This window comes from Vibrio sp. 1-Bac 57 (assembly GCF_037546855.1).
Classification (GTDB): Bacteria; Pseudomonadota; Gammaproteobacteria; order Enterobacterales; family Psychromonadaceae; genus Psychromonas.
In genome coordinates, this window is the sequence record NZ_JALAAC010000037.1 from 1 (window position 1) to 41188 (window position 41188).

Genomic DNA, 41188 nt, shown 5'->3' on the forward strand with positions numbered 1-41188 from the left:
TTGTTAGGTGTGAGTGACGTACTTTATATTTGAAGCAGCTTTTTCAATTCACAGGGGTTTATTAAACCATTTTCATCAATATCTAGAAAAAATGGAATTTGCCAGCGTTCGGTTTTCTTGCCTGACTCAGAAAACACCTTAGTACCATCATCCCCTCTATCTTCGCTCCACGGCGGAAATACTCTGAAGCCAGTTTTTCCTTTATTTTTTACTGAAGCTAAAATCCCTTTTTCAATTAAAAGAGAAACAGGAAAGATAAACATTCCATATTTGGATCTATGCTCAATCCCTTCCGAAATATTCGAATGGCTCTCTACATGTATAAATAAATAATCAAGATCATCAGATGTTAATGGTATAGGTTTAGGTTTATTACTTGTTAAATTCTCTAAAGGAGGACGTTGCCAAACAGCCAAAAAAGCACCTGGTCTATCTGAGGTAATTTTGCCTTTGCGATAAATAATACGTCGATCATTAAGATGAAAGTTTAACGCTTCATATTTAGCGCTTTCAGGGATGGTATCTAGCTCGACCTTTTGAGTGATTTGATAACCTACTGGCACAAACTCTTTAATTAATAAAAACGTTAACTCGTCGAGATAATTTTTGTTTCTCAAAAAAACACCTTTAAAAATTTAATCTTATTAAGCTGTTAAAATGAAGTGAGATCAAACATCTCACACAGTATTAAGTGGTGAGTTACAGTTGACTAAAATGTGTAGCAAAGAGAACGACACCTGTTATTTTGCGTTGAAGCAGTTTTTCAGGCATTCATACAACGCATTAATTTAATGCCACCGACATCAGTCGAAAAATCAAAACTCGAATAGAACGATTCCATTTCAGGTAAGCAATATAACTCGAAATGCTTTACCTTTTTTAACTTTTCATGGTTTTTAATAAGACTCATCATTTTATGCCCTACCCCATTGCCACGACAACTATTACTTACAATCACATCAAAGATAATTGCCTTGTAAATAAAGTCGCTAATGATACGAGTAAAGCCAATTAAGTTACTGTCATCGTCGAGTATTCCAATACAAATTTGAGAGCCTTTTACACAATCGATTGTATCTTCTAACGAGCGCTCTTTAGCCCACCAGACTTCTTTATATAATTGATGAACTTGCTTTATATGCTCATCTGAAAATTCGTAGATAATCGTCATATCTTATAGATTCCTAATGCACTATTACGATGCAAAAAATACGATGCAAAAAATTGTTTGCCAAAATTTGTGAATGAAGAAAACAGAAAGCTATATTTTGTCCTGTTCAATGGTTTATAGGCCGGCCAAGCCACTTAAATGTATGGAGATACAACTGACAAACAATGCCTTACAGTTGCATCTTTTTCACCAACTGGTGCGACATAGTGAATTGCATTTTCAGCAGAGCTTTTATTGGCTAATTTACTAATAATCCATGTTGCCAGATATTTAGAAGCTAGACAGCCACCGGCGGTAGCTATATTTTCTTTTGCGAAAAATGATTGATTTAAGACATCAACGCCAGAATCAATTACCCAAGGTTTTGTCGTTAAATCAGTGCACGCGGGAACATCGTTAAGTAACCCTAATACTGATAACAAAAGTGTTCCTGAGCATTGCCCACATATTAATTGTTTATCAGGATTTAAAAATAAGCGATTTAAAATACTAGAATCTTGTGAAATTTTACGAGTTTGTATGCCGCTACCAAATAAAACAGCATCGGCAGTATTAGCGAATTCAAGAGGTTGTTGTGCAAGGACAGTAACACCATTCATCGAGGTTACAGACTCTGATGGGCATGTGATTTGTACATTCCATCCAAACTCCTTCATACGGTTCATGATGCTTGCGGCAATAAACGAATCCAGCTCATTGAAGCCTTCAAAAGTTAAAATTGCAATATTCATTGGTAACTCCATTTGCCTAACGAGGCTGTAGAACTTCTCATTTTCAGCCCGAATTTTAATTATAAAAACACAGTATTTTATATTTACTTGAGATTAGCGAGACTGAGCCATAAAAACTACCTCTTAGCATGTATTAGCTGCATAACTAAAGATAAAAGAGTCATTACGAGTCCTCAAAGTTTATGTGTCGACTACTTTTTAGTACTGAGCCACGTTAATATTTTGGGGCTTTTTGTGGTACAGGCTTTTGGGCAAATAGTTTTTCAATTTTTTGTTCGTTCTTCAAGCAAATATCAACACCGTAATCAGTTAACCTATAGCTGAAGTATTCGTTACCATTAAAATCATTAGTATTCTCTTTTTCAATTAAGCCAACTCTTTGGAGTTTTACTATTGCAAGGTTTAATGTTGCTGGAGAAATTTTCCTTTGTATTTTATTTGGTAAATCCCAACAAGCACATCCTTCTACGTCATTATTGTAGCTTTCTAATAAAGAGCTAAGAATGATTAAGTCTGTTTCAGAAACTTCACTTAACACATTATTTACGTCAAGTTTTTGAACCTTGGCTGTAATTATTTCTTTAAAAACACCTTTGTTATTCATTTCTCTTTTTATCTGTGTAGAAGCATAAGTTAATGAGGATGTTAAGTTGTCATCGGAGCGATTAGGATCATAGTCTGTGGGAGTAATGCCAAGTAAATCACTTGGAAAATGTAACTCAATACCACGAGGCTTTATAATAAAACATCTATCTTTGCCAATAGATCCTATAAATAAACCAAGCTCAAAAAGAACATTGTCGCGGACAACATACCGCTCTTTTGCTCGCATAATTGCTAAGTCGTCAGGCGAAAATATAAATACAGAAAAATCTACTGATTTTGATTTTTGAATTAGATCATCTAAAGTGTTGCTTGATAAGTTAAATGTCCCACTTCGCCATATCGTAACTTCAGCATCAAATTCTAAGTTTTCTGCTATTGCATCAGCAATAGGTAAACTCTCAACTGAAGACCCTATAAATATTCTCGGTTTGCTCATCTGCTACAATTCTCCATGTACAGCTAACGAGGCTGTAGAATTTCTCATTCTCAGTCCGAATTTTAATTATAAAAACACAGTATTTTATATTTACTTTAGATTCAAATAGATTATTGAGTTTTCAATAAATGATTGATTAAATTGAGTTGTAAAGACGTTTATGAGGGTAATTAGACTGTATTATTGAAGCTAAAGGGCTGAGCCCTTGGCTTAATGTAAACTATTCCTTAACTTCTCAACAACATGAACAAGGCAAACCATTTGCCACTGCGCATTCACTTTCTCTTGGTCACGCAGCGTGAATTTATTCATGCATTTATTCACCGTAATGCAGTGATTCGGCTTCAAGTTTTTCATTTAGCATCATTGAGCAATGAGATTTTCTCTCAAGCACTATCACCACTAATTACAGACAAGTAAAAACGTATCAAAAGATTTTATTTATAATAATTTAATAATAATTACTGTGCTGCTGGGTGTTGATAGAGCTGAATGACTTCGTGAATACTATCTATCACTATCTGTGTTTGCTCATTGATTGTCACTGTCGATGGTAAGCAAACACATAACTCTTCTTCTAATCGTTTGTCAGTCAGAGGCGTGAAGACTAATTCTCCATCTTGCACCTGTTTTTCAATGTCGTACCACGTCATAAAACTAACACCAACGCCATTGATCACTAAATTTGCGAGTAAATGAAAAGAGTTACTTGTCGCTGCAATATCGAAACTGCTTTTTTGTCTTAAAATTTCTGAATATAAACGAGTATGAACCGATAAGTTTACATCTGGAAAGCAGAGCGGCCACTTTAAGCAATCATGGAGTTCTATCGACTGCTTGTGTTCACCTAATAATCCTGGGAGGTGAACCAAACCAATTTTACTCATATATTGACCAGCAAAATGAATCTTTTCATTTCTCGCGACATTAAACGCAATAATGAAATCCAATTCGTTATTTAACAGTAAGTCGGTCAGCGTTTGAGTATCGCCAGTTTTAAAATGGATACGAACATGACCTAACTCAGAGGATATTTTCTTATAGAGCCTAGGTAAAAAAGTATGGCTTAAGCACCCGACAGCGCCAATACGTAGCTGCAGTAGATGCTGTTTTTGCCCTTCCTCTAGACTTCTACGAAAACGGTTCTCTTCTGCAACCCATTTCTGAGCTTGTTTGTAGAGTGCCTGCCCTTGCTCCGTGAGTTCAATACCTTTAGGAAGCCGAAGTAGTAGTTTGCAACCGAAGTCTTCCTCGAGGATTTTTATTTGTCGACTGAGCGCTGATGCCGCAATATGCAATTTTTCCGCTGCTTTGCGCACAGACTTTTCATGCGCAATGACCACAAATGATCTAATTTCTTTGGTTAAAGCTGGCATAGATTCGCCTAATAAAAAATACCGTTCTAAATTTTAGCACACAGAGCGCTAAACGTTCTAGTTTCTAAAGCAGAATTACTCTCTTATAGTACAAACAGATTTAATGAATCAATCCACAAAAGAGAATATTTATGAACAATGATATTATTAATTTACAACTGGCTATCAAATTAGCTAAAGAAAGTGTAAATAGCGGTAACCACCCTTTTGGTGCACTTTTGGTTGGTCCAAAAGGAGAAACCCTCCTAACTTCAGGTAATACTTTCCAAGAAGATAAAGGTGTTGGCCATGCAGAAGCAAATGTAGCTCGAGCGGCTTCACGTCAATATACGCCAGAGTTTCTTGAGGAATGTACTTTAATCACTTCTGTAGAACCTTGCTGCATGTGTGCAGGCACTATTTATTGGGCGGGTATCGGCCATGTGGTTTTTGGTTTAACTGAAAAAAGATTAGCAGTAATGACTGGCGATAACCCAGAAAATTTAACCCTTGATCTTGCCTGTCGCGATGTATTTGATGCGGGACAACGAAAAGTGAAAGTACGTGGTCCGTACCCTGAATTAGAAGATGAAATTGCAGCTGATCATATTGGCTTTTGGTAATCAACACCGAGTAACTTAAAGGTATACGCTACCGTCGTCACGGTAGCAATCAATGTTTCTGATTTTGTTAATATTAATAAGGATATGATTTATGAACAAATTATTTAAATACACTGTCATCGCAAGTATGATCACAAGCTCTGTAGCGATGGCATCAGATAAAGTGACTTTTCAACTGGACTGGTTACCAGGTGCAGATAGCGTTCCTGTTTATGTTGGCATTAAAGAAGGCTTTTTTGAAGCAGAAGATCTAGAGGTTTCCATTTCAAGTGGTCGAGGTTCAACGGACGCAATCACTAAACTTGCCACTGGTAGCTCGGATGTTGGTAATGCAGATATTGGTGCTCTAATGGCTGCAAGAGCACAAGAGAATGTGCCAGTTGTAGCTGTACTTCCCTATTTTACTCAAGCTCCTCATACATTTTTCACTTTAAAAAGTTCAGGTATATCTAGTATCAAAGACTTGAAGGGGAAAAAAGTCGCGACTTCACCATTTTCTTCGTCTAATGGATTCTTACCCCTAGTATTAAAAGAATATGATTTAACAGAAGACGATATCAAATTAGTAAAAACTGATCCGGGCACATTAGGCCCAATGATGATTACTGGTAGAACAGATGCAGTGATCGGTTGGGCTACCAATTCAGAACTGTTTAAAAGTCAGGCTGCCAGTGCCGGTAAAGAAATTATGAGTATGCCTTGGTCAAACGAAGGTTTATCACTTTACAGTTATTCTCTACTCGCATCTGAAGACTTCTTAAAAGAGCGTCCTGACGTTGCAGAACGTTTTGTGAAAGCATTCAAAAAATCTATCGAATTCGCTTACGCTAATCCAGGAAAAGCAGGAACCGCAATAAACTCAATTGTTCCTGAGGTTGATGCTGAAGCTATTAGCGCTCAGATAAAAAGTGTCACCAACTTAGTTTACAACGACATTACTGAGCAAGATGGATTTGGTGTGTTTTCACCACAAAGAATTACACAAACGTGGAAATACGTTGCTTTAGCAAATGGTCTCGAGAACGATACATTAGATCCAATAAAAGTAGTTAATTTCGAATATTTACCGGAGTAACATAATGAAATCAAAGAACTCGAAAGCTTATGTGAGCATGAAGTCGGTAGGGCATCGTTATGACCCATCACCAGATGCTCCAATGGCGGTACAAAACATTGATTTAGATATCCATCGTCATGAATTTGTTGCGGTTGTAGGACCATCGGGTTGTGGTAAATCGACTTTACTTCGTATGGTTTCAGGGTTGCTTATTCCCTCTCACGGAGCAGTTTCTGTTTTTAACCTTCCCGTGACAGAGCCCCGTGATGATGTAGGGATCGTATTTCAAAAAGCGAACCTTCTGCCTTGGTTAACAGTAAAGCAAAATATTTTGTTTCCTTTAAAGCATAAATATGGAAACTATTCGAAAAAAGATGAACAGCGAGCAGACGAGTTGCTTAAGATGGTTGGCCTTGAACAATTTGCAAACAAAATGCCCGATCAACTTTCTGGTGGAATGCAGCAACGCTTGGGAATAGCTCGTGCACTATTACTCAACCCAGATATCTTATTAATGGATGAACCTTTTTCAGCATTAGATGCATTAACACGAGAGCAAATGGGCTTTGAGCTTTTGAAAATATGGGAAGCTGCACCAAAAACAGTTCTGTTTATTACGCATTCAATTAGTGAAGCAGTGCTGTTATCAGATCGTATTTTGGTGATGAGTGAACGTCCAGGGACTGTGTTGGATTTAATCGAGGTAGATATTCCTAGGCCAAGAACCAGTGACACAATTAACGAACCTCGCTTTACACAATTAACGAACCTAATTAGAGGCCATATTTATGAACCCCAAGCACAAGCCTAAATCTTGGTTAAATCAGCAATGCTATCGTTTCGCATCTGTTATTTTCTTTATCTGTTTTATCGCAATTTGGGAGGTGATTTGTCGATTAGCTGAAGTACCAAACTATATATTACCTTCTCCTTCTTCGATTGTTTCAGCATTTTTTAACGTAGAGTTTTCTCGTTGGATGACGCACCTTGGTGCAACATTAAGAGTTGCGTTGATAGGGTTTGCTCTGTCTATTTTGATCGCGATCCCTTTAGCTATTTGTATGGTTCGCTCTGAACTCTTGAGTAGAACCTTATACCCTGTCTTGGTTGTTATTCAATCAACGCCAGTGGTAGCCGTTGCGCCGTTGATCATTGTTATCTTGGGAACAGATGATCCTTCTCGAATTCTAATCACGTGTTTAATTACCTTCTTTCCTATTGTGGTCTCTGCAACAACAGGCATGTCGGAAACACCGGAAGAAATGATAGAATTAAGCAAGTCATTACGTGCACCACAATATCGAGAAACTTGGCAAATACGCATTCCCTATGCGATTCCACATATTTTTACTGGTTTACGAGTGTCCATTACGTTAGCAATTATAGGGGCTGTTGTCGCAGAATTTGTTGCAGCTGAAGAAGGACTTGGTTACTTTATTCAATTCTCAACGTCTTTCTTTAAAATACCGCAAGCTTTCGCAGGATTATTTTTCTTAGCAGGTATTAGCTTATTATTATTTAAGTCTATTCACTGGATTCAAGCGTGGTTATTCCCTTGGAGCCTACCTAAGAAAAATAAATATTAAGACCAATATATTCAGCTCAACGCATAAGATAAAAGAGTCATAAGCTATTCAGGCTATAAGCGATGAATTTATTAGATGAGGTTGTAAGTGATGATAATAAATCTGTTGAGCTGTTTTGGTCATTTTCATCAAATTTTATACGCCAATGAAAATCAAAGTTGAATCTGCCAAATATAAAAAAATACGCTCACTGAAGAACAGGAGTAATTGGCAAGAGTTATAGGGGAAGCCTTTCATTTTATGATCTAATATTTGCTATTCGTTATTTGTTATTTGTTATTTGTTATTTGTTATTCAGTAACAGAGTACTGCCCTAAATCGTACATGCTCTTTCCAAGTTTTAACATTAATCTGAACAACCGAGTACGGAACGATTAACGATAACTTTGTGGCTAATTGCTTAGCCACATTACAACTACATCAGTATAACTACACCGGCACAGCTATAACTCCAACTGCACCAAGCTTTAATTTTTCTGTTTTATCGTACAACTTTTATTTATCGTAGAGCTCACTTAGTTATAAACCAGATGTCATATGTAAACTGTAAAATAAACCGCGGCCAACCAACTCTGATGCTAATACCAGAACCAATGCAACGGATAAAGTGATAGAGCTTACAGAAGATTTATTGACAAGAGGGACAATCCAAAACAATAAACCAAGCATTAACAACGCCACTTGTATCAATAGGTAAGAACCAAGTCCATCCACCAGTTCAGATGCTTTAACTACTGAGGACTGTATATCACCAATTAGGTTTGCTTTGCCGATGGTTGCTAACAGACTAAGCGCAATAGCGACAATCGCTAATATAGCAATGTTGCGATCTATACTGAAGCGACTGTCCTTCGCTGAAACAAACACAAACTGAGACAGCAGTAACCCTGCGACAACTATAGTCATGACAAAACTGATAGGTGTATAAATGTTAAACCAAGTGGGTACCGTATCAATCATGTAAACCTTGACCATGGAATACATGAAGATAGTGCCTAACACCATCGCAACCACCATCAATGCTTTTTGCAGGTTGGCCCCCCCTTTTTTAAGTACAGATAACAACCATTGCAAACCACCTACAGCAAAGAATGCCGCACCAAAAAACACTTCGTTAGATAGCCATGCTGTGCCAAGTTGATTGAATGCGTTGAACGCACGTAGAGGTGAGCCTAAGTGGGTAGTAGAGAATATAAAACCAATACCCATAATTGCCCAAAGAACAAACATGGGTACTTTATAACTGTTTATCTTCTCTACCGAATGCCCCATTGCCAATGCTCGGCTACTGACTAGTAAATATCCCCCTACTGCGGTTTGTGCCAACACAGTAAAGAAGATCAAAGACCACTCATGAAAAATCATCTTATACCTCCTTTGGATTTGCTAAGAAACCAGTGGTATCACCCGTTGGTTTTGCATTTTTGTTCAGCTTAATAACAATGTTTGGCAGTGTTAGGCTGGATGATGGCAGTGGTGCCACGTCAGCATTGGTACCGTATTTTTCTCGCAAAATATGGATTTCACCAAACTCTAACGCACGCAGTGGACAAGACTCGACACACATAGGTTGTTTTCCTTCGGCAACACGTTCATAGCAGCCATCACATTTGGTCATATGACCGGCCTCTTTGTTGAACTGAGGTGCACCGTAAGGACACGCATTACTGCAATGTTGACAACCAATACAAATATCTTCGTCAACCACTACAAAACCATCTTCATCGCGTTTATGCATCGCACCAGATGGGCATACTTTGACACATGCAGGATCTGAACAGTGGTTACATGCAATTGAAAGATAATAAGAGAACACATCTTTCTGTAGCCAGGTATCACCATCTTGAACAAAACTACCACCTTCATACTCGTACACGCGTCGGTAGTTTTGTTTAATGTCTAAGTCCCGATAATCTTTACAAGCAAGTTGGCAAGTTTTACAACCTGTGCATTTACTTGAATCAATATAAAATCCGTATTGTTTCATTTAAACCTACCTTACGCTTTTTGTACTGCTTTGATTTGAACAAGGTTCGAGTGCTGAGGGTTACCCTTAGCAAGCGGGCTTGGGCGTTGAGTTGTCAACACGTTAATCGAACCGGCATGGTCAACTTTTTGGCCGTCGGGTGCATACCAAGCCCCCTCACCTAGTGCTACTACTCTAGGTAAAATACGAGGCGTTACCTTAGCTGCAATACGCACTTCACCGCGGTCGTTATAGATACTCACCATATCACCGTGTTCAATACCACGCTCTTTAGCGTCAATAGGATTGATCCATACCTCTTGACGAGCAGCCGCTTTAAGCTCAGCTACGTTTCCGTAGGTTGAATGACAACGTGCTTTAAAGTGGAAGCCGGTTAACTGCAATGGATACATCGAGGTCAATGGATCTTTATGTCCCTCAAAGGAGTCAACATAAATAGGCAAAGGATGAATCACTTCATCTTCTTTAAGCTTCCAGGTTTTGGCAATTTCAGCTAATTGTTCAGAGTAAATCTCAATTTTGCCACTTTGTGTATTTAATGGGTTTGCATCAGGGTCTTTGCGGAACGCTTCATAGGCGATGTAATGATGATCGTATTTACGTTTGTAGATGCCAATCTCTTTCATCTTTTCAAAGGTTGGCAGTGATGGATCTTGCTTACGTGTTTCAGCATACAAATGCTCTATCCATTGCTCTTGAGTACGTCCTTCTGTAAACGCTTGTTCTACGCCCATGCGTTTTGCAAGTTGAGAACACATCTCATAAATACTCTTCGCTTCAAATTGAGGCTCAATCGCTTTTTGTGCATAGATAAAATAAGGCATGTTGGCGGCTTTACCATCCATACACCAGTCGTCTTGCTCTGAAGTGGTTAAGTCAGGAAGAATGATGTCAGCGTACTTAGCCGACGAGGTCATATGATTGTCGATAACCACAATCATTTCACAGGCCTTGTCATCTTGTAAGATCTCACGAGTTCGATTGATATCAGAATGTTGGTTGATCAAACAGTTACCTGCATAATTCCAGATCATTTTAATTGGATTTTGTAGGCGCTCGGCCCCGCGTACACCATCGGTTTTATCTGTCATTTCGTGATGACGGTGAATCGCATCGGTCCATAAGAACATTGAGATCGAAGTCTGGATCGGATTGTCTACTTGTGGAAAGCGAACGAACGGAATATTGATATCACTTTCACGAGCACCAGTTGAGCCACCAGAAACGCCCACGGACCCCGTCAGCATCGACAGCATCGCAATAGCGCGGCAAGCTAACTCTCCATTTGCAGAGCGTTGTAATCCCCACCCTTGGTGAATTGCACATGGTCTATTAGTGCCCATTTCACGGCCAAGTTTTATAATCGTATCAACTGGAATACCAGTGATTTTAGATGCCCAGTTAGGTGTTTTTTCAATACCATCGTCACCTTGACCTAAAATATATGATTTGTAATCAGCATTTTTAGGCGCTGAAGCCGGCAAGGTTTTCTGATCATAACCAACACAATATTTATCTAGAAAGGCTTGGTCGACTAAGTCTTCTGTGATCATCACGTGGGCAAGGCCCGCTACTAATGCTGCATCGGTAGAAGGACGGATTGGGATCCACTGATCTTCACGGCCACCAGCAGTATCAGTGTATCGAGGGTCAATAATGATCGTTTTAGCATTTGAGCGATTTTTGCTTTCAACATAGTGATGGATCAGACCACCACCCGACATGCGAGTTTCGGCTGGATTATTACCAAATTGAATATTAAGTTTAGTGTTTTCAAGATCCGAGAAAGAGTTGTTATATGCCCAACCACCATAGGTGTAGTTCAAGCCTGCTGAGATTTGTGCAGTAGAGTAATCACCATAATGGTTAAGATAACCACCACATAAATTCATTAAACGCGCAATTAAAGTTGCTTTGGGCGGCCAAGATTTAGTAACAGTGCCCCCTAATGTACCCGTACCATAGTTGAGGTATATTGAATCATTTCCATAATCTTTAATCAGGCGTTGCATGGTACCGGCAACTTCATCGTACGCCTCTTCCCATGTAATACGCTTAAACTTACCTTCACCTCGATTGCCAACACGTTTCATTGGGTATTTTAAACGATCAGGATTGTAAACACGGCGACGCATTGAACGACCTCGAAGGCATGCGCGAATTTGATGGTCGCCATACTCATCGTTACCGATATTGTCTGTTTCTACGTATTTTATTTCACCATTTTGCACATGCATTCTAAGTGGGCAGCGAGATCCGCAGTTCACCGTACAGGCACTCCATACCACTTTTTCGTCAACTTGGTCAGAGACAGCAGCTGCAACAGGATTAGATCTAAAAGGTAGACTTATTCCGCTCGCTAATGCGGCAGTACTAACTACCGCAGAAGAGGCTTTAATAAAGCCCCGCCGAGTAATATTCAATACACCAGATTCTTCAATTATATTCGTCATAAAGATATGCCTTTTATATTGCTAGTGATAAGAAATATATAATTATCAAAACAAAAAGACACACTTTTAATATGGTTTAATTGATAAAAATCAATACTCCCTCTTAAATAATTATAACCGTGAATAATTGTGTAGTGACTCATAGAAACAAGCAGTTAAGTAAGTAAACTAGCTTAAAATATCAAAAATAAAGGTAATGGGAATGATTGTCGATACGGCCAAATTATTGGGTACATTATTTTATCAACACTGTTCAAAAACAGAGTTAATAACATTAGTTTCAGCTTTAGTTGATGAGGAAGTATTAGAAAAACAAACATTAGAAGCCGCCATTGCAATTGATAAAACGCAATTGCACAACGACTTTTCGATACTATTCGAGGGACTTGGTGATATGCCAGTACCGCCATGGGGCTCAGTATATTTAGATAAAGAACGGGTGCTATTTGGAGAATCGACGTTAACGTACCGACAATTTTTACAGCTAAATGCGATGTCTCTGAATACGGGAGTGCGTGAGCCGGAAGATCAATTTGGTTTAATGTTATTGGCTTTTGCCTATTTGATTGAACAAGATAAGCAGCAAGCTGCAATCGAGTTAATGGAAGTACATTTACTGCCATGGGGGCTAGCATATCTCCAACAGTTAAATAAAAAATCACCGAATTTATTCTATAAACACATGGCAAATGATACGCAAGCTTGGCTTCAACTATTAATTGCAGAAAAAAATATGAATGTTCTTCCTAAAAAAGTACACATTTATGACTGAATCAATCGATAATAACCGTCGAAATTTTCTGTTACGTTTGTATCAACCGATTCAGGCTTGCAATAGTGCGCCAGAGATAACACCGCATAGTCAACCTCGCCCACCTTACGCGGTTAATGAAGTATTGTTTCTTCGCCTTTGTGATAACTGTGGGGAATGCCAAGAAGCATGCCCCAATAGCGTAATAGAAATGAGCGATGGTGTCGCCAAACTCAATCTCGATTACAATGAATGTAGCTTATGCGATGAATGCCTTAAGGCTTGCCCAACAGGAGCGCTGCATGCATCGATGCCACTCAAGATAAACCTTCATCCTGTTTTTGCCAACACCTGTAATAACTATCTGCAAATGGAGTGTCAACACTGCCAAATGGCTTGCCCACAGGCTGCGATCTCAATTGAAGATGGTGAATTACCAGTACTCAACGAAGATTTGTGTAATGGTTGTGGGCTATGTCGTAGCAGTTGTTATATGGGAGCGATCTCAATGCAGTTAAGCTCATAATGAGCCCTGCTCGACGGCAAATCACCTTGCTCAAACTACCTCATCGAATAACAAATACATCTCAATCCTTATTAGTGGAGATCTAGTTAACACTTTAGCTTGCTTGAAGGTCGTTAAGGGTAGGCACTGAGACTAATTTTGATTACAGTGAAATCATTTAGTTATTTAATTTCAAAGTGTTAGATAGGTTATTAATTCTTCTTTTTATATGTCCCCTTTTTTAGATGACAATCTGAATGGACCAATTCATATAGAGTTACTTACTATAAAAAAACACTATTTACAGCACAGACTATTGATGAGTTAGGAGATTATTTTATGCAATACCACTTGAATGGTTTTAAACCTGGTAACTATCAAATTCCAGATTCGATTAGAAAGCCGGCCCCTACTCCACCTATTGTCGACCTACCAAAAGAGGTCGATGTATTGATTGTAGGTTGTGGACCTGCAGGCCTAACAATGGCAAGACAGCTGTCTGAATTTAATGATATTACAACCTGTATTGCTGATTTAGAAGATGGACCACTACAGTTTGGACGTGCCGATGGAATATCATGCCGTACTATTGAGATTATGGAAGGCTTTAATAGCAGTGAAATGATTGTTAAAGAAGCATATCGATTAAATCAGAATACATTTTGGGAGCCAGACAGTCAGCACCCAGACAAAATTAAACGCACACATAAAGTAGCCGATGCGCGCATTGGTTTGTCTGAATTTGCACATGGTATTGTCAACCAAGCACGTCTGCATGAATTGTTATTAGAGGGCATGAAAAACTCTGTGACTGGTTTGGTTCCTCATTATAGTCGACGACTCATTGAGTTAACGGTTGATCAAGACTTAACTCAAGATTTAGATGCGCATCCTATTACAGCAAAATTTGAATTAAATGATGGTTCTGACTCTCCAAAAATAGAAATCGTGAAAGCTAAATATATTGTCGGAACCGATGGTGCTCGGAGTTCAGTTCGCCGTGGCCTATCAATTAACTTAAAGGGAGATTCTGCGAATAAAGCTTGGGGTGTAATGGATCTATTATTAGTGACTGACTTTCCTGATATTCGTGTTAAAAGCTTTATTCAATCAAAAGAATTTGGCGCGGTAATGACTATCCCCCGTGAAGGTGGGTATTTAGTCAGGTTTTATATTGAGCTTGGGTTATTAGGTAAAGATCAACGCGCCGCAGATCTCAACCTTAAAGCAGAAGATGTGATTGCTAAAGCACAGCAAATTATGCACCCGTATAAACTCGATGTTAAAGAAGTCGCTTGGTGGTCTATTTATGAAGTGGGCCAACGTATTGCTGAAAAGTTTGATGATACTCCTCTAGATAACCCTGATGGTCGTATTCCACGCGCATTTGTTGCGGGCGATGCATGTCATACTCACAGCCCTAAAGGCGGTTGGGGATTAAATACGTCTTTACCGGATACCTTTAATCTCGGTTGGAAAGTCGCGTCCGTTTTACAGGGTAAGTGTAAGCCTGAATTATTACAAACCTATGCCATTGAACGTCGTAAAGTGGCGTTGCAGTTGATAGAAGCAGATAGACAATTATCAAAATTGGTTGCAACACAACCAACGTCGAATAAAAGTGCTCCAGAAGCCAAAACTAATACCGCAGATATTGAAAAATTTATGGCCAGACAAAATGGCTTTGTTTCCGGTACCTCAATTGAATACAACCCTTCATACATTTGCATGGGAGCAGAAAATCAACAATTAGCAACCGCCTTAAAAATTGGTCAACGTTTTCATTCTGCTGAAGCTATTCGTGTTGCAGATGGTAGAAGAGAACATTTAGGTCATTTAAATAAAGCCGATGGCAGATGGAGAATCTTTATTTTTGGTAATAAACAAAATCCAGGTGACAGCTCCTCTGCGGCGTATCAATTGGTAGAATTTTTAGCGACGGCAGACTCATCACCTGTCAAAAGATATACACCAGCGGATGCAGACATTGACTCAATATTAGATGTCTACGCAGTGTTCCAGCAACCAGACTTGTCAATTGAGAATATGCATGACTTCCTATGGCCCGCTAAAGGTATCTATGGGTTAAGAGATTATGAGAAAGTCTTCCATGCAGAGCCAGGTAATGATGTTTTTGAACTACGTGGTATAAACCGTGAGCAAGGTTGTATGGTTGTTGTTCGACCTGATCAACACATTGGCAATATATTAGCGTTAGATGAACATGAGAAACTAGCTGAGTTCTTCGATACGTTTATGATCCCAGCAAATCAATAGATCACTTTTAACTCTCTAATACCATGCTTCTGTGGCACAAGTTGAACAAGGAGGTTCGACTTGTTATCCCGAGCTTGATAAAAGCGCGTTTTTTATAGGTGATCGCGCTACTGGTTGCAATACCTACGTCAGCTCCCACTGCTTCCATTTTTTTACCACACAAAATACCTTGGCAAACTTGGCGTTCTCTTTCTGAAAGAAACGATAAAGGTCCATCATTACTAATTTGTTTAGTTAAACGAAAATGCTGGCTAATAATGGCAGCCAATAAGTTTGCTTCACTAGGATCATTAAAAAGGCGTTGCTCCATAAAAGATTGACGGCCTTTGCGACGATAAAGGTTAATATAATATTTACCCACTTTATCAGCCGTTAAGATACTCACCTTATCAGCGAGGTCACTTTGTTTAAAAAAATGCTCCTGGTAACTATCTACCATACCAATTTTGAAATCTTGAAAATGCGATATGGTTGTTTCACCAATAGGTAAAGCATTTAATAGCGGGTAATTTGGATCGTAATTGTAAGCGCCTTCGACGTAAGCATTCGATAAATTACGAGCAAGTAAATCGTCGTGAAAATCACGCGAAAGCAAACACTCGATAGTAGAACGCTCTCCCAAGAAAAAGACCGAACATTGGTCCGCACCAAAATAATGTTTAATCATTTCAAAAAACGGTAGATAGAATGCTTCTGTACCCGCGTGTTGAATACAACGCGTTGTATAGTCGAGTAAATTCGTCGTTGATTCACTCATTTGATCACTTTGAATTTTTTCCAAAATATGTACCTTCTATAAAGTTTGCCAATGAAATATTAGGGTTACTCGCACTATATTTAAAAATCGATGCCAAGAGGTTACAAGTAGGTATCGTCAACAGCTGCACTACTACAAACTATTATTTAATGACTAAAAATGACAATTTAGCTACTGCAAACGATTGCAAAATAATACGATAAACAATGAGCAGAAAGTGATAGTCATATAGGAATATTAACCATCACTTATTATATGCTTAGGTGGGTTTTAGTCGTTAAACTTAGCGACTAAAATAAATGCGATGATGAAATGAATATCATGTTCAAATGTTTGATTAATCGCTAGTAGCTAATGTTTAACAACTAGCGATTAATTTTTAGCAATTAATATTTAGCGACTAATAGCTAGCTGTAATTTCTTTTCCATCTTCATCACAATATTGACTAGCGAGATTACGCAAAGACGTTGCTAATAAACTTGCATCAACACCCACACCAACAAAACTAGCCCCTATTGCGGCATAGCCTTCAGCCAATGTTTTATCAACGGCTAATACTCCTGCTGCTTTGCCTGCTTTTAAGATTGTTTTAATCCCTTTTTCAACGGCAGCAACAACTTCTGGATGTCCTGGATTACCAACATAACCCATAGAAGCTGATAAATCAGAAGGGCCAATAAACACCCCATGAACGCCCTCGATATTAACGATCTCTTCTAAATTATCGATAGCTTGCTTGGTTTCCGCTTGCACAATAAGACAAATTTCATCATTGGCTTTTTGTAAGTAGCCTTCAATACCATTCCAATGCGCAGCACGTGCCATCGATGTACCCAAACCTCTAATACCTTGTGGTGGATATAAAGAGTCTTTCACTAACTGCTTCGCTTGCTCTGCGGTATTAACCATAGGTATCAATAAAGTCTGTGCACCAATATCAAGTAACTGTTTAATACCTGCCGTTGTGCCTTCCGGTGGCCTTACTATTGCGGGCACGTCGTAGGGTGCAATGGCTTGTAAGTGACTTTGGATACCGCGCAAATCATAGGGTGCATGTTCCGCATCGATTAACAACCAATCAAAACCAGCACCGGCACCTATCTCTGCACAAATGGTGTCCGGTAATCCCATCCACAACCCAAACTGGGTTTTGTTGGACTTTAATGCTTGTTTAAATTTATTTTTTGGTAATTTCATTAACAGCCCTTCTTAAACAAAATGACAAGAGATAGTGCCTAATGGACCGTAATCAGCATTGACTGTATCACCGGCTTTCACTGCCACTGGCGCAGTAAAAGAGCCTGATAAAATAATCTGTCCTGGTTCAAGTGAAATACCGTGTGGCGCAAAACGTTTAGCAACCCAGCAAATACCATTCGCAGGATGATTAAGTACCGCTGCCGCAAGGCCTGTTTCTTCAACTACGCCATTAATATTTAAGATACCACCACACCAACGTAAATCCATGTCTAATGGTTTAATTGGGCGGCCACCTATAATGATCGCAGCATTACCCGCATTGTCAGCAACGGTATCCATTACTTTTCGAGTGTAACCTGTTTCAGGGTCCTTACGATGAGTTCGAGCATCAATCAATTCTAACGTAGGTACCACATAGTCGGTCGCATTTAATACGTCAAAAATGGTGATGTTTTCACCTTCTAAACGATCTTTTAACACAAAGGCAAGCTCAACTTCGATTCTAGGATCACAGAATTTAGACACATCAATTTGATCACCATCGTTATAAACCATGCTATCAAGTAACACACCAAAATCGGGTTCATTAATGTTTAATGCTTTTTGCATAGCACGTGAAGTGTATCCAATTTTGTAACCGACCACTTTTTGGCCTTGTTCTATTTTTTTATTAACCCAACTTTTTTGAATTGCATAACCATCTTCTAAGGTCATATCAGGGTATTTAATTGATAATGGTTTACCTTGTGTAGTACTCGCTTCTGCTTGTAAATGGTCAATTGCAGCTTGTTCAATGATTTGTTGACTGAGCATAAAAAAACTCTCCCCATTAATTTTTATTATTTCGCAAGATAGTCACGAAGGTTATTTTTATTAAATTTATGTTCCGGTAGCTCAGTAAGCTCAAATGAAATAGCCAGCCCCTGATTATCATAAATACTCGCTAGATGATCGGTTAACACCGAAAATAAAAGTTTAGCTGAACTTGCTTTCTGCTCTTCGGTTCGCCCTGAACCAATACGAACATTTAGATGAACAAATCCAAAACTTTTGGTGCCATCGGCAATTCTGAATTGTTCGCATTTATGAGCACGGCAACGGATCCCAGCTAAGGGAAAAATCCCTGTAGAAACAGCTATTTCAATTAAATCTGAGAACAAGGTATCTACATTCAGTTGCTTATCTTCTAAATTGCCAGAGTGTTCTAATATAAAATGTGGCATCGCAAACCTCTCTTATTCAACGGGGAAAATGGCGTTAATTTGGCCGGTGCCAGAACTACCAAAGTAAGGTGTCACAACTTCGACCTTGCCCTTGTACTGATCCCAACCTAACGCACCCAATAGCATCGCGGTATCATGCATAAAACCTTCTCCATGACACTTAAGTGCATACTCAGGTAACATTTCAGTGAAGGTTGCCCACTCACCTTGCTCCCACATCTCAACAACACGATGATCGATATTTTCTAACAGTGGTGACCATGTTTTGTGTAGATAGTGTTCTGATACGCCATTTTGAGCAAAACGATGCGATAATGAACCTGAAGCAAAAATAGCAACGGTTCCATCATATTCTTCTTCAATGGCTTTTCTTAATGCGGCACCCAGCTTTGCACTATCGTTTAAATCATGAACTTGGCACATGGCAGAGATCGACACGACTTTAAAATGTTTGTCTTCGTTCATATAACGCATGGGTACTAACGTGCCATATTCCATACCTAATGTTGTATCGGAATGTGCTCTTACGGCTACGCCCTCTTTGTTAGCAACATCGGCGATTATGTCGCCTAATTCAACATTGCCATCATAGCTGTAGGGCATATTTTTAATAAAATGTGGCAGCTCATTACTGGTATAAACACCCTCGAACTTTGGCGCGTTATTAATGTGATAACCAGAATTAACCAACCAGTGCGTATCAAATACTACAATCGTATCCACACCTAGTTCTCTGCAACGGCGTGAAATTTCTTTATGCCCGTTGATTGCCGCTTCACGACAACCTTTATGTTCACCTTCCATCTCTGATAAATACATCGATGGGACGTGTGTTATTTTGGCAGCAAATGCAAGTTTACCCATATTAAATTTCCTTAATATTTAAGATTTAAAGCGCACCTAAAACGGGTACTTTATGTGTGCCATGTGCAATACACACGTTTTTAGTTTCCATATAGAAGTCGAAACTCCAATCACCACCATCGCGACCAATACCCGATGATTTAATGCCACCAAATGGAGAAGGTAAGTTACGATTATTTTCAGAGTTAACCCATAACATACCTGACTCAACTTGTTTTGCCATGCGCATTGCTCGGCCTGTGTTCTCTGTCCAAATATAACCGGATAAACCGTAGTCTGAGTCATTTGCAATATTGATTGCTTGCTCTTCTGTTTCAAAACCAATAGTGGTTAATACTGGACCAAATATCTCTTCACGCGCGACACGCATTGTATTATCGGCATCGGTAAATAAAGTAGGTGAAACATAGTTGCCAGTGCCTAAATCAACACGATGGATGCCACCTACTTTAGTGGTTACGCCGTCTTGTTGTGCAATACCCATATAACGCATCACTTTATCAAAGTGTTCTTTATGTACTAATGGCCCTACTTCCGTATTTGGGTCAAGTGGATGACCGACTTTCAAGTTAGCAACGCGTTTCTCTAGTGCAGAAAGGAATTTTTCTTTAATGCCATTTTGAATTAATAAACGGCTTGAAGAAGTACAACGTTGACCATTAAGGCTATAAATCATGAAGACAACTGCATCTAATGCACGCTCAAAATTAGCATCATCAAATACAATAACAGGATTTTTTCCGCCTAACTCAAAATGCACACGTTTTAAGGTATCAGCACCTTGACGCATAATATGGCGACCAGTTGCAGAATCTCCGACTAAAGCCACTGCTTTTATTGCAGGGTGTTCAGTCATACGTTTACCTACCGTAGTACCTAAGCCATTTACTGTATTCCACACGCCATCGGGGATACCAGCTTCTTTGGCTATTTCAGCCATCAACATAGCACTGAGTGGCGTTTTTTCTGCAGGTTTATGCACGATAGTACAACCAGAAGCTAAGGCCGGTGCTATTTTCCATGTCGCCAACATAAATGGCGTATTCCAAGGCGTGATGATGCCAACTGGACCAATCGGTGTGCGTATAGTGAAGTTGGTATGTTCATCTTGATGAAGCGATAAACCATTTTGTGCTTCAGCCGCTTTATCAGCGAAGAATCTAAAATTAGCCGCGCCACGAATTGCAGCCTGTTTCATAAATCGAATCGGTTGACCACAATCCATTGATTCTACTAAAGCGATTTCATCCGCTCGTTCAACTATTTTATCTGCAAAATGATGTAGAAGTTTTTTACGCTCTGCGCCAGGCATATCACGCCAAGCAGGAAATGCTTTTTTAGCCGCTTCGCAGGCTTTATCCATATCTGCTTCAGTGCCCTCTGAAACTTCACCAATAGACGTATTATCTACCGGAGTGAAATTAGTAAATGTACTCTGGTTGCTATAAAACTTACCATCAACAAAATGCCCTAAAGGTACATTTTTAAATCGTGATAAATAGTTTTCAGCTCTACTTAAGTTATTTTCAAATTCAGACATGAGTCACTCCAATTTATAAATTAATTAAAATATGTTCAGATAAAAGTCTTTGTATAAAATATTAGTTAACAGGTTAAGTATATTTATTTTAAAGGTCAACCCTAGTTATTATCTTATGAATAAAAACGGGATTTGATACACATAATGAATGAAAAGTACAAAAAACTGCGGGCAATTAGTTAACGTGTTATGCTTTAATTGATTTTTTTAATGAGGGATCCAAAATGAAATTTCTAACATTTGTTCGTGAAGGTAAAGAGTCTTGGGGAGTAATAACTGATCAAGGCGTTATTGATTTAGGTAACTTAGTAGGCGGGAGTTTATTGCAAGTTCTACAAGATGATAAACTTGAAGCAATGAAAAAGCTGGCTAAAGCACTGGACGTTGATTATCAAGCAGATGAAGTTGAGTTTTTACCACCAATCAGTAATCCTGGAAAAATTGCCTGTGTTGGTGTTAACTACGCAAACCGAAATGCTGAATACAAAGATGGTTCTGCTGATCCAGAATATCCAAGTTTATTTTTACGCACACCTGACTCATTTACAGGCCATGACCAGCCCCTTATTAGACCACCTGAATCACACAAGCTCGATTATGAAGGTGAAATAGTGATTATCATCGGTAAAGAAGGTCGTCGTATTTCAGAAGAAGATGCTTACGACCATATTGCCGGTTTAACTATCATGAATGAAGGCACACTTCGTGACTGGGTTCGCCATGCTAAATTTAATGTTACTCAAGGTAAAAACTTTATTCACTCAGGCGCGATTGGCCCATGGATGGTCAGTGCCGATGAATTTACAGCAGAGCAGTTTGAAAACTTGCGCGTCACAACACGAGTGAATGGTGATGTTAGACAGGATGATACAACTGCGAGTATGATGTTTCCTTTTAAATATATCATTAGCTACTTTTCAAAGTTCTTCCACTTAAAGCCTGGTGACGTTATTGCAACGGGTACACCAAATGGTGCTGGTGCGCGTTTTGAACCGCCTCGTTACCTAGCACCGGGCGACGTGGTCGAGATCGAAGTAGAAGGTATTGGTACCTTAGTTAATGGTGTTAAGGACGAAGATTTATAATTATGACTAAAAGACTCCGTAGTTTCGAACGTTCACTGCCAATGACGCTATTGCAGACAAGAGAAGCAGTGATGAAAAAATTCATTCCATCACTAAAAGAACATGGCTTAACACCACAGCAGTGGCGTGTGATCCGAGCTTTGGAGCATGAAAATGGCCTTGACATAAGCACTATTGCAGAACGTTGTTATTTGCTTATGCCAAGCCTATCAAGAATTATTACGTTTCTAGTAAAAGAAAAGCTGGTTGAACGTCAAGCTTCCGAGCATGACCAACGTAGATCAAAAATATTACTAACTGATTTGGGCCGTGAACTGTTTGCTAAAATCGCACCAAAATCCATTGAACGATACGTTGCCATTGAAGAAAAATTCGGCGTCAGAAAATTAGAGCTTTTATATGAATTGCTAGATGATTTGATCCAAACTTTAGAAGAGAGTGATTAATGAATAGTTTAATCGATTCAACCTTATTAAAATCGGGTAGTTACCTTAACGGCAAATGGATAACTAAAGCAGAAACACAGGCTGATGTCCTTAACCCTGCAACAGGTCAAGTTATTACTACACTTGCACTGTCCAATGAACAAGATGCAAAAACAGTCATTGATGATGCAAATACTGCATTTCAAACGTGGAAAACAACATCAGTACAAACACGTTTTGAATTATTAAAAAAATGGTTTGACCTGATCATCGCAAATAAACAAGATCTTGCTGCGATCATGACGATGGAGCAAGGTAAAACGCTTGCGGAATCACTTGGTGAAATCGATTATGGTGCTTCTTATGTTGAATGGTTTGCAGAAGAAGCTAAACGTATTTATGGCGATGTGATCAATTTACCAGGCCAAGACAAACAAGCCTTAGTCATTCGTCAACCTGTCGGTGTTGTTGCTGCTATCACACCGTGGAACTTTCCTAATGCAATGATCACTCGTAAAGCTGCGCCAGCTTTAGCTGCAGGTTGTACGATCATTATTAAACCCGCACTAGAAACTCCTTTATCTGCATTAGCATTAGCTGAATTAGCAGAGCGTGCAGGTATTCCTGCGGGGGTAATCAACGTCATTGTTGGTAAATCACGTGACCTAGGTAAAGTATTAACTGATAGCTCGATTGTTCGTAAGCTTACGTTCACAGGCTCAACACCTGTTGGTAAAGTGCTAATGAAGCAATGTGCAGATACCGTTAAAAGAACTTCAATGGAATTAGGCGGTAATGCACCACTCATTATTTTTGATGATGCCAATATGGATAAAGCGATAGAAGCAACCCTTGCTTCAAAATACAGAAACTCAGGCCAAACCTGTATTTGTGCAAATAGAATATTGGTTCAAGACGGTATTTATGATCTGTTTGTCGCTAAACTTAAAGCAAGAGTTGAACAATTTAAATTAGGCAATGGATTTGATCAAGGCACCACACACGGTCCATTAGTATCAGAAAAAGCAGCTAATGATGTTAATAATTTGGTTCAGCAAGCAATTAAACAAGGTGCAAAAGTAGAAATTGGCGGCAACATATCAGATTTAGGAAGCTGCTTTTTCGAGCCGACTATTTTGACCAATCTTGATGCTAAAATGGAAATTTTTAGAGAAGAGATCTTTGGACCTGTTGCACCGATCTTCAAATTCCATAGTGAGCAAGAGGCTGTTGATTTAGCCAATGATACTGAATTTGGTCTTGCTTCCTATGTATTTACCGACAACATTAGCCGTGCTTGGCGAATAGCTACCAACATAGAATATGGCATGGTAGGTATCAATGAAGTCGCGATCAGCTCTGCTATGGTTCCTTTTGGTGGCATCAAAGAATCAGGTAATGGCCGAGAAGGCTCTAAATACGGTTTAGATGATTACACAGAAATGAAATACATCTGTTTAGGCGGTCTAGGTAGTTAATAGGTTTTAATAATTTTAAAGCCTTTGTTAACACTAATAAAGAGTAACATTATGATTCATAACGTTACTCTTTATTATTTATAATCTCACTTTTAGCTTTACTATTCATCGCAATATTATTTGTAACAATATTGTCCATCACAGTACAAACTTTCCCTAAATGTTATCTCCCTTCTATAATTCATCAAAAGTAACCTAGTCATTACAGCTGTTTATTTACTCCCTCAAATCAACCTCATTTTCATTTAAAACAAGTATTTATTCCCCACTCCCTCTAGCCATAAGAGGCCATTAAGCCATCAATAAGGCGATGGCCTATATAAAGGCCCTTCTTGTATCGTCATTATAACTCGCCATGAAAATCAGCAAATAAAGCATACAAAGTATCTAAGTATCTAAGTATCTAAGTATCTAAGTATCTAAGTATCTAAGTATCTAAGTATCTAAGTATCTAAGTATAAAATTGCAGGGCTAAGGGAGCATTTGAAATTTAATAACCAGATGTAATCACAGAGAACGTGCTTACCTCAAAGCTTACGCAAAGGTTCATTCATTTAAAATGAAGCATTGCACGCTATCTTAAAGCTCTCTTAATGTTCCAAAGGTAAGTAAAAAATATTTGGGTTGGTGATGAGTATGTAAGAGTACGAGTAAAAACTAAGCTATTAATATTATAGGCAGTTAATATTAGGGCTCCTTACAAACTAAAAAGCCTGCCAATAATAAAACCACGTAAAGTGATCGTCTTATTGATAGGCTTTGAATAGAAAAATCATAAACTAAAGTTAGGTTACTCTTTATCTGTTAATGGAATGATTAATAATGGACGTTTAGAATTTAACATCACTTTATTGGCCGTTGAGCCAGTGAAGAATTGCCCCGCAGATGAAGAGGTACGAGTGCCCATAACAATAAGGTCCGCATCCATTTCATTAGCAACATTAACAATGGTCTTCCAGGCGACTCCTTCTTCAATACGGGATTTTATTTTAGTCATTTTTAATACGTCGGATTCTTGCATTTCTGATTTCAAAAAGTCATCTACTCTTTTTTCAAGCTTGTGCTTCAAATTTACCAAACTTTGATTATAGAGTTCATCTAAATCAGCTTCTTCAATGAGGTCATTAATCCTAGATTTAATCGCACTACTTATCGGCTCTATGACGTGTAAGTAAGTAATTTCTGATTGATATCGACCACATAGATTAACCGCAGCTCGTAGTGCAGGGCGAGATCCTTTTTCGATATCAGACGCATATAGTATTTTATTCACTTTTGATAACATAACTTATCCTTTGTTATATGAACGATCACGAATGTGAGGCTTATCTATATAGCCATATCGGTAATGCCATTGCGATCGGTGCTATCAAAGTAACCAATAATAACCTCACAATATCAGCACACCAAAACGGTGTTACCCCTTTGAATATAGTGCTAGCTTTAACATCCTTGAGCACCGCACTTAATACAAATACATTCATCCCCACTGGCGGTGTTATCAAACTAATTTCAGTCACCACCACCACTACTATACCAAACCACACAAGGTCAAACCCTAAGCTTTGCACTAATGGATAAAAAATAGGCACGGTCAATAACATCATAGAAAGGCTCTCAAATACCATTCCTAATACGATATAAATAGCCAGTATGACAAAAATAACTAACATTGGTGATATTTGCAGTTGGCTGACCATATTAAATATGTCGTCGGGCATGCCTGCACGGTTAATAAAGTCTGAATAAATAAGCGCACCAATAAGCACAGCAAACAACATTGCAGAAGTACGCGCAGTATCTGTTAATGTTTCAAATAAACCACTAAGAGAAAGCGAACGTCTACTTATCGCGATTAAAAATGCACCTCCAGCGCCCACACCAGCTGCTTCCGTTGGTGTAAATATACCGAAGTAAATACCTCCCATCACGATACCAAATAGAATCAATACTCCCCAAACCCCTTTTAACGCCGCCTTTTTCTCTTGCCACGACATTTTTTCACCACAAGGGCCTGTTTCAGGGTTACGCCAAACAGTCCACTTTACCGCACCCAAATATAAAAGAATGCCCATAAAACCAGGAATGAATCCAGCTGCGAATAGCTCACGAATACTGGTTTCAGTCATGATGCCATATAACACCAATATCACACTCGGTGGTATCAAAATACCTAATGTACCACCTGCTGCAATCGATGCAGTTGCTAGAGAGTCTGCATAGCCATATTTACGCATCTCAGGCATGGCCACTTTCGCCATGGTTGCAGAAGTTGCTAAGCTTGAACCACAAATTGCAGAGAAACCACCACAGGCAACCACCGTAGCCATTGATAAGCCACCTTTTTTATGGCCAAGAAATGAATAAGAAGCGCGATAAAGCTCTTTAGACAAGCCTGATTTAGTCACTAAATTACCCATCAAAATAAACAATGGGATCACCGATAAACTATATTCTTGAGCAGTGTCAGCTACTCGTTTTGCAGCCATTGATAAGCTACTATTCCAATTAAACGTCATCATGTTATCGAAGCTTAAGCCCTGCAGGTAAGCAAACCCTGCAAAGCCTACTATGCCCATCGCGAACGCAATAGGAATACGTACGACAATAATAATCAATAACAGTATCGCAAAACCAATTAATGCAATCGTCATATTAAGCCTCTTTGTTTTTGGTAGATTTTGTTTTCTTTAATAAGTGATAAGTACCGTAACTAATCACTGTCGCAGCAGTTACCCAGCTCATTATTGCGATGTACTGCACCACGTATCCCATTGGAATAGCGAGAAATTCACTGGCCTCTGAGCGCCTAATTGAGCGAGCACCTAGAAAAAATATTTTGGCCGCTAAATAGTATAAAGAGCTTGAAATAACCAATATTGAAAGAACACCCAACACTTTAACAATGGTTCCGCCTAAGAAATTATCCAACATATCAACAACAACATGACCACCACGCCAAGTAATAATTGGCATCTCAGCAAATACTATGATGGCAATACCAATTTCTGTTAACTCACTTGCAGCATCTAAAGAGTTGTTGAATAGATACCGCCCGACCACATCAGTACAAGTAATAAACATCAGTAATAACAATGTAATACCTGCAATAAGCTCTAATGAGAAGGCAACCCATTTAATGGCCATACCTTGTTCTTCATAGTGTGCTGAAATCCAATTATTTAGCGTCATAATTAGTTACCGTAATTTTGTGCAATTTCTTTTAATTCATCCAAAGCTTGTTGACCTTGAACGCCAGTATCTTTAACACTTTCTACCCATTCAGCTTCTAAACCTTCGCTAATTTTTTGAAATTCTTGGCTAAGTTTTCCGCCTTTTTCAGCTTCAACGATATTACCGCCCATTTCTTTAGCGTATTGCTCACCTTTAATATCATCTTCATCGTATAAACGCCCTGCTAATGCAGATAGTTTTTCACCCGACACACTCATTATCGCATCACGATCTTTTTGACTTAAATTAGCTAGAAAATCTTCATTCATAAAAATAGAAAAACTTCCTAAGTACATACCGCCTGGTACTTTTAATACATTCGGTGCAACTTCAGCTAAACGTAACGCTTTTTGCTCGTTAATAGGTAAAAATACACCGTCAATAACGCCCTGTTGTAGCATTTCATACACTTTTGAAGCTGGTGCTGCGATTGGTGTAATACCTAAACGCTCACCTAATTCACTTTGAATACCACCGCCAATACGAATTTTCTTACCTTTTAATTGTGCAAGGCTAGTAATAGGATCGATGGTATGTACATAACCAGGACCATGAGTAAACATACCAATTAATGTTAAACCTTCGAATTCATGCGCTTTAGCAAAGTACTTTTGTTGTACTCTCCAAAGAGCAACCGAGGCAGCTTCTGCTTTAACACCTAAACCTGGTAGTTCAACAGCCTGTGGTAGTTTGAAGCGGCCCGGTACATATCCGTGGTAACTAAAACCTGCTTCAGCTACACCATCTTCAACTAAGTCATAAATACTTTTTGGGTGACCCATTCCGTATTCAACTTTTACAGTAACTCGACCCTCTGTCGCTTCTTCTACCCATTTCCCCCAAGTTGGCCAAAAATCGACATTCATGGTGTGGCTAGGTGGTAACCAAGTTGCTACATGTAAAACTTGAGCTGCACTCGCTGCTTTTGATATTACTAAGCTAAAACATAATGCAATCATAAATTTCAAAAAATTCGTTTTCATCATTATTGCTCTCCTTTGAGGTATTTAATTCGTTCAAAATGGGTTTAAAACAACCCCTTTCATTACTAATATGTCCATGTATATGATTATGTCTTTGCTAATACAGCAACTTACAAGCACTTAAGCGATATATTGGATTGTTAAGGTTCATTCATTATTCAACCTTTACAAACCCACTTACTTAACGCGTTAACCATTTACTTGAAATCATGTTAAAGGAATTAGCTTCTGATATTAAGCTCTTTTAACGACATATTTATTGTTATGTGACCTCTCCCTCTCTTTCTATAATCGCGTAACACACTATATTTTTTAGGTAAAAATGAATTTAACGTACTTATAAGACACGTGTCTCATTATTTAGTAATAGTTGTTTTATATAGTCGAAAAAAAACAAAAAGAGTATAAACAGCTGATATTCCGTATAAAAACTTAAAAATTGTAGTTAACACGTTAAGTTACTTGTTTGCGGCTTAGCATATAGTATTTAAATGAATAGCATCTAGTGTTTAAATAACAACCCAAAGTTGAGCTTTCGAAAGTTAAGCCTTGAATAAAGTGTCTCATTAAAAAATGATGAAAAAAGATAGGTTGATCTTAAAAGTATAAGGGCCAAATATTGAGGGTGTGTAACAAGTAATTGTTACAACTACTTGTCACAACTACTTGTTACAACTTGAATTGAAGTGGTTAATGGGGATGATATTAATAAGTGAAAAAAACTGCCATGCTGACCAAAAGTATGGGCTATCTTATACCCATACTTTGCACAATTGACTTAAAATGCTATCGCTTTAAGTCAATAGATAAGCTGAATAGTTCAGCTCAATTAAATGATATGGTTAGTTTCATTGAGTAACTTAGCATAGGCACCAACGGGAAAGTTATTGAGTTTTTTAAAATCAGTACCATCATAACCTACGATTTTCCCCGTTGTTTTTAAACGTTTAAGATCAATCATAATTACACCAGCTGTCGGTATGATTTTTTCACGCCAAACAAATAAGTATAGCTCTTCATCAATTTTGTAATAATGACAAAGGTCAGTATCTGCCAAGCCCTTTTCAACACCGTTAAGGCATTGCCATGTATAATAATTTTGATTCAAATATACATGCTCATAAGACTCGTGTGGACTATAGGTATATTGTACTCTTTTGCCAATAAGTTCATCGGTAACGTGATGGCCTCTACCTTCAGTGTATGCCGTACCAATGGTAAATTGTACAAAAGCTGAATCAACTGCCGTCAGTAAATCACCATCCAGAACGCTTTGGTATGCTGGGCGCATTGTTTCCTCTTTTGACGGCATTCTATTAATAACAGCAGTACCATTATTTGTGTTTAAATTAATAATTAAGCTAACAGTAGTTGCTTTCTCCTGAGACTTAATAAAATCAATAAAATAAATCCCTTCTCGAATACAGGTAGCAGTGTACGATTCAATGACTTTTTCACCCACACCTTTCCCCTCCAGAATTTCCCAGGTTAAACGGTTTTCACTATCAAAAGTGTGTCGTATCAACCATCCATTTTCCATGAAACAATCTAAAGTTTTACCTTCTAAGTCATTAACATACTCTAAAATATTAGAATCTGGTGCAAAACCTGCGGCCAAATCGCCAACTTGAACCCATTCTGTTTTATTTTCCATAAAATACCCTTTCATTGATGATTCATAGGTCCATATAGTCATCTATAAATCATGACTACATGGACCTAGACTTTTATTTAGTTGAATTTAATATTATTACTCGTACATAATCTGTGTTGTTACATTTTAAGCAACTTCCTCAAGAGGAGATAAATATTGCTTAACAGCCAACATACAACTAGCAACAAGATCAGCCGCTAATGCTTGAGCCGCTTGCTCTGTTTGGCGAGTCTGAAGCCAGTTTAGATAAGCTATCCCTCTCAGAGCCATAAAAAGTGGCAGTTGTTTAATATCATGTTCAGATAACGATCGAACATTGCGATAACCCTGTATCAGAGCACTTTTAGCCGTATCATAATTTGGATCTGACTGGAAAGAATAAAGTGCGGTTGCTATTTCAAACAGGTGCCACCCCATACCTGCATCATCAAAATCAATTAATTGAATTTTATTACCATCGTATAAAATATTTTCAGGAGAAAAATCAGCATGAATCATACTAAATCGCTGAGGCTCACAACCGAATTCAACCAACGCACGCTTAGCTTTTACAGTTACCTTAGCTAATAGTGATTTTTGTTGTTCTGTTAATGATTCAAGTTTCCAAAAACAGCCCCAGTTAGGTTGTTCTCCTATTAATCCGTTAGCATCCCAAACTAGGCGTTCAAAATCACTGGGTTGTTGCCATTGGCTTGATTGATTGTGCAATAACCCCGCGGTCTCACCTATTTTTGTAAAAACATCATTAATGTGAGTAAGGTTTTCGCCAAGACCCTCTTCAACACTTCCTAGTTGTTCACCCTCTACCCACTCAAATAAGTCTACTTGTCGTATATCATTAGCAATCTCAATATGAGAAAAAAGCCGTTTATCCAATGTTGGAATAGCCTGTGGTACGTTAATTTCCGTTTCTTGAACTGCCGCCATCCAAATTAATTCAGATAACAGTGCTTTATCTGAATGATAATTAGCACGATGAATACGTAATGCATAACGTGTCCGGCATGAGGTTATAATTTCAAAAACTGCATTTTCTCTTTCTTTAATAAGAGATATTTCACTGCCTTCAAGACCCCAATCTGATAAGACTGCTATTGCTGCTTCATAACTATTGCTCACTTTGTCCATAGTCCCACCTTATTAATTTAATTCATTGAATGCTTGATTCAATGCGCTCAGTACTTGATCAGCGTTCTCTTGGTTAAATACAATTGGTGGTCTCATTTTTAATGCGTTTCTAGCAATACCCGTTTTACTTAGTAATATGCCCTGACTTTTCATCGACTCAACAATGGCGTGCGCAGCCTCTGGTGCGGGTTCTTTACTTTCCAAGTCTAATACCAGTTCAACAACTATAAATAAGCCACGCTGCCTAACATCTCCAATGAGCTGATATTTTTCTTTTAATTGCTCTAATCCATCTTTGAGATAAGCACCAATCTTTCTAGCATTTTCGATTAAATTATCTTTTTGAATCACGTCTAATACAGCAAGTGCAGCGGCTGAAGAAACTGGATTCCCCCCAAAGGTATTAAAATATTCTGAACGTGAACGAAACTCATCCATAAGTTTGCTGCTAGTAACAACCCCAGCGACTGGGTGTCCATTTCCCATTGGTTTACCTAAGGTAACGATATCGGGCACGACACCTGTTTGTTGATATCCCCACATACTTCCAGTGCGCCCAAAACCCGATTGCACTTCATCAAAAATCACCAAACCACCAGCATCACGAACATGCTGCGCTGCTAATTCTATAAATTTTTCAGGAATAACCGGTATTGCTTCGTTAGCAAGAATCGGACAAATTAACATCGCAGCAAAACCAATTCCTTCTGCGTTGAACTCATCGATTGCTTGCTTAACCTTATCCGCATAGGCACTACCTAAAGCTGTTCCCGTTAAACCATCTAATGGACGATAACTGTCAGGAGTAGGGATAGATTTAACATTACAACCTTTTACTTGCCCTTGATGAAATTGCGTGGCTATTTCATCAACAACAGTGGTGTTACCATGATAAGCATCATCGGTGCATATAATACCCATTTTGCCAGTATGCTCTCGGGCCATTCTTATCGCGATATCATTAGACTCACTGCCGGTACAAGTCATTACTAACATATCTAAGCTTTGATCAAAGGTGGCCAATAAGCGTTCTGAGTATTCAACGATAGTTTCATGCAAATAACGCGTATGCACATTTAACGTTTGTACTTGCTCAGTAATACGTTTAACGACATAAGGATTACAATGCCCTACTGTCGGGACATTGTTATACATATCAAGGTATTTAGTGCCGTCAGCATCATAAAGCCACACACCTTTTCCCTTAATAATATGGATAGGCTGGTCATAAAATAAGGGCGCATATTCACCCATTACCTTATAGCGCCTCGCTAATAGTTTATTAACACTCATCATTTATTCTCACTATTAATAACCATAGATTCACACTCGATGTAATGCATCGTAGCTTGATCTAATACATGCTCAACCTTACCGTCGCTTGTCGGTCCCATCCAACTGGCCGTAGCGATCATTTTTTCAAAATCTAAAACCACATCCGTTAACCAAGGTCCAGAAATATCAAGTCCATTAACTACCGTTGTGGTCGATGCTTCAATCCAACTAATCAAATAAATATTATCAGCAATTTTAACGGCGTTATATTCTTCAGTCTGAGAGTGACCATCAAGCCCGCCTGATATGCCCTTCCACAATATACAGTGGCCTGTTAACCAATGTTGCTCCAGCACATGCCCAGATTCATACCCGTCACCATTCAAGATGCAAAGTTCAGCAAGTTGTGAGGTGAGTAGCTTCTAGGCAGAAAGTTGAAGGTCTAACTGGTTCAATCAATACTTTCTAACAACGAAGATGCTTGCCTCAAAACTTGCCCTGCGGGTCGCTAGCTCGAAAAGCAATTCTGCGTTACAACATTCGATAAGGACTAGCCATTGTCATCATGTTGCGCCTTGCCTTGCTGTCCGAGCTAACGACTGAACAAAGCATCTTGATTGGTAACGGGTATATAATGTAAGCGAACAGCTTTGCCAGTTAAGTCCGAGGTTAAAAGATGGCCCGTGTCACTTAGGTGATGATTTTCTTTCCACGTTTTGTTTGGCTTACTACATTCCATAAAGTGATCCGAAATTTTGCTGGTAAACTTTAAGTACACGGGGTGATTTAGCTTTCAAATTTTTGGTAATTAATGATTTACTTTGAGAGGAGACTTATTTTGTCTGATGCGTTTACCCAAATACATAAGCAAAAAATAGGCTTTCCGAGTAATATTTTTCAATATCAATATTAGTAAGGCTGAATATAGAAATATTGTATTTTTACGACATTCCGCTTATTTGATAAATAAAGCTGATACTGATGCCATCATCACCCTAATTAATTAGGCATAACGCTTTGATTAATTACTTTTATATGGGGAGCTATATAAAATTGTTGCGGCAACAATCAATGATTATTAACTGTTGCCGCAACAATCATTGATTATTAACTGTTACGTTATTAACGATAAATTATTTTACGACAGATAAATAATGCTTAACGAAATAATCAGATAAAACATGCCACTCAACTTTGCTGCCTTGCGCTACAAACCATGAATCGCCAGGACCAAATGTTTCTTCTTCACCCGTATCTAAATTCTTTAATTTTAATGAGCCTTGCAAAATAGTGGCGTGCTCAGTAAAAGGATATTGCATTGAAAATACGCCTTTTGTACATTTAAAAATACCACAAGCAACAGCGTCTTCAGGGCCTCCATCTACCATTGCTATACTTGCCTGCGGATCTCCTTCAATTACAGTAGAGCCTAGGTTAGTAACACTTCCGATTTCTGCCATTTCCGGTAGAACTGCATTAAGTAATATTGGTTTCATTTTCTGTTCCTTTATTTAAAGAGTAAGTAATAATTAATGTTTCTTGAGTTTCAGTAAAAAATTAAAATCTATCTAAATGCTTATATTAACGACGCCCATTCCAATAACCTGAAATTTGATGCCACATCTTCCCTCCGGTTAAAAGTGCAGGTGCGATATAATCTTTACCATGTATTGTGACATGTGGGATGCCACTGATCAGGTCATATCTTTCTGTTCTTTCAGTCATTCCCTCCGCTAATACTTTACAAATGATATGACTCGGCGTGACTCCGAAACCTGAATACCCCTGTACATAAAAGACATTGTCATGCCCTTTTAATGTACCCATTTGTGGAAAGAGACTTGCACTAACACATAACGGCCCACCCCATGCGTAATCAACTTTGACTTTATCTAAGTATGGAAATATTTTTAACATTTGATCTCGATTCCAAGCTTTAAGATCATTTGGGATGTTCTCTATAGCGCGAGTCGCCGCGCCAAATAACAAACGGTTTTCATTTGTTACTCTGTAGTAATCGATAACAGGTCGAATATCACTGTAAGCTCCTCTAATAGGGCTTATCTGTTCAATAAGTTCATCGGATAAAGGTTCGGTTGCCATTTGAAATGCATGAGTATTGATAGTTTTTTTGTGTAATTCAGGCTCCATCCCTTCTAAGAAACCATTGCATGCCCAAAGTAGTTTTTTGGCTTTTACACTGCCCGTCGGAGTCCGAACAGTAATGGTATCGCCATATTCAACGGAAATAACCATTGAATTTTCGTAAATTTTTACACCGTAAAGTTCTGTTACGGCTTTGGCTTCGCCCAACAATAAGTTTAAAGAATGGACATGCCCTGCTCCCATATGTTTTAAAGCACAACTATAAGCATCTGAACCTACAACACTTTTCACATCGGATCCGGTTAGCAATTCAATTTCAGTATCAGAAGACACTGATTTGAATTCCTTTTCCCATGCTCTGAGTGTTTTTTCTTGACGAGGATTACTGCCTAAATAAGCGTAACCATGACGAAAGTCTGCCTTGATATCATATTTTTCTGCACGCTCTTTAATAATAGCAGCACCTAAATTACCTATTTTAAATAGCTCTTGAAGACCTTCAGGTCCAACGTGCTTTTTAACGGTATCTAAATCATGGCCAAGACCCGCCATAATTTGCCCACCATTTCGTCCCGTGCCACCATAACCAAGGTAGCGTCCTTCCAAAATAACCGTATTAGTAAAACCTTTTTCAGCCAATTCAAGTGCGGTGTTAACTCCTGTAAACCCACCTCCAATGATGACCACATCAGCTTCAATATCGTCTGTCAGTCTGGGGAAACTTAAGTCATATTTCTTTGTTGCAGAGTAATATGTTTCAGAGTCTAAATGTCTTTTCATCTTCTCGTCCTTAGCGTTTTTTATGACGATATAAAAACATAGCCATCAACAGCTAACAATCAGCCGTAAGGTTGATAAAGCAGTATTCATTCAGAGTAAAATTCAGAACGAAACAACTTAATCCTATGATTAATAACAACTTTAATTTAAAAAGAAAAATATTGATTGTGGCATAACTAAAAACACAAATGCGACATAGGTCAGATTACACCGTTAAAATACGCTTTCTCATCCTTAAGGTTGATTTCAATGAGAGGGATTATCTTTTTTAATAGCTCACCAGTTATGAAAAGGAAATGCCATGAGAAACGATATTAAAGTCATCATTTATGCTTCAGACGCTAGTCAAGGAAGCTGGCGAGCATTTGATGTTGCCATTAATCAAGCAATAAAGAACCAAGCTGAAATTGTTTACGTTCATGCGATTGAAAGTATTAAAACCATCACATCCGAGGCTTCCTATTCATATCTGCCAAAGGGAATAGAAAAAATCCATTCTTCTCAACGAAAGCAAGAAACCGCATCAAAAATAAGAGAAAGGATACAGCGATTTGCACTGGTTAAATTTAGTGACTTAGGCACTCCCCCTAAATTTTCAATTAATATAGAATTTGGTCCTCCGGAAAAAGTCATCATAGACGTAGCAGAGAAAACCAATGCCGGCTTAATTATTATGGGAAACCGTAAATCCAGCCCTTTTTCCAGAATGTTCTTAGGCTCTACAGTCAATAAAGTTCTGCAAACAGCAACAATCCCAGTTTTAATGGTCCCCCTTCCAAATGGATTGGAAGCCCGTAAAAATTTAGCAACATTTTAATCAATAATCATCAAAGGATTTAATATGAAAAAATTAAAAGTTTGTTTAGCAATGTTACTACCTGTCGTATGTTCTGCTGTTCCTGTCATGGCCGCGGAGTATCCTAATAGACCTGTAAAATTTATTGTTCCTTGGCCGCCCGGTGATATCGAAGATATCCTTACGCGTTTAATTGCTGAAGAGATGTCTAGCCAAACAGGTAAACCTGCGACTGTCATTAATAAACCTGGCGGTGGTGGCGTTATTGGAGCGGCTCAGGTCGGTAGAGGTAAAGCTAACGGCCTCACCATAGGGTCTTTTGTAGCAGACATTCTGACGACTCAGATCATATCTGGTAATGCACCTTTTGATCAAAATACCTTTGAGCCTGTCGGTATTTTTTTAGATTATCCTTTTGTAATTGCAGCTAAAAATGACGCACCCTATAACAATATGGCTGAGCTAGCTAAGTATTCTCAGGAAAACAATGTCTCGCTAGCACATTTTGGTTATCAAGCTCTACCAACGGCGATCACATTTAAAGCTGCAGATAAAGTTGGCCTTAAATTCTCTTCAAATGCTCCCTTTGATTCCATTAACTGTAACACCTTAGCAAATGGTGATGCAGACGTTGTTAATACAACCACACAAACTATCCTATCCTGCTTACAATCAGGCGATGTCAAAATTATCGCTTCCATCACTCAAGATCGCATGAGTATTAGCCCTGATGTAGCAACGCTTAATGAGCAAACAGGTGTAAGTCAAACAACCTGGAATGGTCTATTTGTTAAAAAAGGCACACCTGAAAATATCAAACAAAAAATTGCTGATATAGCACAGGCGGCATTAAAGTCACCACAGGTAAAAGACATCAGTGAAAGCACTGGAGCTAATGTTTTTTGGATTGGCGGAAAAGAAGCACAAACTATTATTAACAATGATTTTTTAGGTGCGAAAGAGTTATTGGAATATATGAAGTAATTTAAATATGAGTAGATAAATTATCTACTCATATTTTCACAATAAGGGAGAAAAGAATGGCGATTGAAATCGAGATAGATGAAAAAAATACAAGTGACTCAACGGACAATGAATTACCGATGAACTATTACTTTTATTTATTATCTTTTATTGGCTCCCTCGTGCTGATACTTCTACAACCCTTTGAAGCAGCGGCAGTAACAACTACACATGGCTGGTATTCTCAGCCTTTTGTTGCCCCTTTATTTGGGCTATCTATTATTTCAATTTTTAGTGGTACCTATTTATTAGTCAACACTAAGAAAAATTTTCACTGTTTGAAAAATGTAAACCCCATTGAGTTAAGTTTTAACGCAGTCAGTAAATATAGAACCGCGATTATAATTAGCATGTTTTTTTACTTATTTATCGCAAGTTTGTCAGTGGTCGGTTTTGCTATCTCAAGTTTTGTACTGATCATTTCAATGCTTTGGATTAGTAATCTATTTAATCGCTTTTGGGTGGTTATGTCGCTTATCTCAGTCTCCATCTTGATCGTAATATTTAGAGTCATCGTTAGTGTTTGGTTACCTGATGTTTGGCTGTATAACTTGTTTCCCGATTCTTTATCTGAATTCGCGAATATGTACTTGTAAATAGAGATAAAATTATGGATGTTTTCTTATTAGGCATGCAAGAAATAATAACGATAAACGTTATGCTTGCTATTATTTTTGGTGCGGTTTTAGGGGTGTCGATAGGCTCTATTCCTGGTCTTGAACCTGCCGGCGTTATTGCTATTTTATTACCAATGACATTTGCAATGGACCCGTTACCAGGCGTCACGCTATTACTTGGCGTCTATGGTGGTGCATGGTATGGCGGAGCGATCCCAGCCATTTTGATGAATACCCCAGGGACGCCAGTTGCCGTGCTAACCACCTATGACGGTTACCCGATGACCAAAAAAGGGCAGGGTAAAAAAGCACTCTCGATTGCTTATTCTTCGTCTTTTGTAGGCGGTATTATTAGTGTGCTATCACTGATATTTTTAGCACCAATACTATCACAGGTAGCCACATTATTTGGCTCGACAGAATTTGCTATGTTAGCCGCTTTAGGCATGATTTTTGTTGTTATGGCACATTATAAACAAGCATTTTCAGCCGCAATGATGCTTGGATTAGGTATATTCTTTGGCTCGATTGGCATTGACAGGTCTTATAACACCATGACCTATACATTTGAACAAGAATGGTTATACGGAGGGGTACCTCTGGTCCCAACAGTCATTGGTTTGTTTGCTATGTCACAAGCATTTGTGCTGCTATCTCAAAAAGGCAATGACTCACAAATTACAAAATATGAAGGAGAAGGCAGATTCTCTGGCATGTTAGTGGTATGGAAATATAAGTGGACCGCTTTTCGTTCAGCAGCATTGGGCGTTCTCATGGGGTTATTACCCGGTGTTGGTGAATTTGGCTCTCAATTCTTTTCTTATACCCTTGCACAAAAGTTTTCTAAGACACCAGAGAAATTTGGTAACGGAGCTGAAGAGGGATTAATTGCCTCTGAAACATCAAATAATGCGGTAACGGCATCAGTTATGATCCCCCTACTTGCATTTGGTATCCCTGCTGATGCTTTGATGGCGATGTTACTGTCAGTATTTATGGTTCATAATTATATACCCGGTCCTACCCTATTTGCTGAGCACCCAGAATTTATTTCGGGATTATATATATCGATTTTTTTAATCAATATTGTGGCATTTTTATACCTGACTTTTTCCAGCAAATTAATTGTTAATTTAACAAGAATTAGAGGTCGTTTCATAGGCGCTATTATTTTGATTCTTGGTTTTATCGGTAGTTATAGCCAAAATTATCAATTTTCAGATGCGCTCATTGCATTAGGCTTTGCAATTTTTGGGTACATTTTAAAAAGAGAGCAAATTCCCGCGGTTCCAATCATTCTTGGCTTAGTGCTAGGCCCTGTATTTCTAACTCGAGTGAAGCAAGCACTTGGCGTTTCTAACGGTGATTTCGCCATTTTTGTAGAACGACCAATTAGTTTGACGCTACTGATCATGATCATTGTATCGATCACATTATTTGTAGTGACGTTAGTTAAAGACTCAAAAAAATAAATATTAACTAGGAGAAATAAATGAACAAATTATGGATGACAATAAACGGTGCCAATGCAGAGGGCGATTTATCCCCTATTTCCGTGCTTAACCCTGCAGATGAAACAGTGATATATGAAGCGCCACAAGCATCTATAGAGCAACTTGATTTAGCCGTTGAAGGTGCAGTGAATGCATTTAAAACTTGGAGTGCATTAAGCCAAGCAGAACGAGATGTTTATATTAATAAAATTGCAGATACAATCGAAGAAAATGCAGAACAACTCGCCAATATAATAGTCAACGAACAAGGTAAACCATTACAACTTGCACATATGGAAGTAGGTGGCGCAGTCGCTTGGACTCGGTATGCTACCAATATCGACATTCCGGTTGAAGTTTATCAAGAAACAGATGACAAGCGCATTGAAGGTAGACGTAAACCAATCGGCGTTGTCGGCTCCATCACGCCATGGAACTGGCCATTAATGATTGCAATATGGCACATAATACCGGCACTTAGAATGGGTAATACGGTTATTAGCAAACCCTCTGAGTTGACCCCTATTAATACCTTACGCTTAGGAGAACTACTTCAAGATGTATTGCCTGCAGGTGTTTTTAGTGTGGTGTGTGGTGATGGAAAGATTGGCCAAGCAATGAGTGAACACAAAAAAATTAATAAAATAGTGTTTACTGGCTCAACCTTAAGCGGCCAACGTATCATGAAATCAGCAGCAAATAACCTTAAGCGTTTAACCCTAGAACTTGGCGGTAATGATGCAGCGGTGATTCTACCCGATGCCAACTTAAGCAAACTGGCTGAAGCTATTTTTAATACGGCATTCATTAATATGGGGCAAACATGTGCCGCTATTAAACGAATTTATGTACACCAATCGCAACATGATCAATTATGTGAATTACTCGCTGAAATAGCGGATAAAAATATTGTTGGTTCAGGTTTATCAGCTGATACCACCTTTGGTCCAGTTCAGAATAAAAATCAGTTAGAAAAAGTTATTTCACTGGTTGAAGATGCTAAATCCCATGGCGCAACTATTTACGCCGGAGGCAACAGATTAGATACTCCAGGTTACTTTTACCCCCCTACTATTGTAGGTAATGCAAACCATGGAATGCGAATTGTTGATGAAGAGCAGTTCGGGCCAGTTGTTCCTATTATTAAATACACTGACGTTGATGATGCAATTCAACAAGCTAACTCTTTAGAGGTTGGTTTAGGTGGTTCAATTTGGGGAGATTTAGACTCAGCAATGCAATTAGCATCAAAATTAGATTGTGGGACGGTTTGGATCAATGGTCATGCTGAAATTCTACCCCACGTCCCATTTGGAGGCTGCAAAATGTCAGGCTTTGGTGTTGAATTTGGGCTAGAAGGTTTATTAGAGAATAGCTTGCTGCAAGTAACCAACATTAATAAAATTTAATATAAAACTCACTCGATAATGTTTCAGTTATGATCATTATCGAGTGAATTTAATTAACTTAGATTCCCACGAATACCACTCTACCCGAGCTAATTCAATAGTCAAAGTCAGTGAAAATCAACTTATAGAATACAGTTTGCACCATAAACTTTATTGACTAACTCAATCTTACTACTCACTTGTAATTTAGAAAATAGATGTTGTAAATGCGTTTTTACGGTCGGTAAGCTCGATTTGAGATTTGATGCAATGGTTTTATTTTGCAATCCTTGAATAGCCAGTTGAAGAATTATTTTCTCTTTATTCGTTAAACCATACTGCAAGCAAAAATCCTCATAGCTAATCTTAGTATTATTCTGTAACTGCTTATTTAAAGTGAACTCTATATATCGTTGTAGACCTACTAATCTGGCTAATTCATTTTTATTAAGTTCTTCAGAGTTTTTGTTGAAAAAAAGTGATGAGCCACCAATCATGACACCATCTTGATAGTAGAATAATTCAATAATGTCTCTTACATCCCATTGCCTAACAAAATCAGAATAATAGGTATTATCGGCCTGCTGCGCTCTCGGAACC

Annotated in this window: 40 protein-coding genes; 15 read left to right on the plus strand and 25 right to left on the minus strand. The window is 38.5% G+C overall.

Annotated features, from left to right (window positions below; all coding sequences use genetic code 11):
• Positions 1–23 precede the first annotated feature (23 nt).
• From MT391_RS17520 to MT391_RS17540, 5 genes are all read right to left on the minus strand, one after another.
• The gene (locus tag MT391_RS17520) at positions 24–617 is read right to left on the minus strand and encodes a MepB family protein (protein ID WP_499499237.1); all 594 of its coding nucleotides are present in this window, start codon (positions 615–617) and stop codon (positions 24–26) included.
• A gap of 146 nt (positions 618–763) precedes the next feature.
• Positions 764–1171, minus strand: a complete 408-nt coding sequence (locus MT391_RS17525; RefSeq protein ID WP_499499238.1) for a GNAT family N-acetyltransferase — start codon at positions 1169–1171, stop codon at positions 764–766.
• Positions 1172–1305: 134 nt separating this feature from the next.
• Positions 1306–1902 (minus strand): DJ-1/PfpI family protein, encoded by a 597-nt coding sequence (locus MT391_RS17530; RefSeq protein ID WP_499499240.1) that lies wholly within the window; start codon positions 1900–1902, stop codon positions 1306–1308.
• Between the two features lie 214 nt (positions 1903–2116).
• A complete protein-coding gene (locus MT391_RS17535) occupies positions 2117–2944 on the minus strand; it encodes a TIR domain-containing protein (RefSeq protein ID WP_499499242.1) in 828 nt (275 codons plus the stop codon).
• Positions 2945–3405: 461 nt separating this feature from the next.
• Complete coding sequence (locus tag MT391_RS17540; RefSeq protein ID WP_299662571.1) at positions 3406–4320, minus strand: LysR family transcriptional regulator; 915 nt, start codon at positions 4318–4320, stop codon at positions 3406–3408.
• A gap of 131 nt (positions 4321–4451) precedes the next feature.
• Here MT391_RS17540 and MT391_RS17545 point away from each other — a divergent pair, with 131 nt between their 5' ends.
• The 4 genes from MT391_RS17545 (at position 4452) to MT391_RS17560 (ending at position 7565) form a co-directional block, all read left to right on the plus strand.
• On the plus strand, positions 4452–4922 hold the full coding sequence (locus MT391_RS17545) for a nucleoside deaminase (protein WP_299662574.1): 471 nt from the start codon (positions 4452–4454) through the stop codon (positions 4920–4922).
• Between the two features lie 91 nt (positions 4923–5013).
• Positions 5014–5997 (plus strand): ABC transporter substrate-binding protein, encoded by a 984-nt coding sequence (locus MT391_RS17550; protein WP_499499244.1) that lies wholly within the window; start codon positions 5014–5016, stop codon positions 5995–5997.
• Positions 5998–6001: 4 nt separating this feature from the next.
• On the plus strand, positions 6002–6790 hold the full coding sequence (locus tag MT391_RS17555) for an ABC transporter ATP-binding protein (protein WP_299662581.1): 789 nt from the start codon (positions 6002–6004) through the stop codon (positions 6788–6790).
• Complete coding sequence (locus tag MT391_RS17560) at positions 6768–7565, plus strand: ABC transporter permease (protein ID WP_499499246.1); 798 nt, start codon at positions 6768–6770, stop codon at positions 7563–7565. The genes MT391_RS17555 and MT391_RS17560 overlap by 23 nt, the downstream gene beginning before the upstream one ends.
• Before the next feature lie 519 nt (positions 7566–8084).
• Here the strand turns inward: MT391_RS17560 and MT391_RS17565 are convergent.
• From MT391_RS17565 to MT391_RS17575, 3 genes are read right to left on the minus strand one after another with little or no spacing between them, the layout of a single operon-like run.
• A complete protein-coding gene (locus tag MT391_RS17565) occupies positions 8085–8930 on the minus strand; it encodes a dimethyl sulfoxide reductase anchor subunit family protein (protein WP_499499248.1) in 846 nt (281 codons plus the stop codon).
• A 1-nt stretch (position 8931) separates the two neighbouring features.
• Complete coding sequence (locus MT391_RS17570) at positions 8932–9552, minus strand: DMSO/selenate family reductase complex B subunit (RefSeq protein ID WP_299662607.1); 621 nt, start codon at positions 9550–9552, stop codon at positions 8932–8934.
• Between the two features lie 11 nt (positions 9553–9563).
• The gene (locus MT391_RS17575; RefSeq protein WP_499499250.1) at positions 9564–12005 is read right to left on the minus strand and encodes a DmsA/YnfE/YnfF family dimethyl sulfoxide reductase; all 2442 of its coding nucleotides are present in this window, start codon (positions 12003–12005) and stop codon (positions 9564–9566) included.
• A gap of 202 nt (positions 12006–12207) precedes the next feature.
• Between MT391_RS17575 and MT391_RS17580 the strand changes: the two genes are divergently transcribed.
• The 3 genes from MT391_RS17580 (at position 12208) to MT391_RS17590 (ending at position 15538) form a co-directional block, all read left to right on the plus strand.
• The gene (locus MT391_RS17580) at positions 12208–12777 is read left to right on the plus strand and encodes a TorD/DmsD family molecular chaperone (protein WP_499499252.1); all 570 of its coding nucleotides are present in this window, start codon (positions 12208–12210) and stop codon (positions 12775–12777) included.
• Complete coding sequence (gene napF / locus MT391_RS17585) at positions 12770–13282, plus strand: ferredoxin-type protein NapF (protein WP_499499254.1); 513 nt, start codon at positions 12770–12772, stop codon at positions 13280–13282. The genes MT391_RS17580 and napF overlap by 8 nt, the downstream gene beginning before the upstream one ends.
• Positions 13283–13600: 318 nt before the next feature.
• Positions 13601–15538, plus strand: a complete 1938-nt coding sequence (locus MT391_RS17590; RefSeq protein ID WP_499499256.1) for an FAD-dependent monooxygenase — start codon at positions 13601–13603, stop codon at positions 15536–15538.
• Between the two features lie 7 nt (positions 15539–15545).
• On the opposite strand, the gene MT391_RS17595 is transcribed toward MT391_RS17590, so the two are convergent.
• From MT391_RS17595 to hpaE, 6 genes are all read right to left on the minus strand, one after another.
• On the minus strand, positions 15546–16319 hold the full coding sequence (locus MT391_RS17595; protein WP_299662621.1) for a helix-turn-helix transcriptional regulator: 774 nt from the start codon (positions 16317–16319) through the stop codon (positions 15546–15548).
• A 376-nt stretch (positions 16320–16695) separates the two neighbouring features.
• Positions 16696–17493, minus strand: a complete 798-nt coding sequence (locus MT391_RS17600) for an aldolase/citrate lyase family protein (protein ID WP_299662623.1) — start codon at positions 17491–17493, stop codon at positions 16696–16698.
• Positions 17494–17505: 12 nt separating this feature from the next.
• A complete protein-coding gene (gene hpaH, locus MT391_RS17605; protein WP_299662626.1) occupies positions 17506–18309 on the minus strand; it encodes a 2-oxo-hept-4-ene-1,7-dioate hydratase in 804 nt (267 codons plus the stop codon).
• Positions 18310–18335: 26 nt separating this feature from the next.
• Positions 18336–18719 carry a 5-carboxymethyl-2-hydroxymuconate Delta-isomerase gene (locus MT391_RS17610; RefSeq protein ID WP_499499258.1) on the minus strand — a complete coding sequence of 128 codons (384 nt, stop codon included), beginning with the start codon at positions 18717–18719 and terminating at the stop codon, positions 18336–18338.
• 12 nt (positions 18720–18731) lie between these two features.
• Positions 18732–19583 (minus strand): 3,4-dihydroxyphenylacetate 2,3-dioxygenase, encoded by an 852-nt coding sequence (gene hpaD, locus MT391_RS17615; protein WP_299662633.1) that lies wholly within the window; start codon positions 19581–19583, stop codon positions 18732–18734.
• Positions 19584–19608: 25 nt separating this feature from the next.
• Positions 19609–21123 carry a 5-carboxymethyl-2-hydroxymuconate semialdehyde dehydrogenase gene (gene hpaE / locus MT391_RS17620; protein WP_499499260.1) on the minus strand — a complete coding sequence of 505 codons (1515 nt, stop codon included), beginning with the start codon at positions 21121–21123 and terminating at the stop codon, positions 19609–19611.
• A gap of 224 nt (positions 21124–21347) precedes the next feature.
• On the opposite strand from hpaE, the gene MT391_RS17625 reads away from it, so the two are divergent.
• Genes MT391_RS17625 through MT391_RS17635 form a run of 3 tightly spaced genes read left to right on the plus strand, consistent with a single transcriptional unit; the run spans position 21348 to position 24111 of the window.
• A complete protein-coding gene (locus tag MT391_RS17625; protein ID WP_499499262.1) occupies positions 21348–22208 on the plus strand; it encodes a fumarylacetoacetate hydrolase family protein in 861 nt (286 codons plus the stop codon).
• 2 nt (positions 22209–22210) lie between these two features.
• On the plus strand, positions 22211–22654 hold the full coding sequence (hpaR, locus tag MT391_RS17630) for a homoprotocatechuate degradation operon regulator HpaR (RefSeq protein ID WP_299662642.1): 444 nt from the start codon (positions 22211–22213) through the stop codon (positions 22652–22654).
• The gene (locus MT391_RS17635; RefSeq protein WP_499499264.1) at positions 22654–24111 is read left to right on the plus strand and encodes an NAD-dependent succinate-semialdehyde dehydrogenase; all 1458 of its coding nucleotides are present in this window, start codon (positions 22654–22656) and stop codon (positions 24109–24111) included. The genes hpaR and MT391_RS17635 overlap by 1 nt, the downstream gene beginning before the upstream one ends.
• Before the next feature lie 790 nt (positions 24112–24901).
• Here the strand turns inward: MT391_RS17635 and MT391_RS17640 are convergent.
• The 10 genes from MT391_RS17640 to MT391_RS17685 form a co-directional block, all read right to left on the minus strand.
• Positions 24902–25396 (minus strand): universal stress protein, encoded by a 495-nt coding sequence (locus tag MT391_RS17640; RefSeq protein ID WP_499499266.1) that lies wholly within the window; start codon positions 25394–25396, stop codon positions 24902–24904.
• Positions 25397–25436: 40 nt separating this feature from the next.
• Positions 25437–26765, minus strand: coding sequence for a TRAP transporter large permease (locus tag MT391_RS17645; protein WP_028867007.1), 1329 nt, complete (start codon positions 26763–26765; stop codon positions 25437–25439).
• 1 nt (position 26766) lies between these two features.
• The gene (locus MT391_RS17650; protein ID WP_499442688.1) at positions 26767–27303 is read right to left on the minus strand and encodes a TRAP transporter small permease; all 537 of its coding nucleotides are present in this window, start codon (positions 27301–27303) and stop codon (positions 26767–26769) included.
• Positions 27304–27305: 2 nt separating this feature from the next.
• Positions 27306–28331, minus strand: coding sequence for a TRAP transporter substrate-binding protein (locus MT391_RS17655; protein WP_499442687.1), 1026 nt, complete (start codon positions 28329–28331; stop codon positions 27306–27308).
• An 826-nt stretch (positions 28332–29157) separates the two neighbouring features.
• Entirely contained in the window at positions 29158–29982 is an 825-nt protein-coding gene (locus tag MT391_RS17660; protein WP_499499268.1) for a molybdenum cofactor biosynthesis F family protein, read from the minus strand.
• 126 nt (positions 29983–30108) lie between these two features.
• Positions 30109–31110, minus strand: a complete 1002-nt coding sequence (locus MT391_RS17665) for a phosphotransferase enzyme family protein (RefSeq protein ID WP_499499269.1) — start codon at positions 31108–31110, stop codon at positions 30109–30111.
• A 12-nt stretch (positions 31111–31122) separates the two neighbouring features.
• Positions 31123–32406: an aspartate aminotransferase family protein gene (locus MT391_RS17670; protein ID WP_499499271.1), complete on the minus strand. Its 1284-nt coding sequence runs from the start codon at positions 32404–32406 to the stop codon at positions 31123–31125.
• Positions 32403–32771 (minus strand): MoaF-related domain-containing protein, encoded by a 369-nt coding sequence (locus tag MT391_RS17675; protein ID WP_499499273.1) that lies wholly within the window; start codon positions 32769–32771, stop codon positions 32403–32405. The genes MT391_RS17670 and MT391_RS17675 overlap by 4 nt, the downstream gene beginning before the upstream one ends.
• Positions 32772–33518: 747 nt before the next feature.
• Positions 33519–33881 carry a cupin domain-containing protein gene (locus MT391_RS17680; protein WP_499499275.1) on the minus strand — a complete coding sequence of 121 codons (363 nt, stop codon included), beginning with the start codon at positions 33879–33881 and terminating at the stop codon, positions 33519–33521.
• An 85-nt stretch (positions 33882–33966) separates the two neighbouring features.
• Positions 33967–35271 (minus strand): NAD(P)/FAD-dependent oxidoreductase, encoded by a 1305-nt coding sequence (locus MT391_RS17685; protein WP_499499276.1) that lies wholly within the window; start codon positions 35269–35271, stop codon positions 33967–33969.
• A gap of 301 nt (positions 35272–35572) precedes the next feature.
• Between MT391_RS17685 and MT391_RS17690 the strand changes: the two genes are divergently transcribed.
• From MT391_RS17690 to MT391_RS17710, 5 genes are read left to right on the plus strand one after another with little or no spacing between them, the layout of a single operon-like run.
• Positions 35573–36088 carry a universal stress protein gene (locus MT391_RS17690; protein ID WP_499499278.1) on the plus strand — a complete coding sequence of 172 codons (516 nt, stop codon included), beginning with the start codon at positions 35573–35575 and terminating at the stop codon, positions 36086–36088.
• Between the two features lie 51 nt (positions 36089–36139).
• Positions 36140–37051, plus strand: a complete 912-nt coding sequence (locus MT391_RS17695; RefSeq protein ID WP_499442711.1) for a tripartite tricarboxylate transporter substrate binding protein — start codon at positions 36140–36142, stop codon at positions 37049–37051.
• A 56-nt stretch (positions 37052–37107) separates the two neighbouring features.
• Complete coding sequence (locus MT391_RS17700) at positions 37108–37686, plus strand: hypothetical protein (RefSeq protein WP_028867014.1); 579 nt, start codon at positions 37108–37110, stop codon at positions 37684–37686.
• Between the two features lie 14 nt (positions 37687–37700).
• Positions 37701–39179 (plus strand): tripartite tricarboxylate transporter permease, encoded by a 1479-nt coding sequence (locus MT391_RS17705; protein WP_499499279.1) that lies wholly within the window; start codon positions 37701–37703, stop codon positions 39177–39179.
• Positions 39180–39199: 20 nt separating this feature from the next.
• Positions 39200–40609 (plus strand): aldehyde dehydrogenase family protein, encoded by a 1410-nt coding sequence (locus MT391_RS17710; RefSeq protein ID WP_499442674.1) that lies wholly within the window; start codon positions 39200–39202, stop codon positions 40607–40609.
• A gap of 122 nt (positions 40610–40731) precedes the next feature.
• Here MT391_RS17710 and MT391_RS17715 read toward each other — a convergent pair.
• Positions 40732–41188: response regulator transcription factor (locus MT391_RS17715; RefSeq protein ID WP_499499281.1), on the minus strand; the 457-nt coding region annotated here is incomplete at its 5' end.

Bases quoted from the DNA above. Each gene is read 5' to 3' on its own strand.
- MT391_RS17525 (WP_499499238.1), bottom strand. From the start codon at position 1,171: ATGACGATTATCTACGAATTTTCAGATGAGCATATAAAGCAAGTTCAT.
- MT391_RS17530 (WP_499499240.1), bottom strand. From the start codon at position 1,902: ATGAATATTGCAATTTTAACTTTTGAAGGCTTCAATGAGCTGGATTCG.
- MT391_RS17535 (WP_499499242.1), bottom strand. From the start codon at position 2,944: ATGAGCAAACCGAGAATATTTATAGGGTCTTCAGTTGAGAGTTTACCT.
- MT391_RS17540 (WP_299662571.1), bottom strand. From the start codon at position 4,320: ATGCCAGCTTTAACCAAAGAAATTAGATCATTTGTGGTCATTGCGCAT.
- MT391_RS17545 (WP_299662574.1), top strand. From the start codon at position 4,452: ATGAACAATGATATTATTAATTTACAACTGGCTATCAAATTAGCTAAA.
- MT391_RS17550 (WP_499499244.1), top strand. From the start codon at position 5,014: ATGAACAAATTATTTAAATACACTGTCATCGCAAGTATGATCACAAGC.
- MT391_RS17555 (WP_299662581.1), top strand. From the start codon at position 6,002: ATGAAATCAAAGAACTCGAAAGCTTATGTGAGCATGAAGTCGGTAGGG.
- MT391_RS17560 (WP_499499246.1), top strand. From the start codon at position 6,768: ATGAACCCCAAGCACAAGCCTAAATCTTGGTTAAATCAGCAATGCTAT.
- MT391_RS17565 (WP_499499248.1), bottom strand. From the start codon at position 8,930: ATGATTTTTCATGAGTGGTCTTTGATCTTCTTTACTGTGTTGGCACAA.
- MT391_RS17570 (WP_299662607.1), bottom strand. From the start codon at position 9,552: ATGAAACAATACGGATTTTATATTGATTCAAGTAAATGCACAGGTTGT.
- MT391_RS17575 (WP_499499250.1), bottom strand. From the start codon at position 12,005: ATGACGAATATAATTGAAGAATCTGGTGTATTGAATATTACTCGGCGG.
- MT391_RS17580 (WP_499499252.1), top strand. From the start codon at position 12,208: ATGATTGTCGATACGGCCAAATTATTGGGTACATTATTTTATCAACAC.
- napF (WP_499499254.1), top strand. From the start codon at position 12,770: ATGACTGAATCAATCGATAATAACCGTCGAAATTTTCTGTTACGTTTG.
- MT391_RS17590 (WP_499499256.1), top strand. From the start codon at position 13,601: ATGCAATACCACTTGAATGGTTTTAAACCTGGTAACTATCAAATTCCA.
- MT391_RS17600 (WP_299662623.1), bottom strand. From the start codon at position 17,493: ATGAAATTACCAAAAAATAAATTTAAACAAGCATTAAAGTCCAACAAA.
- hpaH (WP_299662626.1), bottom strand. From the start codon at position 18,309: ATGCTCAGTCAACAAATCATTGAACAAGCTGCAATTGACCATTTACAA.
- MT391_RS17610 (WP_499499258.1), bottom strand. From the start codon at position 18,719: ATGCCACATTTTATATTAGAACACTCTGGCAATTTAGAAGATAAGCAA.
- hpaD (WP_299662633.1), bottom strand. From the start codon at position 19,583: ATGGGTAAACTTGCATTTGCTGCCAAAATAACACACGTCCCATCGATG.
- hpaE (WP_499499260.1), bottom strand. From the start codon at position 21,123: ATGTCTGAATTTGAAAATAACTTAAGTAGAGCTGAAAACTATTTATCA.
- MT391_RS17625 (WP_499499262.1), top strand. From the start codon at position 21,348: ATGAAATTTCTAACATTTGTTCGTGAAGGTAAAGAGTCTTGGGGAGTA.
- hpaR (WP_299662642.1), top strand. From the start codon at position 22,211: ATGACTAAAAGACTCCGTAGTTTCGAACGTTCACTGCCAATGACGCTA.
- MT391_RS17635 (WP_499499264.1), top strand. From the start codon at position 22,654: ATGAATAGTTTAATCGATTCAACCTTATTAAAATCGGGTAGTTACCTT.
- MT391_RS17640 (WP_499499266.1), bottom strand. From the start codon at position 25,396: ATGTTATCAAAAGTGAATAAAATACTATATGCGTCTGATATCGAAAAA.
- MT391_RS17645 (WP_028867007.1), bottom strand. From the start codon at position 26,765: ATGACGATTGCATTAATTGGTTTTGCGATACTGTTATTGATTATTATT.
- MT391_RS17650 (WP_499442688.1), bottom strand. From the start codon at position 27,303: ATGACGCTAAATAATTGGATTTCAGCACACTATGAAGAACAAGGTATG.
- MT391_RS17655 (WP_499442687.1), bottom strand. From the start codon at position 28,331: ATGATGAAAACGAATTTTTTGAAATTTATGATTGCATTATGTTTTAGC.
- MT391_RS17660 (WP_499499268.1), bottom strand. From the start codon at position 29,982: ATGGAAAATAAAACAGAATGGGTTCAAGTTGGCGATTTGGCCGCAGGT.
- MT391_RS17665 (WP_499499269.1), bottom strand. From the start codon at position 31,110: ATGGACAAAGTGAGCAATAGTTATGAAGCAGCAATAGCAGTCTTATCA.
- MT391_RS17670 (WP_499499271.1), bottom strand. From the start codon at position 32,406: ATGATGAGTGTTAATAAACTATTAGCGAGGCGCTATAAGGTAATGGGT.
- MT391_RS17680 (WP_499499275.1), bottom strand. From the start codon at position 33,881: ATGAAACCAATATTACTTAATGCAGTTCTACCGGAAATGGCAGAAATC.
- MT391_RS17685 (WP_499499276.1), bottom strand. From the start codon at position 35,271: ATGAAAAGACATTTAGACTCTGAAACATATTACTCTGCAACAAAGAAA.
- MT391_RS17690 (WP_499499278.1), top strand. From the start codon at position 35,573: ATGAGAAACGATATTAAAGTCATCATTTATGCTTCAGACGCTAGTCAA.
- MT391_RS17695 (WP_499442711.1), top strand. From the start codon at position 36,140: ATGTTACTACCTGTCGTATGTTCTGCTGTTCCTGTCATGGCCGCGGAG.
- MT391_RS17700 (WP_028867014.1), top strand. From the start codon at position 37,108: ATGGCGATTGAAATCGAGATAGATGAAAAAAATACAAGTGACTCAACG.
- MT391_RS17705 (WP_499499279.1), top strand. From the start codon at position 37,701: ATGGATGTTTTCTTATTAGGCATGCAAGAAATAATAACGATAAACGTT.
- MT391_RS17710 (WP_499442674.1), top strand. From the start codon at position 39,200: ATGAACAAATTATGGATGACAATAAACGGTGCCAATGCAGAGGGCGAT.